The sequence below is a fragment of the Protofrankia sp. Cas4 genome (genome assembly GCF_963555915.1).
GTDB lineage: Bacteria > Actinomycetota > Actinomycetes > Frankiales > Frankiaceae > Protofrankia.
In genome coordinates this window covers 1-49,113 of record NZ_CAUVXL010000234.1, presented here as the reverse complement: position 1 = coordinate 49,113, position 49,113 = coordinate 1, and the positions used below count along the sequence as shown (strand labels likewise).

The 49,113-nt window shown below is 68.1% G+C and carries 35 protein-coding genes and 1 pseudogene; 20 read left to right on the top strand and 16 right to left on the bottom strand.

The annotated features are described in order from the left end of the window. Window positions 1-185 (top strand): hypothetical protein (locus tag U9979_RS21085; RefSeq protein ID WP_322780730.1); only part of this gene is annotated, 185 nt, incomplete at its 5' end. A 31-nt stretch (window positions 186-216) separates the two neighbouring features. On the opposite strand, the gene glgB is transcribed toward U9979_RS21085, so the two are convergent. Genes glgB through U9979_RS21065 form a run of 4 tightly spaced genes read right to left on the bottom strand, consistent with a single transcriptional unit; the run spans window position 217 to window position 7,708 of the window. Beyond that, window positions 217-2,568 (bottom strand): 1,4-alpha-glucan branching protein GlgB, encoded by a 2,352-nt coding sequence (gene glgB / locus U9979_RS21080; protein ID WP_322780729.1) that lies wholly within the window; start codon window positions 2,566-2,568, stop codon window positions 217-219. A gap of 30 nt (window positions 2,569-2,598) precedes the next feature. Next, on the bottom strand, window positions 2,599-3,954 hold the full coding sequence (locus U9979_RS21075) for a maltokinase N-terminal cap-like domain-containing protein (RefSeq protein ID WP_416210244.1): 1,356 nt from the start codon (window positions 3,952-3,954) through the stop codon (window positions 2,599-2,601). A gap of 50 nt (window positions 3,955-4,004) precedes the next feature. Continuing rightward, entirely contained in the window at window positions 4,005-5,726 is a 1,722-nt protein-coding gene (gene treS, locus U9979_RS21070; RefSeq protein ID WP_322780728.1) for a maltose alpha-D-glucosyltransferase, read from the bottom strand. Then, window positions 5,723-7,708: an alpha-1,4-glucan--maltose-1-phosphate maltosyltransferase gene (locus U9979_RS21065; protein ID WP_322780733.1), complete on the bottom strand. Its 1,986-nt coding sequence runs from the start codon at window positions 7,706-7,708 to the stop codon at window positions 5,723-5,725. Before U9979_RS21065 ends, treS begins: the two co-directional genes overlap by 4 nt. A 528-nt stretch (window positions 7,709-8,236) precedes the next feature. On the opposite strand from U9979_RS21065, the gene U9979_RS21060 reads away from it, so the two are divergent. From U9979_RS21060 to U9979_RS21015, 10 genes are all read left to right on the top strand, one after another. Next, complete coding sequence (locus U9979_RS21060) at window positions 8,237-8,812, top strand: TerD family protein (protein ID WP_322748853.1); 576 nt, start codon at window positions 8,237-8,239, stop codon at window positions 8,810-8,812. 436 nt (window positions 8,813-9,248) lie between these two features. Next, window positions 9,249-10,400 (top strand): DUF475 domain-containing protein, encoded by a 1,152-nt coding sequence (locus U9979_RS21055; RefSeq protein WP_322780727.1) that lies wholly within the window; start codon window positions 9,249-9,251, stop codon window positions 10,398-10,400. 75 nt (window positions 10,401-10,475) lie between these two features. After that, a complete protein-coding gene (locus tag U9979_RS21050) occupies window positions 10,476-11,162 on the top strand; it encodes a Tellurium resistance (RefSeq protein WP_322780726.1) in 687 nt (228 codons plus the stop codon). 64 nt (window positions 11,163-11,226) lie between these two features. Then, window positions 11,227-12,213, top strand: coding sequence for a hypothetical protein (locus U9979_RS21045; protein ID WP_322780725.1), 987 nt, complete (start codon window positions 11,227-11,229; stop codon window positions 12,211-12,213). 30 nt (window positions 12,214-12,243) lie between these two features. Beyond that, window positions 12,244-13,914, top strand: a complete 1,671-nt coding sequence (locus tag U9979_RS21040) for an Hsp70 family protein (RefSeq protein ID WP_322748857.1) — start codon at window positions 12,244-12,246, stop codon at window positions 13,912-13,914. A 192-nt stretch (window positions 13,915-14,106) separates the two neighbouring features. Next, a complete protein-coding gene (locus U9979_RS21035; RefSeq protein ID WP_322780724.1) occupies window positions 14,107-17,322 on the top strand; it encodes a zinc ribbon domain-containing protein in 3,216 nt (1,071 codons plus the stop codon). A 34-nt stretch (window positions 17,323-17,356) separates the two neighbouring features. Next, window positions 17,357-18,634, top strand: coding sequence for a glycoside hydrolase family 26 protein (locus tag U9979_RS21030; protein WP_322766380.1), 1,278 nt, complete (start codon window positions 17,357-17,359; stop codon window positions 18,632-18,634). Window positions 18,635-18,918: 284 nt separating this feature from the next. After that, complete coding sequence (locus U9979_RS21025; RefSeq protein ID WP_322748860.1) at window positions 18,919-20,106, top strand: HpcH/HpaI aldolase/citrate lyase family protein; 1,188 nt, start codon at window positions 18,919-18,921, stop codon at window positions 20,104-20,106. 69 nt (window positions 20,107-20,175) lie between these two features. Continuing rightward, window positions 20,176-21,528, top strand: a complete 1,353-nt coding sequence (locus tag U9979_RS21020) for a phosphoribosyltransferase family protein (RefSeq protein ID WP_322780723.1) — start codon at window positions 20,176-20,178, stop codon at window positions 21,526-21,528. Continuing rightward, window positions 21,525-22,658 carry a cysteine protease StiP family protein gene (locus U9979_RS21015; RefSeq protein ID WP_322780722.1) on the top strand — a complete coding sequence of 378 codons (1,134 nt, stop codon included), beginning with the start codon at window positions 21,525-21,527 and terminating at the stop codon, window positions 22,656-22,658. The genes U9979_RS21020 and U9979_RS21015 overlap by 4 nt, the downstream gene beginning before the upstream one ends. 81 nt (window positions 22,659-22,739) lie before the next feature. On the opposite strand, the gene U9979_RS21010 is transcribed toward U9979_RS21015, so the two are convergent. Further along, a complete protein-coding gene (locus tag U9979_RS21010) occupies window positions 22,740-23,228 on the bottom strand; it encodes a hypothetical protein (protein WP_322780721.1) in 489 nt (162 codons plus the stop codon). Window positions 23,229-23,602: 374 nt separating this feature from the next. Here U9979_RS21010 and U9979_RS21005 point away from each other — a divergent pair, with 374 nt between their 5' ends. The 5 genes from U9979_RS21005 (at window position 23,603) to glgP (ending at window position 31,743) form a co-directional block, all read left to right on the top strand. Further along, window positions 23,603-24,496: a sucrose-6-phosphate hydrolase gene (locus tag U9979_RS21005; protein ID WP_322748864.1), complete on the top strand. Its 894-nt coding sequence runs from the start codon at window positions 23,603-23,605 to the stop codon at window positions 24,494-24,496. Window positions 24,497-24,692: 196 nt separating this feature from the next. Next, on the top strand, window positions 24,693-25,310 hold the full coding sequence (locus U9979_RS21000; RefSeq protein ID WP_322780720.1) for a TetR/AcrR family transcriptional regulator: 618 nt from the start codon (window positions 24,693-24,695) through the stop codon (window positions 25,308-25,310). 105 nt (window positions 25,311-25,415) lie between these two features. Next, complete coding sequence (locus tag U9979_RS20995; RefSeq protein WP_322748866.1) at window positions 25,416-26,909, top strand: MFS transporter; 1,494 nt, start codon at window positions 25,416-25,418, stop codon at window positions 26,907-26,909. 150 nt (window positions 26,910-27,059) lie between these two features. Next, window positions 27,060-29,081 (top strand): acetate--CoA ligase, encoded by a 2,022-nt coding sequence (gene acs, locus U9979_RS20990; RefSeq protein ID WP_322780719.1) that lies wholly within the window; start codon window positions 27,060-27,062, stop codon window positions 29,079-29,081. A gap of 103 nt (window positions 29,082-29,184) precedes the next feature. Next, on the top strand, window positions 29,185-31,743 hold the full coding sequence (gene glgP, locus U9979_RS20985) for an alpha-glucan family phosphorylase (RefSeq protein WP_322748868.1): 2,559 nt from the start codon (window positions 29,185-29,187) through the stop codon (window positions 31,741-31,743). Window positions 31,744-31,813: 70 nt separating this feature from the next. On the opposite strand, the gene glgX is transcribed toward glgP, so the two are convergent. After that, window positions 31,814-34,078 (bottom strand): glycogen debranching protein GlgX, encoded by a 2,265-nt coding sequence (gene glgX, locus U9979_RS20980; RefSeq protein ID WP_322780732.1) that lies wholly within the window; start codon window positions 34,076-34,078, stop codon window positions 31,814-31,816. A gap of 247 nt (window positions 34,079-34,325) precedes the next feature. Here glgX and U9979_RS20975 point away from each other — a divergent pair, with 247 nt between their 5' ends. Continuing rightward, entirely contained in the window at window positions 34,326-35,102 is a 777-nt protein-coding gene (locus U9979_RS20975) for an enoyl-CoA hydratase/isomerase family protein (RefSeq protein ID WP_322766372.1), read from the top strand. A 159-nt stretch (window positions 35,103-35,261) separates the two neighbouring features. Beyond that, entirely contained in the window at window positions 35,262-36,332 is a 1,071-nt protein-coding gene (locus U9979_RS20970) for a M48 family metallopeptidase (protein ID WP_322780718.1), read from the top strand. Between the two features lie 147 nt (window positions 36,333-36,479). On the opposite strand, the gene U9979_RS20965 is transcribed toward U9979_RS20970, so the two are convergent. After that, a complete protein-coding gene (locus tag U9979_RS20965; RefSeq protein WP_322780717.1) occupies window positions 36,480-37,538 on the bottom strand; it encodes an endonuclease/exonuclease/phosphatase family protein in 1,059 nt (352 codons plus the stop codon). A 204-nt stretch (window positions 37,539-37,742) separates the two neighbouring features. Then, window positions 37,743-38,972: a transcriptional regulator gene (locus U9979_RS20960; RefSeq protein WP_416210657.1), complete on the bottom strand. Its 1,230-nt coding sequence runs from the start codon at window positions 38,970-38,972 to the stop codon at window positions 37,743-37,745. A gap of 458 nt (window positions 38,973-39,430) precedes the next feature. Between U9979_RS20960 and U9979_RS20955 the strand changes: the two genes are divergently transcribed. Both U9979_RS20955 and U9979_RS20950 read left to right on the top strand, forming a co-directional pair. Next, window positions 39,431-40,216 carry an electron transfer flavoprotein subunit beta/FixA family protein gene (locus tag U9979_RS20955; RefSeq protein WP_322750174.1) on the top strand — a complete coding sequence of 262 codons (786 nt, stop codon included), beginning with the start codon at window positions 39,431-39,433 and terminating at the stop codon, window positions 40,214-40,216. A 13-nt stretch (window positions 40,217-40,229) separates the two neighbouring features. Beyond that, window positions 40,230-41,189: an electron transfer flavoprotein subunit alpha/FixB family protein gene (locus tag U9979_RS20950; RefSeq protein ID WP_322750175.1), complete on the top strand. Its 960-nt coding sequence runs from the start codon at window positions 40,230-40,232 to the stop codon at window positions 41,187-41,189. A gap of 120 nt (window positions 41,190-41,309) precedes the next feature. On the opposite strand, the gene U9979_RS20945 is transcribed toward U9979_RS20950, so the two are convergent. The 8 genes and pseudogenes from U9979_RS20945 to U9979_RS20910 form a co-directional block, all read right to left on the bottom strand. Continuing rightward, complete coding sequence (locus U9979_RS20945; protein WP_322780731.1) at window positions 41,310-42,101, bottom strand: mycofactocin-coupled SDR family oxidoreductase; 792 nt, start codon at window positions 42,099-42,101, stop codon at window positions 41,310-41,312. A gap of 14 nt (window positions 42,102-42,115) precedes the next feature. Further along, on the bottom strand, window positions 42,116-42,874 hold the full coding sequence (gene mftE, locus U9979_RS20940) for a mycofactocin biosynthesis peptidyl-dipeptidase MftE (RefSeq protein WP_322780715.1): 759 nt from the start codon (window positions 42,872-42,874) through the stop codon (window positions 42,116-42,118). Then, window positions 42,858-43,949 carry a putative mycofactocin-associated electron transfer flavoprotein gene (locus tag U9979_RS20935; RefSeq protein WP_322780714.1) on the bottom strand — a complete coding sequence of 364 codons (1,092 nt, stop codon included), beginning with the start codon at window positions 43,947-43,949 and terminating at the stop codon, window positions 42,858-42,860. The genes mftE and U9979_RS20935 overlap by 17 nt, the downstream gene beginning before the upstream one ends. Next, window positions 43,927-44,256 carry a ferredoxin family protein gene (locus U9979_RS20930; protein ID WP_322754064.1) on the bottom strand — a complete coding sequence of 110 codons (330 nt, stop codon included), beginning with the start codon at window positions 44,254-44,256 and terminating at the stop codon, window positions 43,927-43,929. Before U9979_RS20930 ends, U9979_RS20935 begins: the two co-directional genes overlap by 23 nt. A 27-nt stretch (window positions 44,257-44,283) precedes the next feature. After that, the gene (locus U9979_RS20925) at window positions 44,284-45,621 is read right to left on the bottom strand and encodes an FAD-dependent oxidoreductase (protein ID WP_416220273.1); all 1,338 of its coding nucleotides are present in this window, start codon (window positions 45,619-45,621) and stop codon (window positions 44,284-44,286) included. An 89-nt stretch (window positions 45,622-45,710) separates the two neighbouring features. Continuing rightward, a complete protein-coding gene (locus tag U9979_RS20920) occupies window positions 45,711-46,784 on the bottom strand; it encodes a mycofactocin-associated electron transfer flavoprotein alpha subunit (protein ID WP_322780712.1) in 1,074 nt (357 codons plus the stop codon). Then, the gene (locus U9979_RS20915; protein ID WP_322780711.1) at window positions 46,785-48,788 is read right to left on the bottom strand and encodes a mycofactocin system FadH/OYE family oxidoreductase 2; all 2,004 of its coding nucleotides are present in this window, start codon (window positions 48,786-48,788) and stop codon (window positions 46,785-46,787) included. Further along, window positions 48,785-49,113, bottom strand: a pseudogene (locus U9979_RS20910) (hypothetical protein); the annotation flags it as partial. The gene U9979_RS20915 and the pseudogene U9979_RS20910, both read right to left, overlap by 4 nt.

The window sequence follows — 49,113 nt, the reverse complement described above, 5'->3', positions numbered from 1 at the left end:
AGGGCCAAAGGGTGCGCGACGATTGTCAGATCGCGCGCCCGGAGGCCGCAGGTTCTGGTACTGACCGGCTGGCACTGACCGGCTGTCGGTGGCTGGCATCCTGCCGGTTGTGTGGTTCGCTGCCGGCCTGGTGCGCTGCCGGCCTGGTTCCGCCTGCCGGCCACGTCCCGCCGCCCGACTCGTGATGCGGCGGGGCGTGGCCGGCCACCCTGGGGATCAGGGCCGGTCGTCGTGCTCGTAGGCCAGCCAGAGGGTTGCCAGCGCGGGCACGGTCAGCGTCACGGATGCGGGTTGGCCGTGGTGGGTGGTATCGACGGCGATCACCGCGCCCAGGTTCCCCAGACCGCTGCCCGCATAGTCGGTGGCGTCGGTGTTGAGAACCTCGCGCCAGCGGCCGCTGAACGGTAGGCCGAGTCGGTAGTCACGGTGCGCGACGCCCGCGAAGTTGGTGACGCAGGCCAGCACCGTACCGATCGGCCGGCGCTGGGATGTCGCGTCGCGGTCGGCCCACCGCAGGAAGGAGAACACGTTATCCTCGGCGTCGTTGGCGTCGATCCAGGAGAAGCCGTCGGGAGAGGTGTCCTGTTCCCACAGGGCGGGCGTGGCTCGGTAGGTCCGGTTCAGATCCCGCACCAGCGTGGACACTCCGCGGTGGGGTGGATCGTCGAGGTGCCACCAGTCCAGTGACCGGGCTTCGGACCACTCGGCGTCCTGGCCGAACTCGCCGCCCATGAACAGCACCTGCTTGCCCGGGTGCGCCCACATGTATCCGTAGAGTGCGCGCAGGTTGGCCAGTTGCTGCCAGCGGTCACCGGGCATCTTGCCGACCAGGGAACCCTTCCCGTGCACCACCTCGTCATGGCTGAGCGGAAGGATGAAGTTCTCCGAGTAGGCATACATCATGGAGAACGTGAGCTGATGGTGATGATATGCGCGAAATACCGGCGCCCGCGAGAGATAGTCCAGCGTGTCGTGCATCCAACCCATGTTCCACTTGAAGCCGAAACCCAGGCCGCCGAGATGGGTCGGCCGGGTGACGCCGGGCCATGCCGTCGACTCCTCGGCAATCATGAGTACGCCTGGTACGCGCCGGTAGACCGTCGCGGTGGTCTCCTGCAGGAATGACACGGCTTCCAGGTTTTCCCGGCCACCGTGGATGTTGGGTACCCAGCCACCGTCGGGTCTGGAGTAGTCGAGGTAGAGCATGGACGCGACGGCGTCGACCCGCAGCCCGTCTATGTGGAACTCCTCGAACCAGTACACCGCGTTCGCGACCAGGAAGTTGCGTACCTCGGGCCGGCCGAAGTCGAAGACGTAGGTTCCCCAGTCGGGCTGTTCACCGCGCCGCGGATCGGGATGCTCATACAGCGGCGTGCCGTCGAATCGGCCCAGGGCCCAGATGTCGCGGGGAAAGTGCGCGGGTACCCAGTCGACGATGACGCCGATGCCGGCCTGGTGAAGCTGGTCGACGAGATGGCGAAAGTCATCGGGGTCACCGAACCGTGACGTAGGGGCGTAGTAGGCCGACACCTGGTAGCCCCAGGAGCCGCCGAAGGGATGTTCGGCGACCGGCATCAGCTCGACGTGGGTGAACCCCAGCTCACGCACGTAGTCCACAAGCTCGGTGGCGAGCTCCCGGTAGGACAGCCCCCGGCGCCAGGAGCCCAGATGCACCTCGTAGACCGACATCGGCGCGGCATGCCACGGGGTGTTGCCGCGGCGCTCGAGCCATTCCTGGTCACCCCAGGTGTATTCCGACTCGAAGACGACGCTCGCCGTGGCCGGCGGGATCTCGGTGTGCAGCGCGAGCGGATCGGCCTTCTGCCGCCAGACGCCGTCGAAACCGAGGATCTCGTACTTGTAGCGGCAGCCGCTGCCGATGTCGGGTACGAACAGCTCCCACACGCCCGCGGCACCCAGCGAGCGCATCGGGTAGGCCCGGCCGTCCCAGAAGTCGAAGTCGCCCACCACCCGGACGCCGCGCGCGTTCGGCGCCCACACGGCGAAACCGACACCACTGATGTCGCCGGCCGTGCTCGGGTAGCGTCGCACCCGCGCGCCGAGCGCCCGCCAGAGCTGCTCGTGGCGGCCTTCACCGATGAGATGGCGGTCCATCTCCCCGAGGGTCGGCAGGAACCGGTAGGGATCGTCGACGACGTGCGTCGCGTCGCAGTACCTGACCTCGAGCCGGTAGTCCGGGACCGTACTGGTGGGCAGTGCCACAGCGAACACCCCGCCGCTGTGTAGCCGGGTGCATTCGTGGCGTTCACCACCGGTGAGGACGACGACTCCCACCGCGTCCGGTCGCAGCGCCCGCACGATCGTGTGATCACCGTGGGGATGGGCGCCGAGCACGCTGTGTGGATCGTGATGCGCGCCGCTCACGAGCCGTTCAAGATCGACATCCTCAACGAGCAGGGACGCGGGTGGGCGCTTCTCCTGGTCGGCGCTCGCGCCATGCTCGGCTACCGCGACGCGCCGCGAGCCGGTGCCGGTGGAGTTGCTGTCAGAAAGATCGTGCGGATGATCCCGGCCGGGGCCGCCCACCGCGTCGTCAGATATGATCATGGACAACACGCCATCCTTAGTAAAAAACGATCATCCGCTCGTGGACGTCAGTCGTTCGACCGAACCGAGCGGGATCGGCAGCCACGACGGTCGGTGCCGCGCCTCGTAGACGACTTCGTACACGGCCTTGTCGAGCTCGAAAGCCCGCAGCAGAACCGTGTCCTCACGTGGGTCATACCCGCCGACGCCGGCGTACCCGGCGCAGAAGGCGTCGCGGTTGCGCGTCGCCCATTCCTGCGCGCGGTAGCTCAGCGCCGACTCGCCCTCCCGTTCCAACAACATCGACTGGGCCGCGTAGTCGAACGACCGGAGCATGCCGGCGACGTCACGATGGATGGACTGTAGCGCCGTCCGGTCGGCAACCGGACGCGCTGGTTCCCCCTCGAAGTCGAACAGCACCCACCCCGAGTCGACCCGTAGGACCTGACCAAGATGGTAGTCCCCGTGAATGCGTTGCAGCGTGACCGGATGCCGGCGATGGGCGAGTTCGTCGAACGACTCGCGCAGCCCCGCCTCGAAGGATCGCAGTTCCGGCACGGCCTCGATCGCGGCGTCCAGCCGGCGGTGCATCTGCACCGCTTCCGCTCGCAGGCTCCCGGCGTCACCGACCGCGGTGGGCAGCACGTCCGCGAGCAGGTCGTGCACCTGCGCGGTGGCGGCGCCGAGGCGCTCGGACTCGGCCGCGAAGTCCCCGCCGACCTCGTCGGCATGCAGGTCCACCTCGGCGTAGAGATCGCGGACGCTGGTGAGGGCGAGCCGCCAGCCCTCGGTGCCGCTGCGCATGAACTCCTGCATGAACGCGAAGGTGGTGGTGACTCCGTCGAGGATGCCGTCCAGCCAGGAGACCGGGCGGGCCACATGGACGCTGCCGGCATCGGCGAGCGCACGGGTGATCTCCAGATCCGGGTTGCCGCCGACCCACAGCCGCCGGAAGACCTTCAGGATATAGGCGTCGCCGTAGACGATCGAGGTGTTGGACTGCTCGGCCCCGACCGCGTGGGCGGGCAACGTTTCCAGCTCCTCCAGCGTGTGCGGCACCAGACCGTCGTGGGCCTTGTCGCCCTGAATGAACGCCAGCAGGGCGGCGCTGCCGTCCGGGTCGTGCAGGCCGTCGTACACCAGACCGTCCGCGGCCTTTCCGAGCAGGAAGCTCTCGTGCCCGTAGGGCGCGTCCGGCCGGGTGACCAGCGGCACCTGGTAGTGATCGATCGGTCCGCGATCGGCGTAGCGGACCTCCACGACCAGGTGCCGGAGACGGTCGGACAGGTGCACGTCCCCGATGATGCGCAGGCCGCCCCAGGGCCGTCCCTTGCCCGCGAACCAGCGTTGCCGCGGCAGCCAGGAGGTCAGGAGGTCGACCAGGTCAGAATCATCGCCCACCGTCATCGCCCTCCCGCGCGTCGTCACCCGATTTATCGATCGTAGGCATTGGTTCGTCAGGGGGTGAATTCCCCCGGTCGGGTGAGCGCGAACCAGTAATGTCCGTGACCGGGCAAGGTCAGTAGGTAGGGCAGTTCACCGATCGGCGGGAAGTGCACGCCGCCCAGCAACTCGACCGGAACCAGTCCGACGAACCGCCGTAGATCAAGTTCGACCGGCTGTGCGAAACGCGATAGGTTGGCCACGCACAGTACCCGGTCATCGCCGAATTCTCGCACAAAGGCGAAGACGGACGGATTGGACGCGGGCAGCTCCTCGTATGTGCCGAGGCCGAAGACGGGATGCCTCTTCCGCACCTCGATCATCCGGCGTGTCCAGGAGAGGAAGGACGTCGGCATCCGCTGCTCGGCCTCGACGTTGAGCGCCTGGTAGCCGTATACCGGGTCCATGATCGGCGGCAGGTACAGCCGGGCCGGATCGCCGGTCGAAAAGCCGGCATTGCGGTCCGGTGACCACTGCATCGGAGTTCGGACGCCGTCCCGGTCGCCCAGGTAGATGTTGTCGCCCATCCCGATCTCGTCGCCGTAGTAGATGACCGGCGAGCCGGGCAGCGACAGCAGCAGCGCGGTGAACAGCTCCATCTGGTCACGGCTGTTGTCCAGCAGCGGCGCCAGCCGGCGGCGTATCCCGATGTTCGCCTTCATACGCGGGTCCTTCGCGTACTCGGTGTACATGTAGTCGCGCTCCTCGTCGGTGACCATTTCCAGGGTCAGCTCGTCGTGGTTGCGCAGGAATATTCCCCACTGGCAGTTCGGCGGAATCTCCGGGGTCTGCGCCAGGATCTCCGAGATGGGATAACGGGATTCCCGGCGGACCGCCATGAAGATACGCGGCATCAATGGGAAGTGGAATGCCATGTGACACTCGTCGTCGTTGCCGAAGTACTCGACCACGTCCGAGGGCCACTGGTTCGCCTCGGCAAGAAGGACCCGATCGGCGTACTTCGCGTCCACCTCCTTGCGGATCCGTCGCAGATACTCATGGGTATCGGGCAGGTTCTCGCCGTTGGTCCCCTCCCGCACATAGAGGTAGGGGACCGCGTCCAGGCGGAAGCCGTCGATCCCGAGGTCGAGCCAGAATCGCAGGACCTCGAGCATCGCCTCCTGGACGTCGGGGTTGTCGTAGTTGAGATCAGGCTGGTGGGCGAAGAAACGGTGCCAGTAGTACTGCCCACGCACCGGGTCCCACGTCCAGTTCGACTTCTCCGTGTCGACGAAGATTATCCGTGCGTCCGGGAACTTGTCGTCCGTGTCCGACCACACGTAGAAGTTGCCGAAGGGGCCGTCCGGGTCGGTGCGGGACGCCTGGAACCAGGGGTGCTGGTCGGACGTGTGGTTCATGACCAGGTCCGCGATGATCCGGATGCCGCGCCGGTGAGCCTCGTCCACCAGAGTGACGAAGTCCCCGAGGTCGCCGAACTCCGGCAGGATGCGGAAGTAGTCGGCGATGTCGTAGCCGCCGTCCCGCAACGGTGAGTCGTAGATCGGCAGCAGCCACACGCAGTCGATTCCGAGCCAGCTCAGGTAGTCGAGCTTGCCGGTGACTCCTCGGAGGTCGCCGGTACCGTCACCGTTGGAATCGGCGAAACCACGGATGAGGACCTCGTAGAACACCGCCCGCTTGAACCACAGGGGGTCACGCGACGGCTCCTCGGAGTCGGTGTCGGAAGCCGCGCGGTCAGCGGTCACGCTGTCGGCGCGGGAGTCCTCGGCGCTCATCTTCTGCGCCGGATGGTGAAGACATGGGCCGGTTCCGTCGCCGGATCCAGTCGGACGTAGTTCTCGTGCCCCCACCTGTAGTTCGCCCCGCTGATCTCGTCGTGGATATCGAATGTGTCCCACCACTGCAGGCCGAGGGCGGGCATGTCGAGACGAACCGTCGTCTCCTGGATATTGTGGGAGTCAAGATTGACGACGATCAGAACACGGTCGTCGTCGGGTGCCTGTCCGACTCGCTTGGAGAAGGCCATGATTGCGTCGCCGTCCGCGTGGTGAAAGCGGAGATTGCGTAGCCAGTGCATGGCCGGATGATCTTTTCGTATTCGGTTGAGCGTGGCCAGATAGGGCGCCAGTGAACGTCCCGCGGCTTCGGCACCGGCCCAGTCCCGGGGGCGGAACTGGTATTTCTCGGAGTCGAGGTACTCCTCGCTCCCGACCCGGACGGGAACGTTTTCGAACAGGTCGTACCCCGCGTAGACCCCCCAGGTCGGGGATATCATCGACGCCAGCACCGCACGAATCTTGAATGCGGCGTCGCTGCCGTCCTGGAGATATCCCGGCAGGATGTCGGGAGTGTTGACGAAGAAGTTCGGACGCATGTAGTGCGCGGTCTCCAGCAGTTCCCGCCCGTATGTCTCCAACTCCGCCTTCGTATTGCGCCAGGTGAAGTAGGTGTAGGACTGGGTGAAGCCCACCTTGGCCAGCGCCTGCATCATGTGCGGCCGGGTGAACGCCTCGGACAGGAACAGCACGTCCGGTTCGGTCGACTTCACTTCGGCGATGAGCCACTCCCAGAACTGGACCGGCTTGGTGTGGGGGTTGTCGACCCGGAATATCCGTACACCGTGCGAGGTCCAGTACCTGACCACGCGGAGCACTTCATGATAAAGACCGACCGGGTCGGTGTCGAAGTTCAGCGGGTAGATGTCCTGGTATTTCTTGGGCGGGTTCTCGGCGTAGGCGATGGACCCGTCGCTCTTCACCGTGAACCACTCCGGGTGCAGCTTTGCCCACGGGTGGTCCGGGGCGCACTGCAGGGCGAGGTCGAGAGCGATCTCCATACCGAGCGCCCGGGTCTGGGCGACGAACTCGTCGAAGTCCTCGATCGTGCCCAGGCCCGGGTGGACGGCGTCGTGGCCGCCAGCCTCACTGCCGATCGCCCATGGCGAACCGGGGTCGTCGGGGCCGGGGATCAGAGTGTTGTTCGGACCCTTGCGGTTGATCTCCCCGATCGGATGGATCGGCGGCAGGTAGACCACGTCGAAACCCATCGCGGCGACGGCGGGCAACCGCTGCGCCGCGGTCGCGAAGGTTCCCGAGCGGGGCGGATCCAGACCCGCCCCTTCGGATCGCGGAAAGAACTCATACCAGCTCCCGAACAGCGCGCGGCGACGGTCGACCCAGATCCGGTAGAACGGCGAACGGGTGATGAGCTCCCGCAGCGGGAACCGGTTGAGCAGGGCGACCACCGCCGGGTCGCGTGCCGCGGCTATCCGGCCGTGTGGGTCTGTGAGGGTGTCATCGCGTAACGCGTCGACGGCCCGCTGGATGTCGGCACGGCGGCTTTCCGGGACCCCCGGTAGCGCGCGGAGCAACAGCCGGGCCCCGTCTTCGAAGTCGACCGCCAGTTCGTCCAGGCTCTGGCCGGCCGCTGTTTTGATCTCAACGGCGTGCAGCCAGGTTGCCACCGGGTCGGCCCATGCCTCGATGCGAAAGCCCCACAGGCCCTCCGAATCGGTGCGTACCTCGGCCTGGTACCGGTCGGTCCCCACGTCGACCGGCTGCATCCGTGTGAACGGCGTGCCGCGGCCATCCGGACCTGACAGCGCCACATTGGCACCGATCAGATCATGGCCATCCCGAAACACCGTCGCGGTGACGGTGAGGATCTCACCCTCTACCGCCCGCGACGGCCACTGTCCACATGATACGGCGGGGCTGATGTCAGAGATGACAACCCGGCCTATTGAGCGTCCGATCATCGCCGCGACCTTATCGAGGGGAACCACTCCTTGATAATCCGCCTCTGCTGTACCAGTCGGAGGCGCCCCAACGTGAACAGCGTGGGACCACCGGGTGGGGTTGTGTTGGTGATACGGAGGCGGTCCGCCGGGCGGGGAGGATGTCGGCATCGGATCGAAGTCTCCACGTTGATGCGCGTTCCGGGTAGGTCAGTTGCCATGGGTGGACCGGCCCACCGTCGGTATCGGCTGGGGATACCCATGCCGGCCACGCTCACGCGTGGGTGGGCCGTTGCTGCCCCGGGGACTACGGCCTCCGGGCGCGCGATCTGACGATCGTCGCGCGCCCTTTGGCCCGTTGCTGCCCCGGGGAACCCCCGCGTGGCCCCGTTCGTCCCGCTGGAGGCAGACCCCGGTGACCCCATGTCGCCGTGGGTATGCATGATCGAGTCCAGTAAGCTGCGTCGCGCTCGGTGCGGGGGGCGGCCAGGGCCCCGAAACACCCGGGATACAAGACCAGCCCCGATCGCAAGGACAGCAGGAGGAGTAGTGGGAGTCAGCCTCAGCAAGGGCGGAAACGTTTCGCTGACCAAGGAGGCGCCGGGCCTCGCCAACATCGTCGTCGGCCTCGGATGGGATGCGCGGAGCACCACCGGCGCAGATTTCGATCTTGATGCGAGTGCGATCGCGTGCAGGGCCGACGGCAGGGTGCTCTCCGACGGCCATTTCGTCTTCTTCAACAACCTCAAGAGCCCGGACAGCGCCATCGAGCACCAGGGCGACAACCTGACCGGTGAGGGAGAAGGCGACGACGAAGCGATAAACGTGAATCTCGTCAGCTTGCCAGCAGAGATCGACAAGGTCGTGTTCCCGGTTTCGATCTACGATGCGGAGTCACGCCAGCAGAACTTCGGCCAGGTACGCAACGCGTTCATCAGGATCGTGAACGGTGCGGGGGGCGCCGAGATCGCACGTTACGATCTCACCGAGGACGCCTCCACCGAGACTGCCATGGTCTTCGGTGAAGTTTACCGGCACGGTTCGGAGTGGAAGTTTCGGGCGGTCGGTCAGGGCTACGCCACCGGTCTTGCCGGCATCGCCCGGGACTACGGCGTCAACGTCTGATCGCCATCTCCCCCACGCCCGTTGCCGGTGTGGCGCACGTCCGCAACGGTCCGGGTGTGACGGGGGTGCTGGTTTGGGCGGTTACGATGCCCGGGACCCGGCGCTCGGCCGGCCGGGTAGGTCAACGTGCGGGCGACCATGGCGCAGGGTAGACGGCGCACGGTAGAGGGCGAGGCGGCAGGGTAGAGGGCGAAGCGGGATGGCGAAGGTATCCCGCCCGGCGCCCGTCACGGGGGACCCGTCAGAACATCTCGTGATCGGACGGGTCCCCCGGGACCCCGGTGGCCGCGTCATCGCCGGCCCCGACGATTCCCGGTGGACCGCTACGTAGACCTGCGGTTGACGTGCTGCCTCGATGCTCCGGACCGGGGTCGGGGCGCGGTGGTGCCCCCGGCGCCGCGCCCCGACCCCGGTCCGGGGGAGGTACCTGTTCCTCGTGCAAGTCTTGCGCATTTTTGGTTGGTCACTGGCCGTCACCGTCGTAGGTATCGCAGTGGCGGGAGTGATCGGGGGTCCTCAGACCGCCGCTCTCGTCGCCATCCTCGCGGTCCTTGAGATAAGCCTGTCGTTCGACAATGCGGTGATCAACGCGACCATCCTGGGTCGGATGAACGAGTTCTGGCAGAAGATCTTCTTGACGGTGGGCGTCCTGATCGCGGTCTTCGGCATGCGGCTGTTGTTCCCGATCGTCATCGTCGCCGTCACCGCCCATCTGGGGCCGCTGGAGGTCTTCGACCTTGCGCTGAACAACCCGGACGAGTATGCGGCGCGGCTGGCCGACGCCCATCCCTCGATCGCAGCCTTCGGCGGGATCTTCCTCTTCATGATTTTTCTGGACTTCATGTTCGATCCCGAGCGCGACATCCAGTGGCTGCGCTGGCTCGAGGAACCGCTGCGTAAGGCCGGCCGCCTCGACGTGCTGTCGGTCGTGGTCGGGCTGGTCGCGCTGCTGGTCGTGGCGGAGGTGTTCTCCGATGACCACACCCAGCAGGTGCTGAGCGCCGGCGTCGCGGGCCTTGCGACCTACCTGGGTGTACGTGGCCTCGGGGAGTTCTTCGAGGCGCGTGGCGTCGGTGCGGACACCGAGGAGGACGGCGCGGAATCCGACGGGGTCGGAGCCGGGGCCGGGTCAACCGGCGGTGCGAACGCGGTGGTGCTGGCCGCAGGGAAAGCCGCGTTCTTCCTCTTCCTCTATCTGGAGGTGCTCGACGCCTCGTTCTCCTTCGACGGTGTGGTGGGCGCCTTCGCGATCACTCAGAAGATCTTCGTCATCGCGGCTGGCCTTGGTATTGGCGCGATGTACATCCGGTCGCTCACCGTGTATCTGGTTCGCCGGGGAACCCTGCAGGAGTATGTGTACCTGGAGCATGGTGCCCACTACGCCATCGGCGCCCTGGCGGTGATTCTTGCCATCAGCATCGAGACCGAAGTTCCCGAGATCATCACCGGTCTTGTCGGTGTCGGGTTCATCGCCGTCGCGTTGGTGACCTCCATCCGCAACCGCGACCGGCAGCGGGCTGCCGGTGCAGGGGGGCAGGACGGCGATCCCGACGCTCGGTCCGGCGAGGTGGTGGTGGCCCGTTCCTAGGCTGTTCCCGCGACGCCACGCCGCTGTCGCCGGGCGCTCTAAGCTCATATCACGACCACCGCAAGGGAGCGGATCATGCCTATTGACTACACCAAGCGGTCCGGCGGCCAGGATTCCAACCCGGCGCCGGTGTCACTGAGCAAGGTCACTTTGACCAAGAATGCACCTTCGGTGTCTCTGAGCAAGCAGGGCGGCGGCGGTCGGCTACACGTCAACCTCAATTGGACGGCCCAGAGTGCCCCGGGCTCGGCCGGCGGCCCGGGCGGATTCCTCAAGCGTGTTCTCGGCGGTGCCTCCGACGGGGTCGACCTCGACCTGGCGTGCCTCTACGAGCTCACCGACGGCCGCAAGGGTGTCGTCCAGGCGCTGGGTAACACCTTCGGGTCTCTTGAGGCGCCGCCGTACGTCCAGCTCGATGCCGACGACCGGACCGGCGCGTCCGTCGGCGGGGAGAACCTGTTCGTCAACCTCGCCCATGTCCGGGAGATCCGCCGGTTGCTGATTTTTGCTTTCATCTATGCCGGCGCCCCCAACTTCGACCAGGCGAACGCCGTGGTGACGTTGACGCCGGCGCGCGGCGCGCCGATCGAGGTACGGCTGGACGAGAGTGCCGGCAACGCCCGGATGTGCGCTATCGCCCAGTTGACCAACTCCAGCGGTGACGACCTCGTGGTGAACAGGGAGGTCCGCTATGTCGCTGGTCATCAGGATCTTGATCGAACCTATGGATGGGGTCTGAACTGGACGCCGGGACGCAAGTAGGCGGCGGAACACGATCATGAATCGCCCTGTGTCGTCACCTTTCGGGGATGACGGTCGTTATTCGATGTTCCGGCCGCGCCAGGAGCCGGTGCCCGACGCGCCGCGCTGGTACCCGCCGGATCCGCCGCCGGCAGACCTCGGTCGGCCGCCGACCGCCGGGACCGCCGGCATGGACGGGACCGCCGGCATGGACGACGAGGTTGTGGAGGCTGTTGTTGTAGAGGACGCGCCGGCGGAGGACTCGCTCGACGTGGATGCCCATCCCCTCGGGGACGCCACCCTGGGGGACGTGGATGTGGCTGTCGCTGTGGACCTCCCCTGGCGCGATGACCGGGTCGGCCCGTTCGCAGCCGTGGCGACGGGGCCGACCGACGAGGAAGCTGAGGCCGACGAGGCCGACGAGGCTGGCAATGCCGACGAACCCGACGAGGCTGGTGAGGTTGAGGATCTGGCCGGGCCGCGATGGTTGGATGATCATGGTGACGGAGAGGTTCGCGACGACCCAGCCACCGAGGTCGATCTTCCGTCGGCCGCGGCAGGGGCGGCTGGCGCCGACACTGCGAACCTTGGCGCCCTCGCCGACCTCACCGCCGCGAGCGCCGCGGCGGCCCTGCGGTTGGACGAACTCCACCAGCGGGCCGAGGAGCTGATCAGGCTCCGGCGCCACGACGCCGACCTGGTGGACCGCCTGCACGCCGAGAACACCCGGCTTCGGGCCGGCGAACTGACCGAGGCGATGGCACCGTTGCTGCGGGGACTCATGCGCCTGCACGACCAGATGACCAGTCTCGGCGCGGACGACGGCCAGAGCGTCCCAGGCATCCTGCGTAAGCAGTTGCTGCAGGTGCTGGACGTCGCGGCGGACGTCCGTCCGTATACCGCGGTGGTGGGGATGCCCTTCGACCCGGTCCGGCACGTCGGCATGCGCCGGGTCGGCACTGACGACCCCGGCCGTGACCGGACGATCGCCCGCACACTCAAGCCCGGATTCGTCCGCGGTGAGTCGACCGTGGTGCGTCCAGCCGAGGTGGAGGTTTTTCGGGCACACTGAAACCGGCGGCGGTTTGTTGGAGGGACCTTCATGGCGCGAACAAAGGTGTTCGGCATCGACCTGGGAACGACGTACTCGTGCATCGCCCAGGTGGACGAGTACGGACGTCCCGACGTGATTCGCAATATCGAGTCGCAGCCGACCACACCATCGGTGGTGCTGTTCGACGAGTCCGCGGGCGGCGGTGTGACGTTTGTCGTCGGCACCCAGGCGAAGCGGCAGTCCCGGATCCGCCCGGATGACGTGGCGAGCCTGGTCAAGCGGCACATGGGCGAGGCGGACTGGCGATTTGTCGTGCACGGTGAGGAGTACAGCGCGCCTGCCGTGTCAAGCCTCGTGCTCAAGTCTCTCGCCGCCGACGCGCAGCGGGCGACCGGCGCCCCGGTGACGGACGTGGTCATCACCGTCCCGGCCTATTTCGGCGACGAGGAGCGCAAGGCGACGAAGCTGGCCGGCGCGCTCGCCGGGCTGAACGTGTTGGACATCATCAACGAGCCCACAGCCGCCGCCTTCGCGTACGGGTTCGCCCAGGACGGCGCGGCGGAGACGACCGTGCTCGTCTACGACCTGGGCGGAGGCACCTTCGACACCACGGTCATCCGGCTGTCGAAGAACGCGATCACAGTTGTGGCCACTGACGGTGACCACGAGCTTGGCGGCGCTGACTGGGATGCGGAGCTGGTGCGCTTCTTGGCCCAGAAGTTCACCGAGGCGCAGCCCGACGCCGGTGATCCGCTCGACGACGTCTACGACGAGCAGGAGCTGCTGACCTCGGCGGAGGACGCCAAGTTGGCGCTGTCCGGTCGCGACAGCGTCGATGTCCTGGTGGTTCACGGCGGCCGGCGGACAAACGTGACCGTGACCCGGGCGGACTTCGAGGAGATCACCGCCGCCCTGCTACAGCGCACCCTTGACCTCACCGGGTCGGTGCTCGCCCGGGCTCGGGAGCGTGGCGTCGACCAGGTGGACGTCTGCCTGCTTGTCGGCGGTATGAGCAAGAGCCCGGCGGTTGCCCGCAGGATCGCCGAGCGCTTCGGTCTGTCTCCACGCCTCCTGGACCCCGATCTCGCCGTGGCCAAGGGCGCCGCGGTCTTCGGGCAGAAGAAGGAACTGGAACGGTACGTCCTCGACGATCTGGTTGCCCAGGGCAAGCTCGCGGCCGGTGCGACTCTGGATGCCGCGGCGCCGGCCGACGTCGCGCGCTCCGTGTCGGGCGCGGCGGGAGATTTCGGGTTGGCCACCACCGCGGTGGTCGATCTGGTCAAGACGAAGGTCACCAACGTGACGTCCCGCGGCTTCGGGATCTTCGCCGAGGACAGGGGCAAAACGATCGCGGCCTTTCTGGCGCATCGCAACGATCCGCTGCCGATTGAGATCACCCAGACCTTTTACACCATCTCCGACAACCAGACGGACGTCGACATCCGTGTGTTCGAGCAGGGGACGAGCGCTGAGTCGACCATCCCGCAGGACAACAAAGTGATCGTCGAAGGTGCCATCGCGGGGATTCCCGGCGGACATCCCCGCGGCACACCGGTGGATGTCACCTTTCTCATGCGGTCGGACCAGACGATCGTCGTCACCGCCACGCATCCGGGCGCGACCGGGCCGCTCGTCCTGCAGATCACCGCGGGTGTGGGCAGCGAAGCGATGCGGGATGAGGAGACACGGAAGATCACCCTGCTCAAACAGCGGGACTGACGTCGCCGTGGCGGTCGCAGGCATCAGCGTGCCCGACGTTGTCCAGCACATGACGTTGTCTGTTACATAACGTTGTCTGTTACCGGACACTGTCCGGTGCATATGGTGAATGCCGAGGCCGGGGCCATGTCCGGGTGCCGCCTTCATACGCTCTGTGATGGGGATGCTGGCGGCGGGGACGAAGGTGGGGCGGTGAGCGCGGCGTTCGACGGCAGCAGCTACCGGCAGCGGGTGTTGGCCGAGCTGCAACGCCGATCCCCGCTTGACTGTGATGACCCGTTTTTCGTCGCCGCGCTGGACCCGGCTGCCACGTACACCGACGCGGAGGTGCGCGCGCACCTGGCCCGCGTCGTGGCCTTTCTGCAGCGGCAACGGAACGCTGCACGCTACGCGACCCTGGCCGCGGCCCTTATCCGCAGGCGGGCCGAGTGGGAGGCGCCGCTGCTGGACCCGCATACCCGCGAACAGGTCCGGGTACGAGTGCTGGCCGCGCGTCGCAGTGGGGACGCCGACCGGTTGGCCAAGGTGGCCCGCAACCTCGCGACCGTGCGTGAGCGTTTCGGCGGAATTCCCCGGTCCCGCGTTGCGGGTCTGCGTCGGTTGGCGTCGGCTGACGGGGTGACCACCGAGCAGTTCGACGCGACCCTCGCGGGCGAGAAGGTGATCGAGGACGGCTCCGGTGAGGATGTCGAGCCGCTCGCGCCGGGGCTGCGGCGCCAGATCCGTGACGGCCTCACCGAGCTGCGGCAGCTTCGCGAGGGGGATCGGGTTGGTACCGCCTCCCTGTGGGCTCTGCTGGGTATCCCGGCGGACTCCGCGCCGGCGCGGATCCAGGCCGCACACGAGATCCTTGTCGAGCGCAACCAGCGGCGTCCGCATGACCGCGAGAAGACGGTGACCGCTGATCTGCTCGCGCAGGTGCGCACCAGACTCCTCGACGGTGATCCGGCCGCCTATACCGCCGGGCTGGTCGCAGACGCCCGCGATGAGATCCGGCCGAAGGTCGAGGAGCACGTCGTGCTCGACGGTGAGCTCGGACCGGGCGCCTTTGAGGGGTTGGTCCGCGAGGTCCTCGCGGCCGGGCGAGGACTGTCAGCGGCACAGGCGAAGGCGGTGTTGCTCGACATCGCCCGGGATCTGGGTGCGGCGATGACGACCGGAGCGGTCGTCGACTACGTTGTATGCCCACGCTGTGGCCGTCCGGAGCCGGTTGACGGTTCGCGCGTCTGCCGATATTGCGATACCGAGCTCTACATCCCGTGTCCGTCGTGTGGCCGCGCGACGGAGGCCGCCGCGGCGGCGTGCCAGTTCTGCGGGCAGAGCCTGCGCCAGGCTCGGGAAGCCGGCGACGCCCTGACCGCGATCCGCCGCGAGCTGGAAGACGGCCATCCCAGGCATGCCGCCGAGCTGCTGGCCCGGGCGCGTCCGGTGCTGGGCGCGGTCGGTGGGTCGGCGGCCCGCGCTGCTGATGATCTCGGCGTGCGGGTGCAGGCGGCGCTGGCCGCCGCGGACGCCGGCTGGCGGGCACTGGTCGAGCACCGCGAGGCCCGGTGCGACGACGCCGCCACCGCCGGGGCCCGTTGGCTCGTCGCCCAGGCGTTCGACGTACCCGGTCCGGACGGACGCTCGCCCGAGGAGGTGCTGGCCGAGCTCACCGCTCACCAGGACGTCATCCGTCGCCGGGTTGCCGCGGCGGCGGCGCTTGCGCCAGCCGACCAGGAGAATGCGCTGGCCGCGGTGCTCGCGACCGTGGCGGACAACCGGGAGGCGCTGGCGGCATTGGCCGCGCTGCCACTCCCGCCGCCGACGGATCTGACCGCGAGCAACGAAGAAGGTGCCGTGGTGCTGCGGTGGCGGCCATCCCCCTCGGCGCTCGGTCCGGTGTCCTACCGGGTGGTCAGGCTGGTGGGGGCCGGCATGGGGGAGGCGGGCGGCCAGCAGGGAACACCACCGGTCGAGCGCAGCCTGGGTACGACTCGGTCCACCGAGTTGTCCGATGCCGGGGTTCCGGCCGGGGTGCTGGTCCGGCACGAGGTGACGGCGGTCGTGGGCAGCCGGCGCTCGGTAGGGGTGCGCACACCCGGCCTCGTGGTCGTGCGGGACGTCATAGCCCTGCGTGCGGAGCAGCTCGGTGCCGGGGTGAGGCTGTCCTGGCGGCTGGATGGCCCGGTGGACGCGGTGACGATCGATCGGACCGTGGACGAGTCATCGCCAGTACAGGTTCCGATGCGTCGGATCAGGGCGAACGCCGGTCAGTACCTCGACACGGCCGTCCAGCCCGGTGTCACCTACCGTTATCAGGTTTATGTCGAGTTCCAGGATGTGGACGGACACCCGGCCAGAACCGCTGGTTCGGGGATTGCGGTTACGGTGACGCCGCGCCCACGAGCCGTACGCGATCTGGCGGTCACCACTGTCGCCGGGCGTACCGTGCTGCGCTGGAGCGCCATGCCAGCCACTCATGTGCAGATCTACGCCGTGCCCGTACCCGTGTCGGACGCCGGGCCGCCGCATGCGGCTGGAGTCGAGGACACCGAGATCGACCTGGAGAAGATCGCCGAACGGGCCCGGCTGGTCGGGTCGAGCCGGAGCGGCCACCTGGTGGACCCACTGGCTGCCGGTGAGTTGGACTATCTTCCGGTAACTGTGTGTGACGGTCGGGCGGTGGTCGGCGCCGGTGTGCGGCATCTGGTGGTCGAAGGCATCCGGGATCTGCGCGCGGACGATCGCGGTGAGGAGATCGTGCTGTCCTTCCACATGCCGCCGGGGATCACGCAGGCGCGCGTCCTGTGGCGCCGCGACCAGCTCCCGACCGGGCCGGACGACCCGGACGCGTTCCGGGCAAAGGTCACCAATACCAGCCTGGAAATCAAGGGCGGCTGGCATCTGGCCGCGCCGCGGGACGGTTCGGCCTACTTCGTCGCCTGCTACCCGCTGGTGCGCACGGGTGGGACGTTGCGCGCTGTCGGCCCGGGCACGGCGATGGTGGCCCGCTCGGCGGCATCGCCGGATGCGGACGATGACCTCGATGACCTGAATCAACCGGAACACCATGAGCACCACGATCGGGAACGGACGGTCACCTACACGCTGGCCCGGTCCGGCTGGCGTCGCCGTACGTTGCGCGTACACGTGCGCGCGGACGGGCCGTTGCCGGCGATGGTGCTTGTCGCGCGGCCGGGGACGACTCCGCCACAGGCGAGCGACGACGGACATCCGCTCGCACGAGTGTCGGCGTCGCCACCAACACCGCAGCGCACCCTCGAGGTTTCCCTCGAAGGTGCCGAGCTTCCCTGGGGGGTACGACTGTTCCCGGGCTCGCCGGCGAGCCCGGGTGCACCGGTTGGTGGGGTGCCCGGTGCGGTGATTGTCCGCCATCCACCGGATGATTCCCTCATAATCCGCTAACCCGACCGAAAGGCTCCTCGCGAGGATGGCGTCCATGTTCGGCCGCCGGCGCTCCTGCCGGGTCGCGCTCGGGTCGCGGGTGGTGGTCGCAGGCGTGCTGTTTCTCGGCGTCGCCCTCGCCGCCGGGCTCGTTGCGGTCGGATTGAACCTCCGTGGAAGCCGTCCGGCAGGGATGGCTCTGACCCTGGTCGACACCGACATCGTGCTGGTGCGTGGGCACGGTTTCCCGGCCGGTGCCGAGATCACCGTCGACCTTGTCGGGGGTGATCTCACTACCACGGCACCGGCCCGGGCGGACCCGGACGGGCGCTTTCTGCTTCGCTTCACCCTACCCATGGATTTTACCGGCACTGTGTCGGTGACGGCGAGATCGGGCGCTATCACGGCCCGCGGTTCGCTACCGGTCACCGTCTGGGATACCCGGGGAAAACTGTCGGGCCTGCCCTGGCTGTCCGGAGTACATCTGGCCAACGATCTGCCGCCCTATCTGGCCTTTGGCGCATGGCGGGGCCGACCGATCGACGTGGCCCTGGTTTTCACGATTCGCGACCAGGGCTGGGGTCCGATATCCGAGCCCAGCTGGCCGCTGGACGATTTCGCACCGTTCCCGGGAAAACTGGTCATCAGTCAGCCGCCGTTCCCGCAGGGGCAGGGCGGCAACGCCGAGTGTGCCCGTGGTGCCTATGACGAGCACTGGCGGAGGTTCGGCGCCTTTCTCGTGCGCAAAAACCGGGCTGACTCCATCGTGCGGATCGGTTGGGAGTTCAACGGCACGTACATGTACTGGCACGCGGATGCGAGCGCGAGGAATTTCACGGAGTGTTTCCGCAGGATCGCCACGGCCATCCGCTCCACGGATCCGAAGGTCAAGATTGACTGGACGTTCAACGCCCACGATTCCCCGGTGCCGTCGAGCGGGAATCCATGGGATGCCTACCCCGGCGACGAATACGTCGACATCGTCGGCATCGATGCCTACGATCACTACCCGCCGTCGTTGAACGAGGCTAGGTGGACGCGGCAGTGCAACAGTGTCAACGGGCTCTGTCACCTCATTCGGTACGCCCGTGAGCACGGTCGGAAGGTCGGTGTGGGTGAGTGGGGTGTGACGTCTTGTGGTGGCGATGGCGGCGGAGATAATCCTTTCTATATCCGGAAGATGTATGACACGTTCGTCGCGAACGCCGACGCGATGGGTTACGAAAGTTACTTTCACGACTCGGCGCCGGACAATGTGTGTTCGACGATCATGAATGGGGGTCAGAACGCTCGGTCGGCCGCCGAGTACAAGCGGTTGTTCGGCGGGTCGTGACCGGCTCGGCCGGGCGGCGCGGTCGGCCGGCCGGGGTGACAGGCGGTTGTCCGCTGGATGACAGCGGTCGGGAAGTTGCCGGACCGGATTCCACGCCGCCGGTGGTCGATGTACCGTCTGGCAGGCCTGACGCCTAGCAATGGACGACGGATAGGCCAAAGGGCGTGCGATCATGGTTTTTCGCACGCCCGGAGGCCGCACGTAGCTGAGATAGGCCAAAGGGTGTGCGATCATGGTTTTTCTCGCACGCCCGGAGGCCCCAACTAGCACAGGGGGTTTGCTGGGTGCGTCACTTCGGTTTTCTGGACGCGGACCGGACGGACGCGCTGTTTCACCGTCCGCCCGAAGAGATCCTCCCGGACGGGGACCGTCGGCTTGTGGCGACGGCCCTGGGTGCCACCCTTTACGCCCCGGGTACGCGGCCGACGCTTGCCGCGGACGTGCGCCGTCAGGTCGCCGCCGGGGTGACGTCGATGGTGCTCTGTCTTGAGGACGCCATCGCCGACCACGAGGTTGCTGCGGCAGAGGCGAATGTGATTGCCACGCTTCGTGACCTGGGTGAGAGCCCACCGACTGCTGGCGGCGGACCCCCGTTGTTGTTCATCCGGGTCCGTGACACCGCCCAGATACCATTGCTGGCCGCACGGCTTGATTCCACCGCGGCGGAGATGTTCGCCGGCTTTGTCCTGCCGAAGTTCGGCCCCGGGAACGGAGCGCCGGCGTTGGCGGCTGTTCTGCGTGCCTCGGAGCGCCTGGGCCGGATTCTCTGGGCGATGCCTGTGCTGGAAAGCCCTGAGGTCATCTTCAGGGAGACCCGAGCCGGGGCGTTGTCGGGAGTCCGGGAGCTCGTCGACAAACATTCCGACGTTGTGCTGGCGGTCCGCCTGGGTGCTACTGATCTTTGTGGTTTGTTCGGGTTGCGACGGAACCGGGATCTGACGATCTATGACATCGCGGTGGTCCGCGACTGCATCGCCGACATCGTCAACGTGTGTGCCCGCGGCGGCGATCATGTGGTGAGCGGCCCGGTATGGGAATATTTCGCCCAGCCCGAGCGTCTGTTCGTCAGTTCCCTGCGGGTCACCCCGTTCCAGGAGGCTGATCTGATCGACGACAGCGAGGACGGTGCCCGGATGCGGTTACGTCTTGTCTCCGCCGATCTTGACCGGCTCATCCGCGAGGTGGTTCTCGACAAGGCGAACGGATTGCTGGGCAAGACGGTGATCCATCCCAGTCACGTTCCTGCTGTGCACGCTCTGCATGTTGCCAGCCATGAGGAGTATGTGGACGCCATGGCGATTCTCGCGGAGGATGCCGGCGGGGTACGGCCCAGTTGGTATGCGAACAAGATGAACGAGCTGGGACCGCACCGGACCTGGGCCGAAGCGGTACTGCGGCGGGCTCGGGCCTTCGGTGTCCTGCGGGAAGGCCACACATTCGTCGATGTTCTGGCCGCAACCGGGGCGTCATGAGGCCCGGATAACGTACGGCTCGTGCATGGATTGTGCCCGGGTGACAACGGCGGTGAAGGCGGAGGTCGTGTGAGCCTGGCGGGCTACAGCGGGCACTGTTCGGACGGCATGAACTGGTTGTGGGACGAACTGGGGCTTGACATCAGGATCAGATCCGACGTGGTGGGTAAGGGTCTGCACGGGTTGGTCGGGCTCGCGTTGCGGCGCAACCCGCTGCGGGCGCACCTGCTGGTCAGTCGGGTTCTCGGCAAACATCTCCCGGTGCGTCCGCGGGAATCGCTCGCGGCTGGTCGCCTACTGGCGGCACAGGCATGCGATGGTTTCCCCGGCGCAGGGGGCGAGCCGATGACGCCGGGGCCGCTGGTGGTCGGATACTGCGAGACTGCCACGTCGCTGGGCCATACGGTGGCGGACGGTATTGCTGGGTGTGACTATCTGCATACGACCCGTCGAGTGGTCCCCGGTGTCACCCCCCTGCTTGACTTCGACGAGGCGCATTCCCACGCCACGTTCCACTGGCTCATGCCGACCGATCCCGAGTTGGTACGGGCACCGCGTCCGCTGATCCTGGTGGACGATGAGCTCTCGACCGGCCGGACCGCGCTGGGAACGATCAAGGCGTTGCACGCCTTCGCGGCGCGGCCGTCCTACACCGTGGCGACGCTCTTCGACGCCCGGCCAGCGGAGTCCCGCCGTGCGTTCAACGAGCTTGCGGACCGTCTCGGCGTTTCTGTGCGGGTGGTATCGCTGTTGGCCGGGGAGCTGGTGCTGCCGCCCGATGTGGCCGTGCGGGCGCAGCGGCTGCGGGCCCGCCACGGGGACGGCGGCCTCGGTGCTGATCCGCCGGACGTGCCCACCTGGCGTCATCCCGTCCGTTTCGTGCGGCCCGACTGGCCGGCCGAACTTCCCGACGGTGCGCGCCATGGCTGGTCGCAGGCGGACGGGGCCCTGCTCGACAGGGCCATCCCGTTGGTCGCCGGTGAGATTGCCACAGTGTTGACCAATGCGTCTGGACGCATTCTCCTGCTTGGTACTGAGGAGTTGATGTACACGCCGTTGCGGATCGGGGCTGCCCTCGACGAGATCGTGCCCGGTGACGTGGTTTTTCACTCGACGACCCGTTCGCCGGTCTACCCGATCGACGCCGAAGGCTATGCGATCCGCTGCGCGCTGACGTTCCCGGCGCCGGATGATCCCGCGCGGGTGAGCCATGTCTACAACGTCCGGCCGGGTTTGTACGACGACATCGTCGTCGTGGTCGACTCGGCCGCCAACGGTGGGGGCGCGGAAGCCGACGTGTCCGGGATGGTCGGGATGCTGCGTCGGTGCGCGCCGGTGACCGTGGTCACGATACCGACACGAGGCCCGGATGGGCGTCCGATGACCCGGCAGACCGGGCGGGTGGCAGGGGGAATGTGTTGAGCGACGGCACGGTGCTGGGAGCCATTCCGGGCACGGTAGGTTCGGGATCCTATGATCCCGCGGATGTGACCTTTTTGTTGAAGGATCTCAGCGACATCCCGCTGGAACGTCCTACCGAGGACCGCGAGGAGGACTTTTCCAAGGGACGCCATTACTCTGAGGACCTGCCCGTCGAATACGAGCCCTCGGATTCCTATCTTGCTCTTTTTGAAAGCGCGCTCATCCGTTCGGCGGAGCGGGTTGCCACCGCGGTCGGGGTAGCCACCGAGCTTGTGCTTGCGAGAAAGGAGAAGCCGGTCATCGTGTCGCTCGCGCGGGCCGGAACGCCCGCCGGCATCCTTATGCGGCGCTGGGCCCGGTGGAAGCACGGGCTCGAGCTGACGCACTACTCGGTCTCCATCATCAAGGACCGGGGGCTCGACGAGAACGCGTTGCGGTGGATTCTTGACCGCCATGACCGCCAGGCGCTCCAGTTCGTCGACGGCTGGACCGGCAAGGGCGCCATCCTGAAGGTTCTCCAGGCGGCGTCGGAGCAGCTCGGGGTGGACGGCTCCATGGCGGTGATCTCAGACCCGGGCCACTGCACGTCGCTCTACGGCACCAGGGATGACTTCCTCATCCCGCACAGCTGCCTGAACTCCACGGTCAGTGGGCTGGTGAGCAGAACCGTGCTGAATTCGACGCTGATCGGTCCGGCCGATTTTCACGGAGCAAAATACTATCGGCAGCTGGCTGACCGGGATTATTCCCGCCGGTATGTCGACACCGTCGTGAACGCCTTTCCCGCCGCATCGGCAGCGGTCTCGCGCGGTCTGGGCCAGGCGGAGGACCGAACTCCAACCTGGGCCGGCTGGCGCGCTGTCGAAATGTTGGCGAAGGACTACGGCATCGCGAATATCGGCCTTGTCAAGCCCGGGGTCGGCGAGACTACCAGGGTTCTGTTGCGACGAGTGCCCTGGAAGGTTGTCGTCGCGCCCGACCGGTTGGCGGAGCTGGCTCATGTCCTGTCGCTCTGCGCAGCCAAAGGAGTGGATGTGGAGGAAAGAGCCGATCTGCCGTATTCCTGCGTCGGGATCATCAGGCCGATCGAGGGCAGGCCTGATCGGGCGCTGTTCAATGCACCGTCCTGACATTTAGAGCGACCGACAATAGGGGACGCGGCGTCGCGGGGCTCGGGCACGCACCCCAGCCCCGCTCCTTGATCCACGCCCCTACTGCCGGGCGCTCTTAGCGGGCGTTGAACAGTCGGCACGTTCCAGCTCGTCCAGCATTTTCATGATCATATTCCTTTGTCTGATCGGACCGCGGGTCCGGGTCACAGCGCGCAGTTCTGCGACGGTGGTCAGGCGTTGGTACACGGCGGCTGCGAGGACGGCGTGGGAATTCTGCGGCCCCGTCGCCCAGTTGGCCATGTCGACAACGGAACGAGCCAGCCGGGTTCGTGGCGGATACAGCGCCGGACACAGGTCCATGGGGCCGAGCCGTGCGCTGTGGTGGATGACAACGCCGGGGCGCGGGCTCGGCCGCCGCTGTGGCGGTACCAGGACGGTGACGTTCTCCTCGGCAAACCCGTGCAGACCGCCGAGAGCCGCCGCGCACGCACCGCCGAGAACAGCCCCGGGGCCGATGGACTCGACCACGCACCACAACAGCTGCATACGGGTGAGCGGCTCGGGCCGGGTTAGGAGGACCCCGGGCATGGGCAGCTGCCATTGTCCGGCTTTGACCCGCCATCGAATTGTCGACCGGCTTGTGCCAGCCGCCCTGGCAGTGCGGGTCGCGATAACGCCGCACTGGTTGTCGGCTGTCTTCTGCCAGGAGTGCTGGCCGGGGCCCGGGGCCATGCACACAAGCCTCGCCGATCCGCGAGTCGAACGGAACACCGTCTGCCGGGCTGTGGAAAAGCCGCGGGCGGAGCCCCCGACTGTGGACGAACGGTCCACCCGCCGGGCCTGTCACAACCGGTTCTCACAACCGGTTCTCACACTCGCGGGCGCTGGCGGTGCAGTCATCCTCCAGATCCATCTTGTCATCGTGACGGGTGGTCGCCGTGTGCGTACGGTGGCTTCTCGTAATGGTGTGGATCGTTCGGGTATCCGCGTCGTACAGTCTGGCCATCGACACACGACCTCCGCCGCTGTCGGCGGCCGTGACTCCTCCGCCGCCGTCGCGTTGGCTGGTCGCCTGCGATCTTGATCAGACGTTGATCTACAGTCGGAGTTCCTTCCGGCTCGCTGCAGGCAGCGGCGAACCCGCGCTGGTGACTGTTGAGCGGATTGACGGCCAGCCGGCCGCCTTCTGTACCGCGCGGGCCGCCGAACTGATCGCGCGGCTGGATGCCGTGGCCACCCTCGTCCCGGTCACCACGCGGACGCGAGCCCAGTACGCGCGAGTGGATCTCGGTGTGCGTCCCAGGTTCGCGATCACGACGAACGGCGGCCACCTACTGGTGGACGGCCGTCCGGATGAGGACTGGGCGGCCCGGGTCCGCGCCCGGATCGAGGCAGCGGCGGGTCCGCTCACCGGCGTCCGGGCCGTGGCTGAGCGTCTCGCCGCCGACGGCTGGGTCAGGGTCACCCGGGTTGCAGACGACCTGTTCGTGTATCTCGTCGCCTATGAGCGTGCCGGGGTCCCCGATCTCCGCGAGGTCGCTGCCGACCTTGCCGCCGACGGATGGATCCTGTCCATCCAGGGACGCAAGGTCTACCTCGTGCCGGCCGTTCTGACCAAGGAGGCGGCGCTCGCCGAAGTGGTGCGCCGGGTCGGGGACGTCGGCCTGGCCGCGGCGGGTGATTCGCTACTCGACCGCGGAATGCTCACCGGCGCGGACGTCGCTGTCCGTCCCGCCCATGGTGAGCTGCACGACAGCGGCTGGAGCGCCGCGAATCTGCGGATCACCGCCGCGGCCGGACTGCTGGGCGGGCAGGAGCTGCTGGAGATTCTCGCCGCGCAGCTCCCCGTGGGTTGACCGGCGCGCGCGCCGCATTTCTGCTTACCACTCGGCCGGCTACGTCTCCGTCGCCCTGCGCCGCATCGCCCCCGTACTGCGTTCCGTAGTGGTTATGTCGCGTGTCGTGGCCATCGCGGTTGGCCAGGTTCAGGTTCAGGTACAGTACGGTACTGTATTGAAAATGATCGGACGTCGAGAGGGGTTGGGGATTGAGATGATCTCTCTGCCGCCGTGTGGCCGATCCCCGGGTCGACCCCGGGATGATGCCCGCGAGCAGGCCATTCTTGATGCCGCACTCGAGCTGCTGGTCGAGGTCGGTTACGAGCGGATGAGCATGGTCGCCGTTGCAGCCCGGGCGCGGGCGAGCAAGGCGACGATCTACCGGCGGTGGGCCAACAAGGACGAACTCGTCATCGAGGCCGTGCGCCGACGGAGCGGTGGCGCCGACATCGTCCCCGCGGACACCGGCAGTCTGCGCGGTGACCTCGTGGATGCCGTCTGCAAGATAGTGGACCATGTGTCCCGGGAGGATGCCGCGCTGATCGCCGGGGTGTTGCTGGCCATGCGGGGGTCACCCGACCTCGCGGCGGCGCTGCGGGTCCCGATGCTTGAAGAAAAGCGCTGGATCGGCGATCTCATCGTGCAGCGCGCGATGGACAGGGACGAACTGCGTTCGTCCGCGGCTGCCGACGTCTTTCACGAGCTGATGCCCGCACTGCTCTTCTCTCGGCTGCTCATCACCGGCGAACCGCTTGACAGCGCATTCATCGAACATATGATCGACGACGTGCTGCTGCCGCTCATGACCTCGGTACGCGCCGAGGACGACTGAAGCTGGATTTTCTGACACCGGATTCCCTGACACCGTGTCCGGCCGCGCGTCCACCGGCGCCCGAATTATTCCGTCATCTTCGGATTGGCTGGTCAAGGAGCATCAGTGACTACGACTGTTGAACGCCCACCTGGAAGCATCGGAGCGGAGGCCGGGGGCAGCGTCGACTCCCGGCGATGGCTTGCGCTCGCAATTATTGCCGTGGCTCAGCTGATGATAGTGCTCGATGCGTCCATCGTGAACATCGCCATGCCCAAGGCCCAGACCGATCTGCACATTTCCGTGGCTGATCGGCAGTGGATCGTCACCGCGTACACCTTGGCATTCGGTGGCCTGCTGCTTCTCGGCGGCCGGATCGCCGACTTCATCGGGCGAAAGCGCGCCTTTGTCGGTGGTCTGCTTGGTTTCGCCACGGCATCGGCGATCGGCGGCCTCGCTCCGGACGCCTCGTTCCTGTTCGCCGCCCGTGCGCTGCAGGGAGCATTCGCCGCGGTTCTCGCGCCGGCAGCGCTCTCCCTCATCACGGTCACGTTCACCGAGACCAGAGAACGTGCCCGCGCCTTCGGTGTTTATGGCGCGATCGCCGGTGGCGGCGCCGCGCTCGGGCTCATCCTCGGCGGCGTGCTGACCGAGTACACCTCCTGGCGCTGGTGCCTGCTGGTCAACGTCCCGATCGCGCTGCTCACAGCCGCCGCCGCACTGCCGATCGTGCGGGAGAGCCGGGCCGAGGGGAAAGCGCGTTACGACATTCCCGGGACGCTGACCGTCACCGCCGGGCTGGTCAGCCTGGTCTACGGTTTCACCAAGGCGGCTGAGGACGGCTGGAGCTCGGCGGTCACGCTCGGGTTCCTCGCGGCGGCAGGAGCGTTGCTGGTCGGGTTCGTCATCGTCGAGGCACGTAGCGCCGCGCCGCTTCTTCCACTACGGGTCGTCTGGGAACGCAACCGCGGCGCATCCTTCCTGTCGTCCCTGCTCATCGGTGGCGGCCTGTTCGCCATGTTCCTTTTTCTCACCTTTTACTTCCAGGTGAGTCTCGGATACAGCGCGCTGCGGACCGGATTCGCCTTCCTGCCGTTCAGCGCTGGGATCATCGTGTCAGCCGGGCTCGCCAGCCAGCTCATGCCGCGTACCGGGCCCAAGGTCCCGATGGTCGTCGGAACCGTGCTCACGGTGGTCGGTCTGTTCACGTTGACCCAGATCGGTCTCGACACCAGCTATGTCAGCCACGTCCTGCCCGGTGAGCTGCTCATGAGCATCGGCCTTGGCCTGATATTCGTACCGATGTCGAGTCTTGCGCTTATCGGTGTCGAGCCCCATGACGCCGGTGTGGCCAGTGCCCTGGTCAACGCCACCCAACAGGTCGGTGGTTCGCTGGGAACGGCACTGCTCAACACGGTGTTCGCCACCGCGGTGACGAACTATGTCATCGACCACGGCGCCAGCCCGCAGAGCACGGCCCAGGCGCAGATCTCCGGTTACACGACGGCGTTCGTCTGGGGCGCGGTGCTGATTCTGCTCGCGTTGGCGACCATCGTCGTCCTCGTCCGGGCCGGAAAGGACGAGGTGCCGGCGCAGGCGGGTGCCGTACACGCTGGGTAGCGTGCCCGGTGGCGTGCCCGGTGGCGTGCCCGGTGGCGTGCCCGGATCGGGCAGGGCCGGGCCCGCCACCGTGGCGGGATCCTGTGGGTTGTCGGCACTTCGTGGTACACCCGGATGCGGATGACATGGCAGCCGGACGCAGGAGGACCCATGACCAGCACCGCGGACGGCACCGGTATCGCCGGCACCGACCAGACCGAGACCAGCGTCGCAGGCAGGGGTCTGGAACATGAGCTGGAGCGGATGCTGTCGGTCGACCGGTTCGATCCGCCGGCCGATTTCATCCCCCGGCAGGCTTATGCGGCCGATGTCGACTCGGCCGCCGCCGACCCGGTGGCTTTCTGGGCGGACAAAGCCCGGACCCTGCTGGCATGGGACGTCCCGTTCACGACCGTGCTCGATGATGAGAACCCGCCTTTTTACCGCTGGTTCGCCGACGGCCGTCTCAACGTCTCGGCGAACTGCCTGGATCGGCATGTGGCAGCCGGCCGCGGTGAGAAGGTCGCCTTCCACTGGGTCGGCGAGGAGGGCGAACGACGGGCGCTGACCTACATCGACCTGCTGGCCGCGACCCAGCGGCTGGCCAATGGGCTCAAGAGCCTCGGGGTCGGCCGGGGCGACGTTGTCGGGATCTTTCTGCCGATGATTCCCGAAGTCGTGGTGGCGATGCTCGCCTGCGCCCGGATCGGCGCCGTCCACAACGTCGTCTTCGGCGGGTTCGCCCCGTCCGCGGTCCGTGAGCGGATGGAGGTCTCCGCGGCCAAACTGTTGATCACTGTGGACGGCGCCCGCCGCAAGGGTCGGACGGCGGCGGTCAAGGAGGCGGTGGACGCCGAACTCGGCGAGGTGAAAACCCTTGAGCACATCGTCGTGGTCCGTTCGACCGGCATACCCGCCCCGATGCTCGCCGGCCGGGACGTCTGGTACGACGAGCTGTGCGAGCGGGTCGACCCGGTGTGCCCGGCCGAGCCGATGGATGCCGAACATCCGCTGTTCATTCTCTACAGCTCCGGCTCCACGGCCAAGCCCAAGGGTATCCTGCACACCACCGGGGGATACCTGACCGGGGCGACCTACACCCACCGGCTCGTCTTCGACCTTGACCAGGCCTCGGACGTCTACTGGTGCTCGGCCGACGTCGGCTGGATCACCGGGCATTCCTACATCGTCTACGGGCCGCTGTCCAACGGCGCGACCAGCGTGATGTTCGAAGGCGCTCCCGATTATCCCGACCGGGACATCTGGTGGAAGATCATCGATGAGTTCAAGGTCACGATTTTCTACACTGCTCCGACGGCGATCCGGACGTGCATCAAGTGGGGCCCGCAGTACCCGGGCAGGCACGACCTGTCCTCCCTGCGACTGCTGGGCACCGTGGGCGAGCCGATCAATCCGAAGGCGTGGCTGTGGTACCACAAGGTGATCGGCGGTGGGCGTTGCCCCATCGTCGACACCTGGTGGCAGACCGAGACCGGTGCGATCATGATCTCTCCGGTGCCGGGTGTGACGTCGACCAAGCCTGGTTCGGCCACGACCGCGTTGCCCGGGATCTCACCGGCACTGCTGTCCGAGGATGGCGCGCCGATCACCGAGGGCACCGGCATCCTAGTGATCACCAAGCCGTGGCCGTCGATGCTTCGGACGCTCTATCGGGACGACGAACGGTTCGTGCAGACCTATTTCTCCCGATTCGGTCGGAGCGTGTATGTCGTCGGTGACGCGGCCCGGCGCGATGCCGACGGCTATTTCTGGATCATCGGCCGGATCGACGATGTGATCAATGTGTCGGGCCACCGCCTGTCGACGGCCGAGGTCGAGTCGGCGATCGTCGCCCACGAGGCGGTGGCGGAGGCTGCCGTCGTCGCCCGGTCCGACGACCAGACCGGCCAGGCCATTGTTGCTTTTGTCACATTGGTTGGGGATCGTGTCGGCGACGATGCGATGGTAAAAGAGATCCGCGACCATGTGGCCGCGCGAATAGGGAAGCTGGCCCGTCCCAAGCAGGTGATCTGGGCCGACGACCTCCCGAAGACACGCTCAGGGAAGATCATGCGACGGCTGTTGCGTGACATCGCCGAGGGGCGCGAGCTCGGCGACGTTACGACTCTGCGCGATCCGATGGTAATGGGGGCTTTGTCCGCGAAAGTCGCCGCAGCCGGCCCGGACGAGTGAGCAGGGGGTTCGGGGCGTCGGGTGGCCGAGGGCCCGGCTGCATCCTGGCCTGCCGACACCCGGGTGGATTCCGGCGCTCGGCGGTGTCTAGGCTCACAACTTCGTGAGAGCCCTTCGACGCTTCACCGTCCGTGCACAGCTCCCCGAGCAACTCCTCCCGCTCGGCGAGCTTGTGCTGAACCTCCGCTGGTCATGGCACCCGGAGACACTCGATCTTTTTGAGTCCGTTGATCCCGAACTGTGGCGCTCCTGCAAAGGGGATCCGGTTCGCTTGCTCGGCGAGGTCGACCACGAGCGCCTTGAGACCCTGGCAGCTGATCGCCGCTTCATCCGCCGCCTGCACGACGCCGCCGATGATCTGCAGGAATACCTGACCGCTCCACGCTGGTACCAGGCGCTGCCCGATGCCCCGAGGGCGATCGCCTACTTTTCCCCGGAGTTCGGCATCACCGAGGTGCTGCCCCAGTACTCCGGCGGCCTGGGGATTCTCGCCGGCGACCATCTCAAGACCGCCAGCGATCTCGGGGTGCCGATCGTCGGGGTGGGTCTTCTCTACCGGGCTGGCTATTTCGTGCAGTCGCTGTCCCGGGACGGCTGGCAGCAGGAGCGGTATCCCGGCATCGACCCCCACGGCCTGCCGCTGACCCAGCTCATCGATGCCTCGGGCGCTCCGGTCAAAATCGCGATCGGGCTTCCCGAAGGCCGCACCCTGCACGCGCAGATCTGGAAGGCGCAGGTCGGGCGGGTGCCGCTGCTCCTGCTCGACTCCGACGTCGAGGACAACCAGCCGGCCGAGCGGGGTGTCACCGACCGGCTCTACGGCGGTGGCACCGACCATCGCCTGCTCCAGGAGATGCTGCTGGGAATCGGCGGGGTTCGGGCGTTGCGGGCCTACTCGGCGGTTTCCGGTGCCCCGACTCCGGAGGTTTTTCACACCAACGAGGGCCACGCGGGTTTCCTCGGCCTGGAGCGCATCCGCGAGTTGACCGAGACCGGCCTGAGCTTCGACGAGGCGTTGGAGGCGGCCCGCGCCGGCACGCTGTTCACGACCCACACTCCGGTGCCCGCGGGAATCGACCGGTTTCCCAGGGACCTGGTGGCCCGTCACTTCGGCGGGGACAACGCCTGGCCGGGCGTGCCCGTCGACCGCGTGCTGGATCTCGGCGCGGAGTCAGACCCGAACATGTTCAACATGGCCCACATGGGCCTGCGGCTGGCTCAGCGCTCCAACGGGGTCAGCAGGCTCCACGGAATCGTCAGCCGCGAGATGTTCTCGGGCCTGTGGCCCGGGTTCGACCCGGCCGAGGTCGCCATCGGTTCGGTCACCAATGGCGTCCATGCCGCCACCTGGGTATCGCGCAGCGTGATCGAACTTGCTGACCGGGAGCTCGGTCCATCTCCCCTCGAGGATGGCGGCGAGGGCTTCGCAAAGATCGCCCAGGTGTCGGACGACGCGGTCTGGTCGATGCGTCGAGAACTGCGTGAACGCCTGGTGACCGAGGTTCGGCGGCGGCTGCGCACGTCGTGGCTGCAGCGTGGCGCCACACCCAGCGAGCTCGACTGGATCGACGGCGTGTTCGACCCGGCCATCCTGACGATCGGGTTCGCCCGTCGGGTCCCCTCCTACAAGCGTCTCACTCTGATGCTGCGGGACCGGGAACGGCTCACCCGGCTGCTGCGCCACCCGCAGCGCCCGATCCAGATGGTCATCGCCGGCAAGGCGCACCCGGCCGACGACGGCGGCAAGCAGCTCGTCCAGCAGATCGTGCAGTTCGCGGACTCCTCCGAGGTCCGTCATCGCATCGTGTTCCTGCCGGACTACGACATCGGGATGGCGCGTTTCCTCTACTCCGGTGCGGACGTGTGGTTGAACAACCCGCTGCGCCCGTTGGAGGCGTGCGGAACGTCGGGCATGAAGGCCGCGCTCAACGGTTGCCTCAACCTGTCCATCCGGGACGGTTGGTGGGACGAGATGTTCGATGGGCAGAACGGCTGGGCGATCCCCACCGCGGACGGTGTCGAGGACCCCGACCGGCGTGACGACCTCGAGTCGGTCGCCCTGTACGAGCTCCTGGAGAACACGGTCACCGCACGGTTCTACGACGTCGCCGGCGCGGGCGCGCCTCCTCGCCAGTGGACCTCGATGGTCAAGCACACCCTGTCCACGCTCGGCCCGCAGGTGCTCGCCACCCGGATGGTGCGGGAATACGTCGAGCGGTACTACCTGCCCGCCGCGGCCTCTGCGCGGGTGGCCGCGGCCGACGGGCTGCTCGGGGCACGCGAGCTCGCGGGCTGGAAGGCACGGATCCGCCAGGCATGGCCAGCCGTGCGGGTCGTCAACGTCGACTCGGCCGGGCTCGGTGACACCCCCCAGGTCGGGCAGTCGTTGGTGGTCCGGGCAACTGTCGAGCTCGGTGGCCTGGACCTTGGGGACGTAGAGGTTCAGGCGTCCTATGGTCGCATCGACGAGGCCGACCGGTTGCTCGACTCAGCCACCGTCGCGCTGGCCCACACCGGTGCCGGCGAGGGCGGCGGGCTGCGCTTCGAAGGCACCATCCCGTTGCGGCGGACGGGGGCCTTCGGCTACACCGTCCGGGTGCTTCCGCGACATCCGCAGCTCGCTTCGCCGGCGGAACTCGGGCTCGTGGCGAATCCCGACTGACCGGATCCCACCTGCTCCTGCGCGCCACCGGGTGGGGGGCCCGGTCGTACCCCGGCAGCCCCCCACCCGGTTATCCGGTGGCGCGCAGGAGCAGGACCGCGCGTCCGGTGACGTGGAGCTCCTGATCGGCGTCCAGGTGCCGGGCAGATCCGTCGAGGGTGCCGGGGAAGCCGGCGAGGTCCTCGGCGGAGGTGTCCAGCAGCAGCTCGTAGGCGTTGGCCCACGGCTCACCCGGCAGGACGACGGTCACCTCACCAGGGTCGGGATGCAGGACGAGCAGGAAGCTGTCGCCGGTAACGGTGGCGCCGTCCGGCGTGCGCCAGGGCAGCGTCCGTCCGGACAGATGGGCCACGACCGTGTGGACCAGTGGTGAGTTCCAGTCGGCGTCCGGCATGATTGTTCCGTCGGCGCGAAACCAGGTGATGTCCGCGAGCGACCCGATGCTGGACGGGCCGCCGCGGAAGAACGCCTGGCGGCGCAGTGTCTGCGACGCCCGCCGCAGCGCCACCAGGCCGCTGACGAGCCCGAGCAGCATCGGATCGTCTCCGGCGGGGTCGGTCGGGGATGACGGGCCGCCGCCGGCCGGCCCGTCCACCGGCCCGTCCACCGGCCCGTCTGTCGGTGCGCCGGTGGGCCAGCGGAGCCAGGAGATCGCGTTGTCCTGGCAGTAGGCATTGTTGTTGCCGTTCTGCGAACGGCCGAACTCGTCCCCGGCGAGCAGCATGGGTACGCCCGCCGACAGCAGCAGCGTCGCGAGTAGCGCGCGGCGGGTGTGGCGCCGGCAGGCCAGCACGTCCGGATCATCGGTCGGGCCCTCCACGCCGCAGTTCGTCGAGTGGTTGAAGCCGTCGCCGTCGCGGTTTCCCTCGCCGTTGGCCTCGTTGTGTTTCTCGGCGTGGGAGACGAGATCGGCCAGGGTGAAGCCGTCGTGTGCGGTCACGAAGTTGACCGAAGCCCACGGCCGCCGGCCCGAGTGCTGGTACAGGTCGCTCGATCCGGTGATCCGGTAACCCAGCTCGGCCACACCGGACGCGCGCTGGGTCCAGGCCGCACGGACGGTGTCGCGGTAGTGGCCGTTCCATTCCACCCATGGCGCGGGGAAGGCGCCGACCTGGTAGCCGCCCCAGCCGACGTCCCATGGCTCGGCGATGAGCTTCACACCTGACAGCAGCGGGTCGGCGTGGATGGCGGTCAGCAGTGGCGCGGCCGGGTCGAATCCGTCGGGGTTGCGGGCGAGCGCGGTTGCCAGGTCGAACCGGTACCCGTCCACACCCATCTCGGTGACCCAGTAGCGCAACGAGTCCATGATCAATTTGATCACGTGCGGGGATGAGGTGTTCAGGGTGTTGCCGCATCCGGTCACATCCCGGTACCGGCGTGGATCACTCGGCTCCACCCGGTAGTACGTGGTGTTGTCCAGCCCGCGCAGCGACAGTGTCGGCCCGCGTTCGCTGCCTTCGGCGGTGTGGTTGAAGACCACATCCAGGATGACCTCGATACCGGCCGCGTGCAGGTCATGGACCATGGCCCGGAACTCGGCCACCGGATTGTCCGTGGCCGCGTAGCCCGGATGCGGGGCGAAGAAGCCCAGGGTGTTGTAGCCCCAGTAGTTGACCAGGCCCCGCTGCGACAGCGTCGGTTCGGAGAGGTTCGCGTGGACGGGCAGCAGCTCGACGGCGGTGACACCGAGGGTACGCAGGTGGTCGATGACCGCCGGGTGTGCCAGCCCCGCGTAGGTGCCCCGCTGGCCGGTCGGGACATCGGGGTGCCCGTGGGTGAACCCCTTCACGTGCAGCTCGTAGAGGACCGTGTCGGGCCAGGGTGTGCCCGGCCGGTTGGCGGCCGGGTCGGGGATCGGGTCGGTACTGCACGGCCGGGGGTCGACGACCACGCATCGCGGGACGAAGGCCGCGGAGTCGCGCCCGTCCGAGCTGTCCGAGTACGGGTCGGTCTCGTCGAAACCCGAGATCGCCGGATGCAGGACAAGACCGCCGGTCAGCATGCGGGCGTATGGATCGACGAGAAGCTTCGCCGGGTTGTAGCGCAGGCCACGGTCGGGGGCGTACGGCCCGTGTGCGCGCAGACCGTAGCGCTGGCCCGGCCCGACACCGGGCAGGTAGCCGTGCCATACCCCGCCGTCACGTTCAGGCAGCCGGTAGCGATTCTCGATGCCCTGACCGTCGAACAGGCAGATCTCAACCGCGGCGGCATTGGGGGCTGCCACCGCAACGTTGACACCGGATCCGTCCCAGTGCACGCCGAGCGGGTCGGACGACCCGGGTAGGGCGCGGTGGGACAGATCCACGATGCCTCGGACCGGGGACAGCGTCGTCACGTCCGTCACGGTAGCTGTCGAATGATGCAGGCGCTCGCGGTAGGAGATCACCTCACGTGGCGATCAGAGGCCGGGGTCGATGTCGGACCGTGCTCATGACGTATCCGTGAAGATCAGGCGGTTACGGCCTAAGGTGCGTCAGGGGTCCGGAAAGCGCGGCACCGATCCCTGGTACTGATCCGAAGTAGTAGTCCGCAGGAGCGATTCGCGGTAGTGATCCGCGGTGGTGAGCTGAGGAGGTCGGCCGGTGGCGGTCGTGCACTTTGAGGTCGACAACGCAATAGGCACGATCAGGTTGGACCGGCCTGCGATGAACGCGATTGACAGCCAGCTCACCGGCGAGCTGAGGGTGGCAGCGGCGCAGGCGGCGGCCCGTTCCGACGTTCGGGCCGTCGTGCTCTACGGCGGTCCCAAGGTGTTCGCGGCCGGAGCCGACATCAAGGAAATGACCCCGATGGGCTACGCCGAGATCCTGGCGTGGGTCAGTGAACTCACCGCAACCTTCGAGCAGGTGGCCCGTATCCCCAAGCCCGTGGTCGCCGCAGTGACCGGATACGCCCTCGGTGGCGGGCTGGAGCTCGCCCTGTGTGCCGACTTCCGGGTTTTCGGTGACGACGCCAAGGTCGGGCTGCCCGAGATCCTGCTCGGAGTCATCCCAGGCGCGGGCGGAACGCAGCGGCTGCCCCGGCTGATCGGCGCCGCCAGGGCCAAGGACCTGATATTCACGGGTCGCCAGGTGCGCGCACCCGAGGCCAAGGAGATCGGTCTCGCCGACCGGGTGGTGGCCCCGGACGACGTCTACGCCGAGGCTCTGCGCCTGGCCGGCCGGTTCACGCAGGGGCCGTCGCTGGCGCTGCGGGCGGCCAAGGTGGCGATCGACGACGGTTTGGACGTTGGACTGTCCGACGGGCTACGGCTGGAGACCGCGGTGTTCACCGGGCTGTTCGGGACCGAGGATAAGCGCATCGGCATGGAGTCCTTTGCCGAGCGGGGCCCGGGCAAGGCGGACTTCGTCGGCCGTTGACGGTGACCGGTTGCCGACGCTCACCTGCCGACGCTCACCCGCCGACGCTGACCTGCCGACGCTCATCGTTGCCGGTCGGGTGTGGCGGGTCCGGTGTCGCGCAGGTGACGTCCTCGCGTTCGAGCGTAGGGCTGTCGTGGGGCGACGGGGCGCTCTACTATGACGCCTGACATCCCGGCTTCGGTCGACAATGCGACCGGGGACGGGCGCCACGAGAGGTGGGGGATGGCCGAAGCCGACGAGGTTGTCAGCATCCGGAAGCCGTCGGTGAACGCCGTCCCAGACAGTGGACGGATTCGCCTGCCAGGGCTCGATCCGGACGCGTTCCGACATCCGCTTGACCGGCGGGCCACCCGTACGTTGAAGCGCCTTCCCGGGTTCGACCGGGTCGTGGCCAAATACATCGAATGGGGTGTCGAACGTACCCAGTACGTGGAGAATACGGCATCGAGCGTGAAGGTCGGTCCCCGCCAATTTCCGGGGATCCACGCCATACTGCGCGAGACGTGCGCGATTTTGGACGTTCCAGAGCCTGAGCTCTACATCCGGCGTGGGCCGGTCGATGCCTATACGGCCGGGCACAACCATCCGTACATCGTGCTTTTCACCGATCTCATCGAGATCATGGATGACGATGAGCTGCTGGCCGTGCTCGGGCATGAAATCGGGCACGTCAAATGCGGTCACGTTCTATATGGGACCATGGCACGAATTGTCAGCGGGGCGATGGGCGCGGGAGTGGCCCGGCGGTCGAACGCCGTTGTCAACAACATCGCGGCCTTCGGCCTCGGGGCGGGGCTCGCGGCCTGGTCGCGCAAGGCGGAGCTGACCGCAGACCGGGCGGCGATGCTCGCGGTCCAGGATCCCGATCCATGCGTCCGGATGATGATGAAGTTGGCTGGCGGGGCGACCCGCTGGCTGGACCAGATGAACCCCGCCGCTTTTCTTGAGCAGGCACGGTTGCTGGACGACATGGCCGAGCAGAGCAGGCTGACCCGGTTTCACCGCATGCGGATCCGGACCACCGGATCCCACCCACTCACGGTCGAGCGCGCCCGCTTTTTTGACCAGTGGCTGCGCGAGGACGAGCCCAGGAGGATCCTCGATGGGATCTATGCGGTGCGGGCCGGCAGTCGTGTATGCCTGACCTGCGTGAAGCCGGCGCGGCCGACCGAGAACTTCTGCACGGCCTGCGGAACCGGACTCGCGGTCTGGACCACCTCTGCCTAGCAGGACAGGGCGGGGTGCCGCCGAACACCGGGCGGAGCGCCGCCGAACGATGTGAATCCGGTGTTGCTCCCGTCGCATCAGGTTCACATCGTTGGATGTGATGATCTCCCGGAACGGGTGCCGGAGTCAGCGCAGGGCGAGCGGGAGTCAGCGCAGGGCGAGATCGACGATGAGGGGTTTGTGGTCGCTACCGAACGCCGCGCCCACCTGGTAGCCGGTGACGGCGAACTGCGGCGAGGCAAGGACGTGGTCGATGCGCAGCAGCGGCGGCAGCACCAGGTGGTCCGCGTTCCAGGTGGGTGTCCAGCCGGCACCGACCACGTCGTGGGCATCGCGAAGATGATCATTTAGCAGGCGTTGGAACGGTCGGTGGTCGCGGGTGGCGTTGAAGTCGCCTGCGAGCACCACCGGGATGGGCGTGCGGGCGACGTCGGCCCGCAGGTTGTCCAGTTGGCTGCGCCACCGAGGGGCGGAGCCGCCGTTGATCGGCGCGACCGTGTGGACAGCGAAAAGGCGGAACTGATGCGCCGCGTCCACCTGCACCGTCAGCCGCAGTGACGGCAGGTCTGCAACCGACCGCAGCTCCGGCTCGACCAACGGGAAACGGGAGAACACCGCGATTCCGAACGGATTCGGCTGGGAACGGACGTCCTGGTAGGGGAAAGCTGCCAGTGCCCCGGACTTCTCGACCGCAGCCAGGGTAAGGGGGGTGGCCTCCTCCAGAACGAGGATGTCGGGTCCCTCCGCGCGGATCTGGGTACCCAGCCGTCCGGCGTTCTCGTTCGTGTACAGCAGGTTCGCACTCATCATCCGCACTTTCGCCGAGCCGGCGGGAGCGCTTTCGGGCTTCCCCGGCCAGAGCTCGGGTACGGTCCAGTACAGGTGGGCGATGATGACCAGCGTTGAGACGATCAACAGCCGGTTGCGTCGCAATGCGAAACTGACGGCCAACACCACATAGGCCGGCAGGAATTCGACCGGGGTGAAGGCGTTGATCCCCGAGTAGGGCCAGCTCAGCGCGTCATCCAGATGGAGGGCGCGGCCCAGCGTGATGACCCCGAGGTTGCCGACTGCCAGCCAGGAAAAAAGAATCACCAGAGTCCGCGGCGGAATCACCCCGGCGGCGCCGCGCTTCGATGGCACCACGTGGTCGTCGTCTTCGGGGTACACGGGCAGGTCAGAGCCGGTGTCCGAGTGCGGGGTCATGTTCATAGACTGCCGGCCGGGAGGTTCGTGGCCGGCGGCGGGGCCGACGGAGCGCTTTCAGTCATCGCCAGCCGGTCATCGCCAGCCGACAGGCGCGGCCGCGGCCGCGGCCGGTGTACGTCACAGGCACCGGCCGGCCGGCATACCCGGCCGCGCCGGCCGGCCGCGTTGTATGTACCTGGCCGCGGTATGTACCCGGCCGCGTTATGCCACCGCCACCTGGGTGTGGCTCTCCGTGCGGGCGATCAGCGGTGCCGAGCGCGCCCGCAACTCCCGGACTGCGACGACATCGTCATGCCGGCTCAACCGGCGGTCAACCTCACGCAACTTGTCGGTGATCCGCGCCGAATCCAACTGGCCGGCGAGGTCAATCGCGCGGCTCGCCGCGTCCAGCGCGGCTTCGACGTCCGGGCCGTGCTGGCGCAGATACGACAGCGCGAGATCCGCCTCGGCATAGCTGCGGGTCCGGGTCCGGGAAGCAGGCGGGCGGGAACGGGATTCCAGTAGCAGGGGTTCGGCCGCCTTCGCCTTGCCGAGCAGCAGAAAACAGTGGCCTTTGCATTCGGCCACGTCCACTTCGTCGTAGTGGGAGGCCCATTGTGGACCGTCACCAGGCTTCGCGCGTTCGAGTTCGTCCTCCATGTCGATCAGCGCCTGGCTGCAGCCGGGCTCGTCGCCCATGCGGCCCAGTGCCCAGGCGTGTTTGTCGTGCAGCATCGCCCGGACCGTGGGAGACGCCGAGCCGTGGGAACGGTCGATGGCGGCCTTCGCCATGGCCAGGCTCTGCCGGTACTGACCGAGGCGGCCGGCCTGGTCGCTCATGGCGGACAGGATCCGGCTGGCGAGCATCGTGTCCCCGCTGTGTTCCGCGAGGCCCAGCGCTTGGATGTAGTAGCGCTGGGCAAGTGCCTGGCGGTCGCAATCCTGAGCGAGCCAGCCACTGAACTGGGTAAGTTCGGCGAGCGAGCTGAACAGGTCCGGCGTGTGGCGGTTCTCCAGCGCCGCTCTCGCGCGGTCGTGCAGGAAGGCGACCACCTGTCCGCGAATCTCGGCGCCGCCGTAGCGGGCGTCGAGCTTGCGGAAGGTCTCGGTCATATCTCTGATCATGGACGCGGTCGGTACCGGAGGTACGATCTCGTCCCGGCTGATCGTTTCGACGACTCCGGTGAGGCTCGCCAGCACGGGGTCGGCGAAGGCGGCGGCGACGAAGACCGCTCCGTCGTATAAGAGGTCGCGTCTGCGCATATCTCGCCCCGAGAGTCCGGCAATAGTCCGAAGAGTGCCCGAGGGTTTCTCGGCTACGGCGAGCCCGAAGTCGTCGCCGTGATAGGCCTCGCCGCGCCAACCGAGATCGGATGGCGCGATGGGGTAGCCGACCAGCATCGACATCTCGGCGGCGGCGAGCTCGGCCACCATGGGGTCACGGGGGCGCATTCCGCGACGCCAGTGCCCTACCGTGGTACGCGCAAGACCGAGATCAACGTTTCGTTGTCGGCGCGCGCGTTCGTTGACCTGTCGGGCGAAGCGAGTGTCGGAGACCGACGCTTCGGCAAGTAACCGTCCGAATAGCGTTTGATGCGGTCCGCAGTTGATCGTTTCTTGATCGGCCGACGATTGTTGTCTGTTCATTGAGCCCCCGTAGCTCATTACGTGATATTTCATGATGCAATGGCCAGACGATGCGTTGTGAGACACAACGTAGTGGAGCTGTCACAATGATGGAAGGGGGCGTGCAGACGCGCGTGCGAATGCACGCACCAGGAGCCTGGCGTGCAGGATGGGTCGAGTGCGACCTGGGTCACGTCGACGATCATTGAGCGTGTCAACGACGCAGGTGCGACCATGTCAAGAGCAATGAAGACCCATGAATGTGGCTACGGAGGCCCCGAGGCGTGAACATCGTCGTCACCGTCAAGCAGGTTCCGGATACCTGGGCGGAGAAGAAGCTCGATCCCGCAACCAGGACGACGGATCGCAAGAGCGTCGACAACGTCATGAACGAAATGGACGAGTACGGGGTCGAGGAGGCCCTGAAGATCAAAGAGGCTCATGGTGGCGAGGTGACGGTGGTCACCATGGGTCCCGAGAAGGCCTTGGAAACCGTGCGTAAGGCACTGTCGATGGGCGCGGACAAGGCCGTCCATATCACCGACGAGGCGCTGGCCGGCTCCGATGCCCTGCAGACGTCCGCTGCGCTCGCGAAGGTTATTTCAACGCTTTCGCCTGATATTGTTATCACCGCTACTGAGGCGTCCGATGCCCGAGGCGGTGTGCTGGGTGCGTTGCTTGCCGAGCGGCTCGGATTCCCGCAGCTGACCCAGGCCCGTAAGGTGACCGTCGACCCGGGTGCCGGCACAGTGCGGATCGAACGGCTGGCTGACAACGGCTACTTCCTCGTGGAAGCGTCCACACCTGTGGTTGTCGGGGTTGTCGAGAAGATCAATCAGCCGCGTTATCCGTCGTTCAAGGGCATCATGGCGGCGAAGAAGAAGCCGCTGACCACTCTGTCCGTCGCGGACGCGGGCCTGGATGCTGGCACGGTGGGCCTCGCCAACGCTGCGTCGACGGTGCTGGACGCTCAGGCCGCTCCGCCCCGTCAGAGCGGAACGATCGTCAAGGACGAGGGCGACGGTGGCACCAGGGCCGCTGAGTTCCTCGCCGCGCAGAAGCTGATCTGAGGGGTCTTGTCCGATGGCTGAGGTTCTAGTTCTCGTCGAGCATGCAGACGGCGAGCCGAAAAAAGTCACCGCCGAGCTGCTGACGCTCGCCCGGTCGCTGGGTGAGGCGTCCGCGGTCTTCCTCGGCGCGCCCGGAACGTACGCGAAAGCCAAGGACTTCCTGGCTCAGTACGGCGCGTCCACGGTCTACGTCGTCGAGTCCGAGGACGTCACCGACTACGTGGTGGCCCCGGTGGCTGAGGTCCTGGCCAAGCTGGTGACCGACAGGTCTCCGGTAGCGGTCCTGACCGCGGCCACCCCGGATGCCAGGGAAGCCGCCGCGCGCACGGCGGCCAAGACCGGGTCGGGCCTGATCTGGGACGCGGTCGGCCTCACGCCGGACCTGGCCGCTACCCAAGGCATCTTCGGTGGTTCGACGATCGTCACCTCGAAGGTCACCAAGGGGACGCCGGTCTTCGCGGTGCGGCCGAACACGACCCCACCGGTGGCTGCCCCGGGTACGCCGACCGAGGAGAAGGTCGACATCACGATCTCGGACTCCGCCAGGTCGGCGAAGATCCTTGACCGGGTTGTTGAGGCCAAGTCGGGTCGCCCCGACCTCACCGAGGCGCAGATCGTCGTCTCCGGCGGCCGCGGTCTGGGCGCCGCCGAGCACTTCGCCCTCGTCGAGAAGTTGGCGGACACGCTCGGCGCCGCGGTGGGGGCGTCCCGTGCGGCGACTGACGCCGGCTGGTATCCCCACCAGAACCAGGTCGGGCAGACCGGAAAGACGGTGTCGCCGCAGCTCTACATCGCGGTCGGCATCTCCGGGGCGATCCAGCACCGGGCCGGAATGCAGACGTCCAAGATGATCGTCGCGATCAACAAGGATCCGGAAGCGCCGATCTTCGAATTCGCCGACTACGGCATCGTGGGCGACCTTTTCAACGTCGTCCCGCAGCTCACCGACGCGATCGAGAAGCACAAGGCGTAAGAGCGTATCCCTGGGTAGGTGGCAGCGGTCGCCACAGCGACCGTTGCCACCTACTGTTCGGACGAATGTCGTCCAGCGGTAGGTGGCTTTCGTTGCCATAGCGACCGCTTCCACCGGCTGCTAGCCGGTGAAGCCGGCGTCCACCGGCACGACAGCCCCGGTCAGTGCTCCGGCGGCGGGCGAGCACAGCCATGCGACCGCCTCCGCCACCTCGGCCGGGTCGAGGATGCGTCGTTGGAAAGAATGCCGGGCGAACTCGTCGACCCCGTCCAGGTCGTAGACCCGGGCCGTCTCGGCGAGCATCGTCGTGTCCATCGATCCCGGGCACACGACGTTGGCGGTCACCGCCGTGCCGGCCAGGTCCGCGGCCAGGCTGCGGACCAGCCCGACGACGCCGTGCTTGGCCGCGCAGTACGCCGCGAGGCGTGCCAGCGGGCGGGTTCCGGCGGCCGAGGAAACCGCCACGAACCGGCCGGCCGGTGCCGCCAGCAGCGCCGGGACGGCCGCTCGGACCAGGTGGAACACACCGTCGAGATCGACGGCCTGCAGCATCCGCCAGGTCTGGTCGTCGGTCTCCCAGACCGGTGGCCCACCCGCGATCACCCCGGCGACCGCGATCGCTGCGTCGAGGCGTCCGAACCGGTCGAGGGCCGTCGCAACCGCGGCGTCGAGGTCGGCCTGGACCCGGACGTCGGCCCGCACGGCCACCGCCTCGGTGCAACCCGCAGCGACCTTCGCGAGATCCTCCCAGGTGGCGTACGGGTATCCGCCGTCCGTGGGAGCGCCCGGGGCGGCGGCACCGGCCGCGATGTCGGTCAGGACCAGCCGGTAGCCACGCTCGTCCAGGGCTGCCGCGACCGCGGCACCCAGACCTCGGGCCGCGCCGGTCACCACGGCGACCGGACTTCCCATCCCCGGGTCTTCCGTCACAGGTTCTCCTGCGGTCGGTTCTCGTCCCAGCGGCTTTCATCCCGGCGGCTTTCATCCCGGCGGCTTTCATCCCAGCGCGCGACGGCCGTGACCAGGTCGTCCACATAGGCGCGCAGTAGAAGCGCACCTTCGCCCGGCGACGCTCCGGTCGGGTCACCCAGCACACCCGAGGGGCTCAGCGACCCGACCCCACGGCGGATCAGCTCGGCGAGCGGCGGCGACGGTCCGGCGACGGCCCGGTCGAGACGTACCAGGTCGGGCGCCAGGTGCAGCATGAGGGACGTCTCGATCCGTCCCGCGTGCAGGTCCGTGTCGCCGGCCGGTATCCCGAGATCGGTGGCACGAGCCGACCGCGGTGCCCAGGCGAGCACGTGGCGTCCCTCCGAGCGCAGCAGCGTGACCGCTTCCCGTAGGGCCGGGGCGTTGCCGCCGTGCCCGTTCACGAACACCACGCCGGACGCCGTGATGTCGGCGGAGCGGGCGATTTCAACGGCGGCCAGCGCGAGGACGCGGTTGCCCAGCGACAGTGTCCCGGGGAAGTCCGCGTGTTCGCCGCTCGCGCCGTAGGCCAGGGCCGGGGCTGCAAGGACACCGGGCAGTCGCGAGGCCAACCCGTCCGCGAGCGCCCGCGCGATCCGGGTGTCGGTGTCGAGCGGCAGGTGCGGTCCGTGCTGTTCGGTGCTTCCCAGCGGCACGGCGACCAGTGGTGACTGGTCGCGAAGCTCTGGCCAGCAGCGCTCACCGAGCCTGTTCATCGGGACCGGGACCGGGACCGGGACCGGGAGCAAGGGCACCGGGGCCGGGGCAGGTACCAGGACCAGGACCAGGAGCCGGCAGATAGCCCCAGGCGCGCAGGGCGGCGAGGACGCGGTCGGCGGCCTGCGGCGGGTCGAGGCGGACGACGGCCCGATCGGTGCCGCGGGTCTCCCCGGCGCCGGTCAGCTGCCTGACACGTTCGCGCGCCGGCAGGGTCGCAGCCGGCGGGAGCAGGACTTTCGGACGGGGACGCAGCGGCACTCTGGTTGCAGGCAGTGATACCGGGAGGGCGATCCGCACCACGTCGATCGGTGCACGACGGGCCGCGACCACCGCACGCAGCCCGGCGCGACGCAGCGGTGCCGTCCCCGGGTCGACCGAGAGCACCGCCGGCGCCCGCACCCGCAGCCGTTCCCGCCGTCCACCGTCAATGCGTCGTTCGGCCTCGACGACCCCGGGCGCGGTCGGGGCAAGGGACACCAGGCCGAGCGCCTGCGCCACGCCACCGATGCCGTGCCCGCGACCGCGCCCCCGACCGAGGCCGGCGGCAACCAGCGCCGGTACCGCACCCGAGCCGCGGCGTGGGGACCAGCTTCCGGCGACCACGATGTCCGTGCGGGCCGCCTGCGCATGATTGGGGTCCCCATGATTGGGGTCCCCATGATTGGGGTCCCCATGATCGGGGTCCCCATGATCGGGGTCCCCATGATCGGGGTCCCGACGCAGGGCCGCGATCACACCCGCGGCGACCATCCGCGGGTCGGCGTCGGCGTCGGCGTCGGCGTCCACCCGGATTGCCCTTGCGGCGCCGGCGGCGAGCACCGCCCGCAGGGTGGCGTCGGCGGCGGGCGGCCCGACGGTGAGCACCGCCACCGGCACGGACCAGGCGTCACCAAGACGCAGTGCCCACTCGCAGGCCGCCTGGTCGGCGGCGGACAGGCCGGACAGTCGCTCGTCGATGTGGACCTCGCCGGTCAGCGGGTCCACCTCGACCGCCAGCGGCGAGTGAGCCACCAGCACTGTCACCTGAAGGCCGAAGATGTCGCCGGTTTCAGCCATGGCGGAAGACGACACCGTGGCCTCCCTCCGGATAGCTCCAGGCGATCGCGCCCTGTTCGCCGCAGACCATGTAGCAGGTGCCGCATTCGAAGCACTGCTCGTAGTTGAACAGGATCCCGCCGTCGGATTTCGGCACGAACAGGTCTGCCGGGCAGGCGGTGACACATGCCTTGGTGGTGCACGTCTCGCACACGGTGGAGTCGACGGTGATGTGCGCCTGCTCCGCCACGTCGAAGCGCACCGTGTCCATGCGGTCGGTGAACGACAGCGTGTCCGCGGATGACGGGCGGGCCGGCCAGGGTAGGAAGCGTCGGGTACTCATGGCGGCGTCCCCTTTGACGATCATTGATTAGCCGAAGGTGCGCAGTGCGGCGGTACCATCCCGGACGAGGTCACGTAGTGTTACGCCGCTGCCGCGCATCCGGGCGCGCGCGATCGCCACGAGACCCCGTTTCGGACGCGGGTTCGTCACGGTGAACATGTCCTCGACGATTCCGCAGATCAGGTCCGGGTACCGCTGTTGCGTCCGCTCACCGAGCACGAGCGCCGGTGCGCGGCGCAGCTTCTTGTGGTCTGCCAGCACGAACGACGACTCAAGACGCCGTCGGTAGCCGGCGAGCCCGCGTGCGGACGTGTCACCGGCGTCCAGGGCTGCCACCGCGGTCTGGCCGGCGGCGGCACCGGATGCGATCGCGAAGTTGACGCCCTCCAGCCAGATCCCCGCGGCCAGGCACATCGCGGCCGCGTCCCCGGTGACCAGCATGCCGTCGCCGACCAGAGCCGGCATGGCGTCGTAGCCGCCCTCGGGGATGAGGTGCGCGCCGTACTCGACCAGTTCGCCGCCTTCGACCAGCGGATGGATCGCCGGGTGGGCCTTGAGCTCGGCGATGATCTCCTCGGGACGCCGGCGGGAGGCGGCGAGGTCGGGTAGGGACAGCACAACCCCGACCGAGATCGTGTCAAGGTTGGTGTAGACGAACCCGCCGCCGGCGATGCCGCCGGTACCGCCGAGGATCTCGATGTCGACGCCCTCGCGGTCACGGACCCCGAACCGGGCGTCGATCTCGCCCCGGGGCAGGGAGAGGACCTCCTTCGCACCTAACGTGAAGTGACGGGCGCCGGCGTTCGGGTACAGGCCGGCCTCCTTCGCCAGGAACGAGTTGACCCCGTCCGCGGCGATCACCACCGGCGCGCTCAGGTCGCCGTCGGGACGGTCGGTGCGCACACCGGTGATCCGTCCGGTGACCGGGTCGCGCAGCAGCCCGGTGGCCACGGTGGAGGTGACGAGCGTGGCACCGTCCTTTTCGGCCAACCCCGCGAACCACGCGTCGAAGTCGGGCCGCAGCGTGGTGGCGCCGTTATACGGCGGCCGGCCCCACTTCTGGTTGCGGTAGTCGATCGACAGCGCCTGCTCACCGGTGAGGATCATCGTCTGCCGGCGGGTGACCCACCGCTGGATCGGTGCCTGCTCGGCCCAGCCCGGCACCAGGTCGTCGAGGACCCGGCCGTAGACGACCCCGCCGAAGAGGTTCTTCGAGCCCGGGAACGGTCCGCGTTCCAGCAGTAGCACCGATTTTCCCGCTCGCGCCGCGACCAGTGCGGCCGCCGAGCCGGCCGGCCCCGCACCGACGACGATCACGTCCGCGTCATGTCCGGCGTCGGCACGGGCATCCGATGGCGCTGGCATCGGCGGGGACAGCGGGTTGGTGGCCGGACGCTTCGGGGGCGAGGCCAGGTGCCCATCCGGATAGAGATCATCCGAGGGCGGTGAGCCGCTCACGGAAGGATCACCGCACTGTTGTCGGGGGCGCGCTCGCCGGTGGTGCTGACGGCGGGGGCGCGCTCGCCGGCGGTGCGCTCGGTCGCGACCCCGGCCGGCCCGGCCAACTGTCGGCGCAGCTCGGCGACGACCGCGGGGGCGTCCGCGACGATCGCGAGGTCGGCCATGGCCATCATCGGCGCGCTCCCATCGAGGTTGACCGAGATCACGTGATCGGGGCTGCCCAGGCCGCTGGTGTGCTGGACGGCCCCGCTGACCCCGAAGGCCAGATACAGCCGGGGCGCCACGATCGCCCCGGTGGTGCCGATCTGGCGTTCGAACGGGATCCAGTCGAGGTCGGCCACCACCCGGGTGCCGCCGAGCGACGCGCCGATCGCCGCCGCCACATCGGCGAGCAGTGCGAAGGCGTCCGCGCTGCCCATCCCGTGTCCGCCACCGACGATGCGCGACGCTTCGGTCAGCGCGATCGTCGCCGGGTCCGCCGGTAACACCGCCAGTACCTCGGCGTCGACTACCTCGGGGTCGCCGGCCACGGCGGGATCAGGGACCGCCGGGGTGAACGTGCGGATCCGCGGGGCGAGCTGGCATGGCGCGACACCGCGGACGCCCGGGATGAGCGTGACCACCACCGGGCCGCGCACCGGTGAGTGCTCGGCGAGCCGGCCGTCGTAGCGTGCGGCCACGATCTCGTGGGCGCGTACGGCGATGGCGTTCGCGACCAGCCCCCGGCCCAGCGTTGCGGCCAGGCGCGGAGCGAAGTCCCGGCCGTCCGGGGAAGCGGGCATGATGATCACGTCGGCGTCGATCGTGCCGCCGTCGAGTTCGGCGGCCAGCACCGCGGACCAGGCTGCCGGCGCGAACTCGCCGGCCTCCCACAGCGTGACGTCGGCCGCGCTGGTCAGATCGGTCGCGGCGGCGGCCACGCCGTCGCCGACGAGCAGGACCCGCCCGCCCGCCTCCGCGGTCACCTCGTCCGCGCCCGCCGGCAGCACGCCACGGCGCACCACGACCAGCCCGAGTGAGGATCTCGGCGGTGCGTCGGTTGCTACGACGGGTGGTGATCCCGACATCTACAGGCTCCTCCCGATCCGGTCGCCGTCGATCACGGCCGCATGTGCCCGCCGTGGTGCCACACAGTCTCCAACCCGGTGGACGGCGACCTCACCGGTGTCGCGCAGGGTGAGGTACAGGTCGTCCTCGGGTTCCTCGGGGACCGCCAGGACAACATGGTCGAACGGACGTGCGGTGGTCGTCCCGGTCGGGTGGAACAGCACCTGCAGGCCGGCGTCGTCCAGGCCCAGCACCACGCTGTCCGGTATCTGGGCAATGCCCTTGCGCGCAGCCCGGATGTTCCAGCCCTCGCTGTCCAACGTCACCCCGAGACCCTGGCCGACCTGCATGTCCGGGGAGAGCACCGTAACCTCGCAGCCGCGGTCGGCGAGCAGCTCGGCAACGGACGGGGCGTGGTGGAAGCCGATCTCGTCGACGATCACGACCCGCCCGGTCGGGGACGCCGAACCGTCGAGGACCGACCGCACGGTACAGATCCGGGGGTCGTCCGGGCCGGCCCACCACGGCCGCGCCGGCCGGCTCCCGGTGGCCACGACGACCACGTCTGGATGATGGTCGCGGACGTAGCCGACGTCCACCCGCACTCCGGTCTTGATCGCCACGCCGAGCGTGCGCAACTCGGCCAGCTGGTTGCGGACGAGGTCGCCGAATTCGGCCCGGCCCGGGACGGTTGCGGCCAGGCGCACCTGCCCACCCGCCTCGTCGGCCGCCTCCACCAGGGTGACGCGGTGGCCGGCGCGATGGGCGCTGATCGCCGCCTGCATCCCGCCCGGCCCGGCACCCACCACCAGCACGTCCCTGGGCCGCACCGGCATCGGGAGGATCAGTGTGCCGGCCGGGTCGCGGCCGTCCGGACCGGGTTCGATACTGCCCTGGGCGGCCCGGACAGCCTCCCGGCCGGTCAGCGGGTTCTCGATGCAGCCGAGCCAGCGGTTCAGGCCCATCCGTCCGACGCATTCCTGGTTGCACGACAGGCACAGCCGGATGTTCTCGGTCGCCCCGGCGCGGGCCTGGCGGGCGAAGTTCGCGTCCGCGATCTGCCCGCGCACGATCCCGACGAGGTCGCAGTGCCCGTCAGCCAGTGCCCGCTCGGCCTGCAGCGGGTCCTTGAACCGGCCGACACCGACGACCGGAAGGTCCACGGCACCCCGGATCGCCGACGGGATGAACAGCGCATAGCCCGGTGGGACCGCCATCGACGCCTCGATCATGTACAGCGTGGACGTGGCGGTGCCGATGGAGGTGTTGATGTAGTCGACGGCGCCGGTCGCCTCGACGATGCGCGCCACCGTGACGCACTCGTCGAGGGTGATGCCGCCCTCGATCAGCTCGTCGCCGCACAGCCGCACCCCGAGCGCGAGCTCCGGGCCGATCGCGGCCCGCACCGCGTGGACGATCTCGCGCAGCAGCCGGGCCCGGTTGGCGAGGTCGCCCCCGTAGTCGTCGGTGCGTTGATTGGTCGCCGGTGACAGAAACCCCCGCACGATCGAGGAGTGCGAGCACTGCAGCTCGATCCCGTCGAAGCCGCCTTCTGCGCAGTGCCCCGCAGTTCTCGCGTAGCCGGCGACGATCTCGTCGATCTCAGCCTGGCTCACCGCCTTGGGAACCTCGCGGAACAGCGGATCCGCCACGGGCGAGGGCGCCCATACCGGCAGCCGGGAGAACATCCCGGACGCCTGTCCGCCGTTGTGGTTGATCTGCGCGAAGATCGGGACGCCGTGCCGGTGGACGGCCTCGGTGATGCGCCGGTAGCCGGGTATCGCGTGGCGGGAGAAGCCGTGGATCAGTTTCTCGTACGGCCAGTCGGTCGGATGCACCGAGTGCTCCTCGGTGATGATCAGACCGGTGCCGCCGGCCGCCCGGGTCGCGTAGTAGGCGGCGTGCTGCTCGGTGGGCAGCCCGTCGGCGGCGTAGTTGGTCAGGTGCGCCGAGAACACGATCCGGTTCGCGACCGTGATCGGGCCCAACCGCAGCGGGCTGAACAGATGCCGATACCGGCTCATCGACCGACCCCTCGGTTGCCGCGCGCCGGGTTCGCCCGGTCCGCCTCCGCCGCCGGCCGGAATATCCCGTCACCCACGGCGAGGGCGGCCCGGCGTCCCTCCAGCACGGCCTCATAGACGGTTCGGGGAGCGATCGCGTCCCCGACCACCGCCCCGGGCGCCGCTTCGATCTCGTCGGGCCCGAGCACGGGCAGCTCAGCGGTGTTGGTCACCAGCGCCGCACAGGCGATCTCCACCGTGGCGTCGGCGAACACGTCGTCCCCGTAGAGGATGGCGCCGTCCAGCCGGGTCAGCCGGGTCCGTTTCACCAGCTTCACCCCGGCCT

What these genes read in the sequence shown, in the direction of transcription:
- acs (WP_322780719.1), top strand. Translation starts at nt 27,060, where the DNA reads ATGACCAGCACCGCGGACGGCACCGGTATCGCCGGCACCGACCAGACC.
- U9979_RS20915 (WP_322780711.1), bottom strand. Translation starts at nt 48,788, where the DNA reads ATGAGCCGGTATCGGCATCTGTTCAGCCCGCTGCGGTTGGGCCCGATC.
- treS (WP_322780728.1), bottom strand. Translation starts at nt 5,726, where the DNA reads ATGAGCGCCGAGGACTCCCGCGCCGACAGCGTGACCGCTGACCGCGCG.
- U9979_RS21000 (WP_322780720.1), top strand. Translation starts at nt 24,693, where the DNA reads ATGATCTCTCTGCCGCCGTGTGGCCGATCCCCGGGTCGACCCCGGGAT.
- U9979_RS20925 (WP_416220273.1), bottom strand. Translation starts at nt 45,621, where the DNA reads ATGCCAGCGCCATCGGATGCCCGTGCCGACGCCGGACATGACGCGGAC.
- U9979_RS21075 (WP_416210244.1), bottom strand. Translation starts at nt 3,954, where the DNA reads ATGACGGTGGGCGATGATTCTGACCTGGTCGACCTCCTGACCTCCTGG.
- U9979_RS20960 (WP_416210657.1), bottom strand. Translation starts at nt 38,972, where the DNA reads ATGCGCCCCCGTGACCCCATGGTGGCCGAGCTCGCCGCCGCCGAGATG.
- U9979_RS21050 (WP_322780726.1), top strand. Translation starts at nt 10,476, where the DNA reads ATGCCTATTGACTACACCAAGCGGTCCGGCGGCCAGGATTCCAACCCG.
- U9979_RS20970 (WP_322780718.1), top strand. Translation starts at nt 35,262, where the DNA reads ATGACGCCTGACATCCCGGCTTCGGTCGACAATGCGACCGGGGACGGG.
- U9979_RS21040 (WP_322748857.1), top strand. Translation starts at nt 12,244, where the DNA reads ATGGCGCGAACAAAGGTGTTCGGCATCGACCTGGGAACGACGTACTCG.
- U9979_RS20930 (WP_322754064.1), bottom strand. Translation starts at nt 44,256, where the DNA reads ATGAGTACCCGACGCTTCCTACCCTGGCCGGCCCGCCCGTCATCCGCG.
- U9979_RS20950 (WP_322750175.1), top strand. Translation starts at nt 40,230, where the DNA reads ATGGCTGAGGTTCTAGTTCTCGTCGAGCATGCAGACGGCGAGCCGAAA.
- U9979_RS21010 (WP_322780721.1), bottom strand. Translation starts at nt 23,228, where the DNA reads ATGCCCGGGGTCCTCCTAACCCGGCCCGAGCCGCTCACCCGTATGCAG.
- mftE (WP_322780715.1), bottom strand. Translation starts at nt 42,874, where the DNA reads ATGAACAGGCTCGGTGAGCGCTGCTGGCCAGAGCTTCGCGACCAGTCA.
- U9979_RS20920 (WP_322780712.1), bottom strand. Translation starts at nt 46,784, where the DNA reads ATGTCGGGATCACCACCCGTCGTAGCAACCGACGCACCGCCGAGATCC.
- U9979_RS20945 (WP_322780731.1), bottom strand. Translation starts at nt 42,101, where the DNA reads ATGGGAAGTCCGGTCGCCGTGGTGACCGGCGCGGCCCGAGGTCTGGGT.
- U9979_RS20965 (WP_322780717.1), bottom strand. Translation starts at nt 37,538, where the DNA reads ATGACCCCGCACTCGGACACCGGCTCTGACCTGCCCGTGTACCCCGAA.
- U9979_RS21045 (WP_322780725.1), top strand. Translation starts at nt 11,227, where the DNA reads ATGTTCCGGCCGCGCCAGGAGCCGGTGCCCGACGCGCCGCGCTGGTAC.
- U9979_RS21030 (WP_322766380.1), top strand. Translation starts at nt 17,357, where the DNA reads ATGTTCGGCCGCCGGCGCTCCTGCCGGGTCGCGCTCGGGTCGCGGGTG.
- U9979_RS21065 (WP_322780733.1), bottom strand. Translation starts at nt 7,708, where the DNA reads ATGATCGGACGCTCAATAGGCCGGGTTGTCATCTCTGACATCAGCCCC.
- glgB (WP_322780729.1), bottom strand. Translation starts at nt 2,568, where the DNA reads ATGATCATATCTGACGACGCGGTGGGCGGCCCCGGCCGGGATCATCCG.
- U9979_RS21005 (WP_322748864.1), top strand. Translation starts at nt 23,603, where the DNA reads ATGGTGTGGATCGTTCGGGTATCCGCGTCGTACAGTCTGGCCATCGAC.